A 56757-nucleotide genomic window follows, 5' to 3' on the forward strand; every position below is an offset into this window, starting at 1 on the left:
GACGAGTGGGTCGCCGAGAACACCGACTACGACGACATCGCCGGGCTGGCGTGGGCGCTCATCTCCGAGGAGACGACCCTGCAAGAGCAGGGCCTCTCGCCCACGCTCCGTCTGCACCCGCCGCGTGGCGGCCACGACGGCATCAAGCACCCGGTCACGGAGGGCGGCGAACTCGGCCGCCACGACTCCGAGGACATCGACGACCTCCTGGAGGCGATGCGATAATGACGAGCAAGAAACGACGACAGCGCGGCTCGCGCACGCACGGCGGCGGCTCGCACAAGAACCGACGCGGGGCCGGCCACCGCGGTGGCCGCGGGGCGGCCGGCCGCGACAAGCACGAGATGCACAACTACGAGCCGCTCGGCAAGAGCGGCTTCAAGCGCCCACAGAAGGTCCAGGACGAGATCGCGACGGTCGACGTCCGCGAGCTCGACGAGGACGCGGCGCTGCTGGCCGCCGACGGTGTCGCCGAAGACACCGGCGACGGCTACCGCATCGACGTCCGCGACGTGGTCGACGACGGCCACGACGTCGACGTCGTGAAGGTGCTCGGCGCCGGCCAGGTCCGCAACGAGCTCACGCTGGTCGCGGACGACTTCTCCGAGCAGGCGACGGCGAAGGTTGAAGCGGCTGGGGGCACAACCGAACTGACCGAACGCGGCCAGGAGCGCCAGGCCGCCGACGCGGACGCAGACGCCGACGCGGACGACGAGGAATAACGACCCATGACCTGGAAGGACACCGCCGAACCGCTGCTCGTCCGGATGCCAGCAGTCCGCCGTCCGGAGAAACACATCCCGTTCAAGCGCAAGCTGACGTGGACCGGGGGCGTGTTGCTGCTGTATTTCTTCCTGACGAACGTCGCGCTGTTCGGCCTCGACATCGACCAGAGCCAGGCGGTCTTCGGGCGCTTCGCCTCGATTCTCGCCTCCGGACAGGGGAGTATCATGCAACTGGGTATCGGACCCATCGTCACCGCCTCCATCGTGTTGCAGCTGCTCGGCGGTGCCGACCTGCTCGGCCTGGACACGCAAAACGACCCGCGTGACCAGGTGCTCTACCAGGGGCTCCAGAAGCTGCTCGTGGTCGTGATGATCTGCCTGACCGGCCTGCCGATGGTCTTCGCCGGCAGCTTCCTGCCAGCGGACCCGGCCGTCGCGCAGTCGCTGGGCATCGGCACCGCCGGCGTCCAGTGGCTCATCTTCGCCCAGATCTTCGTCGGCGGTGTCCTCATCCTGTTCATGGACGAGGTCATCTCGAAGTGGGGCGTCGGCTCCGGTATCGGGCTGTTCATCGTCGCCGGCGTCAGCCAGCGACTGCTGGGCGGTCTGCTGACGACGCCGGTCATCGGCGGCCAGAGCGGCATCATCCACACCTGGTTCCTCTTTATCACCGGCCAGCAGTCCACCGGCCCGGTGCTCGCACTGGAGGGACTCCAGACCGTCATCCTCGGCCAGGGGCGCATCCTCGCGCTCATCACCACCGTCCTCATCTTCGCGGTGGTCGTCTACGCCGAGTCGGTCCGCGTCGAGATCCCGCTCTCGAACGCCCGGGTCAAGGGCGCGCGCGGTCGCTTCCCCGTGAAGCTCATCTACGCCAGCGTCCTGCCGATGATCCTCGTCCGTGCGCTCCAGGCAAACGTCCAGTTCCTGGGGCGCATCCTGGACGCCCAGCTGGCGAACATGCCGGCCTGGCTGGGGACTTACTCGAACGGCCAGCCAACGGGCGGGCTGTTCTACTTCCTGGCCCCCATCCAGAGCCCGAACCAGTGGATGTGGTGGCTCGAATCGGCGAGCCAACCGGTCTGGCAGATCCTCGTCCGCATCGGCGTCGACCTGACGTTCATGCTCATCGGGGGCGCCATCTTCGCCGTCTTCTGGGTGGAGACCACCGACATGGGCCCGGAGGCGACGGCCAAGCAGATCCACAACTCCGGGATGCAGATCCCCGGCTTCCGCCAGAACGTCGGCGTCATCGAGAAGGTCCTCGAACGGTACATCCCGCAGGTGACCGTCATCGGCGGCGCGCTCGTGGGCCTGCTCGCCGTGCTGGCGAACATGATGGGCACCATCGGCGGTGTCTCCGGTACGGGCCTGCTGCTGACGGTCTCTATCACGTACAAGCTGTACGAGGAGATCGCCGAGGAGCAGCTCATGGAGATGCATCCGATGATGCGCCAGATGTTTGGATAGCCTGCCAGATAATCTGATTTAACTCAGCTGCTTCGGTGGAGATAAGCTCATAGCTGGCGCTAATACAAGTCGATAGTTCGGAAAATAAGCCAATTCTTAGAATATTCCAATTTCAGCGTAGTTTCTGAGGAAAAAACAAGTTCAGCCAGTACACCGCTGTGATCCTGCTGCGAAACGAACTACTCCAGTAACTGCAGTACTTTCCACCACAACTGCTCACCTGGGTCTTGCTAAGGGAATTTGGTCAATACTTGGTCTCTCAATTAGTCGCTTCAAGAATCGCCAGATCCCGTTCCAACGGCGGTTCGACCTTCGGGCTGCGGCAGTCGATATCGAGTTGCTCGTGTTGCCAGTGTCGCCCGTCCTTCCCGTTCCAGACGCCATAGAGTGTCACCTTGGGAAGCGTGATGACGCCGAACAGCACTGCGAGATAGTAGAGAAGCTCAGTTGCTTCTGTCCACGATCCTGTTGCGGTCCGTGGGATGTCGACCGGATACTCGATGTGCTGTGAGGGGATCCCAGCAGCAATCCCGCGCTCGACGAATCCACGGTCGTTGCTCAGGAGGAGTGCTGTCTTGCGACTCTCCTCGTTGAATCTCCGATACGCGCTGACGATTGCGTCATCACCCCTGTCACACTCGATGACGTCGGCCGTCCGGTGGGTCCGGAGGCGACGGTATTCGTACAGCCCGAGCAGCCCCTCTCTGTTCGCTCCCGCCGGTTGACTGTCCAGCCGTTCGAACTCATCCCCGAATGCCGACGTGAGTTCGTGGGTGTTGTAGTGATTGTAGTGCCAATCGAGTTCTTCTTTCACACCGGTTGCAAGCGCGTACCCGTTAGTGGGACGGCGACCGCGGTCGTCTGTGTCACCCACTTCGGCGTCGATGCCAAGCCGCTCGGGCAGCCGCCACGACATGATATTTGCATCCAGGCCGATGACGACAGGCTCGTGTCCGGCTTCGAGATCTGCATACCCGTGGCGGTCGGCAAAGGCGATGACATCGTCGATGTTCGCCAGATCGACATGGCCGCTAGCGACCATTGCGCGAGTATAGGTCTGGGCATCGGGGAGGTCGTCGTAGGCTGACTCCCCGTGCTTGGCTGGAATCGTCTCACGGTTATCCTGGTACGTCAATGTTCCCTGTGAGAAGCGAACGGTGGCCAGTCCGTCGTCTTCGAGTTCAATCCGAACCAGCTCACCGATATCCGCACACGGATGCGCTACAGGAATCGACTTGACACCCTGATCGTAGAGCGCATTGAGTAAGACCATCAGCCGCCGGCGCTCAATCTGCATCACAACTCCTCCGTGAAATCGATGAGGTCCGTCGCTGTCCGTGGGATTTCAGCGTACAACTGTCCGTAGTATCCGCCGGCTTTTCGATGGAAGTAGTAGACGTGATCCGCGCCGAATCGAAACCCTGCCTGAAAGGCAATCGCCGACATGAACTTCCGTCCGGGCGTGACGTCGACCGCAACCGAATCGTCGTTTTCCCTGGCTGCATCTATTGCTGACCGATAGAACTCGATAATTCCTCGAAAATCCGTCTCATCAGCAAGGTTGTATGTCGAGACTTCGGCGTCGCCTCGATAGGCATCAACGATATGCTCGGCATAGTCGCTCGCAGCGGTGACGGAATCTTCGACACCCGGATTCGAGAGGATCTGTGCCTCATCCGGGACGAATCCCTGGTCGCACGCAGCGGCGAGTGGATTGAGAATCGCTGGGGTCGTCGGTGTCCCGTTGGTCAACCAGATTCGTGCCATCACTTGTCACACACTTCCGGGTGTGAAGAGTGTTCCCGTCACTCACCTGTGGTTACGATTCTTGGTTTCAGGCATCCTCCCCCAAAACTTCATTCCATAGTCGCCTGACAGGGAATACATCATATGGTACCTCGCCAGTTGTATACCGGGCCACAGTATCCTGCTCTCGAAGCTGTGTCTTTCGACCGTCTCTCCAGTACGGTCACCGACGCGCCTCGATCTCTCCTCTACATCTCCCGAAACGATCACGCCGAACGGCAAACCAGAAAGCGGTGGCGTGATTACGGCCCACCGCTCTCACTCTCCATCGAGACCTTCGACAGTCTAGTCAGCGAGTGCTACGAACGCGAGCAGTTCGCTGGGCGGAGTACGCATATCGACCAACCGCTCAGAGACCGACTTGTCGAGTTGGCTGTCGAGACACTCGAGAACCCAAGCAATCCGCTCGCGGCACCTGACCGATTCCCGTCTGCTGGACTCTGTCGACAGGTCGAGGACCTCCTCTCACTGATGGAGTTCGCCGATTTACACTCGCCAGCAGCTATCGACGAGCGCCTCGAGAGCGAGGGTCTGCCCGAACAGGGGGCAATCGTGAGTGCCCTCACGAGTGCGTTCGAGACAGTGCGTGGCGAGATCGACGAATCGGGTCGACGGACCCTTCGGGCGGAACGATATCATCACGTACTGACGAGCGAGACGGCACTTTCCACGTATTTGGATTCAGTCGATGCCGTCGTACTTGCGGGATTCACCCTGTTCTCCCCGCTCGAGCGCCAGCTCGTCGAACGAATTGTGGACACATGGCCAACGGTAGCCATCCTCCCCCGGCTCAACGACACCACAGAACCCGTCGGTGTCGATTCCGGGGTCGAGCGAGCCTTACAGGCCTATTCGGAACTCGGGTTCGAGCGTGAATACGTCGAGGGAGCCACCACAGTCAGTACTAGCGTCGCCCGACAACTCTACCGGCCCGCACGAGCCAAAGAGGATATCGATACACGACCGATCGACGGCGCACTCGAGCTTCGACAGCCCGAAACCATTCCACAGGAACTTCGCTACGTCGCCCGGGATATCCGCCGGCGTGTCGCGGCGGGCACCCCGCCGGACGATATCGGCGTCGTCCTCACGGAGCATGGCGGGTACCACGAGCCCCTCGTCGAAACCTTCGAGCAATACGAGATCCCAGCGACACTCGCATTCGAACGCGGCTTCACCGACACGGCACTCGGTGAGGTCGTGTCCGAACTCGTCTCACTCAGTCGTGAGGACCCTGCGCTCGAATCGGTGACAGCTCTCCTCTCGAATCCCCTGGTTACCAGTCTCGATGGGGACGTAGCGGCCGATCATAACGAACTCGCAAACCTGGCGAGCCGTCTCACGTCGCGCCGACTCACGACGGCATACGCGCACCTCGATGACGACGTGGAGACCGCGATCAAGTCGGTTGTCGCGGACGCGACGTCGTTACGGGACTGCTCGCTCGCGGATCTTGCTGACCGACTCGAAACCTTGCTCGACCGGCTCGGTGTGACGACAGCGCTCGATTCGGTGCCGAAAACACCACGTGGGAGAACAGAACGGGCGGCGAGACGGAGTCTCGACCGGACGCTCGAGACCCTGGCTCTGACCGACGGTGTTGCTGATCCCGAGCGTGCTGATCCGGTCGATCGGCTCGAACGAGCACTCACTGGCGTCACGCTGGACGCAGAGAGCGAACGCGAAGACGGGCACGTGCTCATCTGTGGACTCGACGACGCGGCGCCACGAACGTTCGCCCACACGTACGTTCTCGGCCTGACGCTCGGCCACTTCCCATCGAATCCGGAACGGCTCGCGTTTACGCGGCCGATAAACGAGGCCCACCGGGACTTCGAGCAAGCTGACATCCAGCAAGGTGCCCGGTACAGTTTCGGGCTCCTACTGGCCAGCGACGCGTCACTCACGCTCACCGTCCCCGAGCGTGATCTCGGTGGTGACCCATACGTGGAAGCCGACGTACTCACTGAACTTCGACGGGTCAGTGAGTTGGAACCCGAACCGGTCAATCCGTCGGACGTCTCACCAGGGTCGCGAGAAGACGTCCAGCGCTCGCTCGCACGACGGTTCGCTCACGACGGCGTGGACGAATACGCGCCGACGATCGAGGAGGCGGCCTCGGTGGGTGCGTTCGACGAATCTCGTCGCCAGCGACTTCAGCAGGGCGTGGCGTGTGCCGCCGCTCGTGCCAGCTCCGACCTGACCCCCTACGATGGGCAGTTGAGTCCAGAGACGGTGTCGGCGTGCCACGGCACCGATTCTCGGGCACCGTACAGCCCGAGTCAGCTGGAGACGTACGCGAAATGTGGGTTCAAGTACTACGTGAACCGGGTACTCGACATCAAGGAGCCCGACGAGATCGGACTCGAGCCCGATGCGAGAGAACGCGGCGGATTCGTCCACGACGTTTTCGAACGCTATTACGCCGACCAGCAGACCACCCCAGGCGAGGCATTACCGATTAGCGGTGACCGTGAGACGTGTGGAGCACGCCTGCTCCAGGCCGCTCTGAGCGTACTCGAGGACCGATTCGAGGACGACCCCGATCCAACGGCGTTCCAACGTGAGTGGCTTACTGCCGTCTTTGCGGGCCTCGGGCCCGAGGCTGATAACCCCTACTACGGCGACGATACCTACGGCAGTCCAGAGCGAGGCCTGTTCGTTCGCTTCCTGAACCACGAGTTCGACGAGGTGTCGAAAGCTACCGCCCGGCCGTCGTGGTTCGAAGCCCGCGTCGGCGACCCGTACGGCGACGAAACTGTCCTCCGTGAGGAACCAGTCGAACTCGACACGCCGAGTGGGCCGGTTCCGGTCGTCGGGAAGATCGATCGGATCGACGCGGTACCGGGGACAGAGCCAACGCAGCTGGTCGTCCGTGATTACAAGACCGGTGGCACACCCAGTGAGGCTGATACGCTGTCCGGACTATCGTTTCAGCTGCCACTGTACGCCCAGTTGGCCGAGGGAGCTCTCGACGACGTCGAGACCGTGGGTGGCGCGTACTATCAAACGAAGCCACCGACGAGCGTGAGTCACCGGAAAGGTCTGGTCGGCTCCCAGGAGCAGTCGACGTACGTTTACAGCGACTCCGTTGAAACCCCGATGCTCCGGTTCTCGAAACCCACGTTCACGACTCATCGTGCCTTCCGCGAGTTCATCGAGACCGAGACACCTCGACGACTCGGACAACTGACCACGGCGATCGAAGCTGGCCGATTCCAGCCGACCGTTCTCGACCCGATGGACGCCGGCTGTCGGTACTGCGGATACAGCGACGTCTGTGACGTCCGCTCTCATCGACGCCGAGACGTCATCGACGAGATCGACGACGAGGGAGTATCCGCGTACGTGCCCCTCGCTGCAAGAGATGCTGACCCTGCAGACGTCCTGGAGGTGGAGTGAATGGTCGACTTCGACGAACTCACCGAGGAGCAACGAGAGGCCGCGGACGCGCTCGACCGCAACGTGACACTCACCGCCGGTGCCGGGACCGGAAAGACAACCACGCTCACAGCGCGGTACATGCGGATGCTCGAGCGTGGGATGGAAGCAGATGCCCCGGCAGACGCCAACGCGCCACTGTTCCCCGAAGAGATAGTCACGACGACATTCACCGAACGGGCGGCGAACGAACTGAAACAAAGCGTCCGAGAAGCCATTCTCGACCGCGTTGCCGACGCACCGCCTGCGGAATATGCCGCGTGGCGTGACGTTGCAGATGGCCTCGAAGAGGGATACATCCACACGCTCCACGGTTTCTGTTCCCGTCTCCTCCGAGAACACGCGTTGAGTGTTGACGCGATCGACCCGGGGTTCGACACTCTCGACGAGAGCGAAACGACAGCACTGCTCGACGAGACTGTCGCGACGCTGCTCGAGACCCACGACGACCACGAGGCCGTCCAGACGCTCGCTCGTCGATACAGTCGGAGTGCGCTGCAGGACATCATCACGGATCTGTTGACCGAACGCCCGGGCGGTATCGAGTGGGCCCAGCGGTGGGCCGAGGCGTCCAGAGAGGAGTATCTGACCTACGTCGAGACTGAGGTCCATCCAGTGTCGCCAGAGCTGGCGGCCGAACGGCTTGCGAATCCATCGTTCGTCGACGCCGTCGCAACACTGCAGCGATTACACGACGCACCACCGGACGCACTCGAGACCGGTGGACGGGCCTGGACGCGAGCAGCGGATCTCCTCGACCGGTTAGCGGGGGTCCAGTACGAGGCGAGTGAGCCAACGACCGAGATTCGCGACTGTTTCCTCGACCTCTGTGCCCATCTCACCACGGGGACGGGTGAACGATACAGTAGCTATACCGGCGCGAAAGGACGCTGGAGTGATACAGGAGCCGACAGGGAGGCGTTCGACACCGCGATGGAGACCATCGTCGACGTACTCGAACCCGAAGATCACCTCTTTGCAGCCTCGGTCGACGCTGATGCGAATAGCTTCCCGTTCGTCCAGGCACTCGCTCGGGTGACGCTGCTCGCTCACGAGGCCTACACCGATCGAAAACGTCGTCAGAACGTCGTCGATTTCACCGACCAGGTCGAGCTTGCCCTCGAATACGTCACGGAGATTGCGTCCGACGAAGAGCGGGCTGCACTCCGTGACAGATTTGCGTACGTAATGGTCGACGAGTTCCAGGATACCGACCCGCGCCAGTGGGACCTCATAACCCATCTCACTGCCGACGACCCGGACGAGTTCGATGCCCGGAACGTGTTCGTCGTCGGTGACGTCAAGCAGAGCATCTATCGGTTCCGCAATGCCGACGTCACACAGTTCGGGGACACTGAACGGGACCTGGCCGCGGCGAATCCAACCGATTCCGACCCGGCCGATACTGAACAGCTCTCGACGAACTTCCGGACACTCCCTGGGGTCCTGGAGTTCGTCAACCGACTATTCGACGAACTCTTCGAGGAAGACGGCGAGCCCTACGAGGCAAAGCCACAGCCACTCACAGCGTACCGAGACGATCCTGAAGATCTTGCCAGTGCGGAGTATCTCGCCGTCCCGACCGACCCGGAGTACCGTGCCGGTCGCTTCGCCGACGACAACCCGATTGTGACGGCGCGACCGGAACACGACGCCGAACTCGAAGCGATGGCACTCGCCGCTCGACTCACACAGCTGTTCGACGAACCGGCACGGATCTACGACGAGGACAGCGACATCGACGATCCGGACAGTCGGGATCTGCAGCCCGACGACGTCGCCATCCTGCTCCGCAGCCGGACCCATCTCAAAAGATACGAACGGGCCCTGGAAGATGCCGGGATTCCATTTACTGTCGCCTCTGGACTCGGCTTCTACGAGACGCCAGAGATAACGGCCCTTCTGAACCTGTTCCGGGTGCTCGCCGACCCGGCCGACGAACGTGCACTGTACGGGGCTCTCCGGTCACCCCTGTTCGGCCACACTGATGACACGCTTGCGATGCTCAAACGCGACGACAGATCCCTGTGGCGTGCACTCGAAGATAGCGAGCACGGAGCACTACGGGCGTCGCACGAACTGCTACAGACCTGGCGAGAGGCCCTTGGACTCACAGCGGAGACGACGCCAGACCTCGACGGCTCCTGGGCGTCGTTTCTCACCCGTGTGATCGACGAGACGGGGTATCTCGCGACAGTCAGCGCAGACGAACGGCCACAGCAGGCTGTCGCGAACGTCGAGAAGTTCCGCGAACAACTTCGCGAATTCGGCGAGGAGGGTGTAACCAGCTTGCCGACGCTCGTTCGTCGGATCGAACGACTGCAATCACTCGGCAAGCAGGAAGGAGAGGCAACAATCCAGGGCGGCGGTGAGGGTGTAAAGATACTCACCGTCCACGACGCGAAGGGGATGGAATTCCCGTTCGTGGTGGTTCCCGGAATCGGCCGTGGATTCAACATGAAAGCTGCCATCGGGAGTGGTCGTATCGAGTTCGAACAACGCAACGGTGAGCACGTAGCCGGGCTGAAGGCACCCGATCCAGCGGACCCGTTCGAGATGAAGACGACGGTCGCCCGCGAGACCCTGAAACGTCGCCGAAAGGCCGAGGAGCGAGCCGAGGAGAGACGAGTGCTCTACGTCGCTGCGACCCGGGCCAGGGACCGACTCCTCCTTACCGGACTTCACGACCTGGACGGCGATAGCGGAACGCTCGAGGACATCAAATCAGCCGACCCGGAGGCGGCCGGTAGCTGGCGCGACTGGATCCAGCCCCACGTCCTGACTGACGAGACAATCCTGGGACTCGAAGAAGCGAACCGGGTTACGGGAACGCTACACGATGCGTCGTTCACGGTGTCACTCCCGACGGCACCCGTGGACTGGGCAGAGACGACTGCCCCTCCGAAAGCCGACCTCGAACTCTCGTCGACACCACCGAATCCCAGTGAGCAGTTCAGACTCTCCCCGACAGCTCTCGCGTCGTTGTTCGACGGGTATGGTTCCCTCCGCGTCGACGACCGGACGAACACGGTGTTCTACGAAGGTGACGGCGAGGAAAACGGAGACAATAGCACCGAAGGCGGTGTGGCAGACCCCACTCGGCTTCCACCGACTGTGTTCGGTGAGATGGTCCATCGACTCTGTGAACTCCGGCCACCCAGCGAGCGGGTAGACGACGTGCTACACCAGGTATTCGAGGCGGAAGATGCGCCCGGAGAACTCAGGGCGGCACACCGTGAGCGCGTCGTTGAACACGCGACCAGAGCGATCGAATACGTCGACGAGCGCCACGCCGAGTCCGATGTCGTCGGAACCTACGACGAACTCTCCGTCACTGCCGAGTTCGCTACCGGGGAGATCTCGGGACTGATCGACCACCTCGTCGTGACGCCGGACGAGTACCACGTCATCGACTACAAGACGAACGACATCGAAGCCGGCGAGATCCCAGAGGAGGCCGACTACTACCGGACACAGATGGAGGCGTACGCGATTGCGCTGCATCAGCAGGACTCGACTCGAGCGGTGGCTGCGTCGCTGTACTTTACCACGCCAGGGGAGGTTCGGCGGTTTGGCTGGACGCCGAGTGAACTCTCAGACCTGGAATCAGAAACCGAGGCAGAGATACAGCGAAGAATCCCGACGACTGAATAGTGACAACCAGGCCCTTTTACTGAGGTGTCGCTTTTTAGCCCCTGCCGGAGAGAGTGAGTACGCATATCTGTCAGTGAGGGCCGTGATGGTCTCTTCTACACCCCTACTGGGTCAGCGGTATCTGTCCGAGTTCTGCCAGACACTGCTGAGAGTCAATGACTCGCCTGCCACTCCGACCGAGGCAGTATCCCGGTGTTCGGGATTCAATACCGCTCGTACACAATGTGATAACATGAACCAGCTTGAGCGAGCCATCGAGATCGCGCTCGATGCTTATGCTGGACAGACAGATAAGGCGGACGCGACGTACATACGACACCCATTACGGGTGATGGAACAGATGGACTCAGAAACGGAACGCGTCGTTGCTGTATTGCACGACGTCGTCGAGGATGCGGACTACTCCCTCGAGGATATCGAACGGGAGTTCGATCAAGAAATCCGAGATGCAGTGGATGCATTGACCAAACAGAATGGGGAGGCGTATCTCGAGGAGTTCATCCCCCGAGCAAACTCGAACGCACTCGCTCGAAAAGTCAAACGCGCAGATATCGAGGACAATATGGATCTGACACGACTGCCAGCGGTCGATGATGACATCCTGCAAAAGCAGGCGACGTACCATCGGGCGCTCAAGCGGCTAGAAAAGTCTGAGTGAGTGTCGAACTCGAACTGTACTGCGGATGTGCAGTTCAGTTGGCTTGCTCCCGGGAAGGGCGAGGGGCTGAAGCGAGTGGCCGGATGGGACCGGAGGTCTCCGAGACTATTGTGTCTGTACTTTGTCCATCTTACACTGCACACAGAGATCGTCGGCTACACAGCCAACAGCATCGTACGGGCAGTCGTATTCCTCGACGTCGACGGCGAGTCGGTATTTCGCCCGTTCCCACTCGTTCTCCCGGTCTTCGATTTCCATCTCGACTGATGTGAAGACGACCTCCCCGTTCCGATCCTCGATTTTTGTCGTTGTTGCCGCTGGTTGCTCGGCCCTGACAGTCTGGATCGCTTCTTTGAACGACAAACGTACGGTTCGATCACGCCGATTCGGCTCCCCCAAGACGATGACTGTGAGTTCGTCGTCTGTCGTTTCAGTTGGCTCTACCCCCCTCCCCCGGGTCATGCTTCTGATTGGTTTCATCGAGTCATTTAACAGTTGGGTCGATATGCCGATGACTTCGACTTTCGACCCTGCCCAGACCGGGATTAGCGACTGCCATAGCTCACGCTTTTTGTCACGACGCCAGAGGGACCACTATGGACAGCGAGAGCGCAGCGGGCGTCCTTCTGGGGCTGGCGTGTGGCGACGCGCTCGGCCGACCGGTGGAGTTCAAATCGGCCAGTGCAATCGACCGCGAATACGGGACCCTCACAGAGATGGTCGGGTATGGAACGCACAACAAACCAGCCGGCACCGTCACTGACGACACGGACCTCGCACTGTGCGTTGCTCGCAGTCTCGTCGAGGCGGGCGGGTTCGACGGGCAAGACGTCGCCGACCGATTCCAGGGATGGTACGAGAGCGGCCCGTTCGACATCGGATTGATGACCGCTGACGCCATCTCCGAATACGAGCAGGGAACGTCCTGGCGGGATGCGGGCCGCGACGTCTGGCAACGGCGACCCGAAGGATCGAACGCAGGCAATGGCAGCGTCATGCGCTGTGCCCCGCACGCACTCGCGTACGGAGACGACCCGGACACGCTCGTCGACGTCAGTAGACAGTCCTCCGCAATCACGCACTACGATCCACGGTGTACCTACGGCTGTGCCGTCCTCAATCTCACTATTGCCGGCTACCGACGAGACGAGAGTGACCCACTGTCGGATGCACTCGACCGTGTCAGGGGTGACGCTCCGGACGAACTCGTCGAAACACTCAGACTCGTCCCCGATGTCGTCGACAGTTCTCAGTTAGAAACGACGGGCTACGTTGTCCATACGCTTCAGACAGCACTCTACGACGCGCTGACGGCCAAGAGCGCGAAAGAGGCTATCGTTACCGCTGTGAACCGCGGTGGCGACACGGACACTGTCGGTGCTGTTACCGGTGCGCTCGCCGGCGCTCGATTCGGAGCCGGGGCACTTCCTGCGGAATGGCTGGACACCGTAGAGTATCGAGACCATCTCGCAGCACTCGCCGGACAGCTTGTGACGCTCGATCTGGACTGAGGCTCGTTCTCGGAAGCAGTGGCCACCAGGCGTTCCTGGGAATCCGGGGAGCTATCCGAGCAAATGACTCTGTTGCAATCCTCAGCACTCGATACGTATCGCATGCAAGATACAGAGGATGTATGTACATACGGGACCCTAAGCTGCGGTCCCTTGGCGGTGGTTCGAGAGCGATGGTTGCGGGCTACTCGGTGACGTCGGTCTTTATCACCGTCGCTGGTCGCGTCGTCAACCGGAGGACCCGGTCGGTTACGCTCCCGAGAAGCGCCCGGTACTCCTCGGGTCGGCGCTTCGTCCCGAGCACCAACAGGTCGACGTCGCTCTCGTTAGCGTACGTCACGATCCGCTCCGCGGGGTGGCCGTGCTCTAGAGCCTCGACGACCTCGATGCCGTGCTCGTCTGCCCTGGTTCGGATATCGTCGATCGTGTCTCTGCCCAATTCTTCCAAGCCGTGCTCCGGACCTTCGGATTCGTCAACGTACTCATCACCACTATAGGACGTCACCACGTCCTCATCGACGACGTAGAGCACGTGCAGTACGGCGTCGTGGGCTGCTGCCAATTCGATTGCATGCGTTTCGGCCTCCTTCGAGGCAATTGTACCGTCGGTCGAGAGCAATATTCGGTTGTACATACGGCAGCATTTCGACGACGAAGGGGATAAATCCAGTCCTGGCTCGTATAAACCGGGGGAGGCGCGTGGAAAAGACGGGCAGGTCATCGGTGGGCTGCTCGCCCGGGTTTCACTTCTGTATGGTTGTCTGCAAACGGAGGGTACGGGGACCGGTGTACACATCTTCTCGGAACGTTCGAACGCGGCCTGACCGACCACTTCAGTTGGACCCTTCGAACTGACCGGACGCGTTGTTCTCCACCGATAGCCAAACTGTCGCGACCGACTCGCGCGCGGTATGCAGCAACAGCCGATCAAACACAGCATCAAATGAGTATTTCACCGGAGCCGGCCAAATTACGCCAAATCGACAGTCGGGTGTCTGAACGTCGCCTGGGATGGCAACTGGATAACTATCGTCACACATCCCGACGCGAAACCCGCTGAGAAGACACCGTCGACAATATCCACCGCAACTCTAATGCGCATAGGGCATATATACCTAAACAGATATGCTCGAAGGGCATTTTGAGTCGGCAGGTGCGAGTATCGAATACGGCGACGCAGATTGCCTGTTCCCTGTCGATGCACTCGATGCGACGATCCTCCAGTATCGGGATGCGCAGCTAGCACTCGACGATGTCGACGGTTCGGGCGTCATCGTCGTCGCCCCAACGAGTCTCGCAACCAGTTATCTGCTCACGCAACACGCGCTCACTGCAATCGCCGTCGAAACCCTCCCCACCGAGATCCAGAGGCAGATCGCTACCGTACTTGACGCCCCGCTCGAAGGGTTCGAACTCGTCCAGATCGGCAAGTGCAACAGCGACAGCCCTGACCACTCGCTCGCTGAATTCACCAACGCCTGACTGCCGACGTATCGACGCGCGAAATCAGATTCCCCCACTCACGACCGACTACTGTCTAAACCACTCGACGAAACGTACCCCGTGGCAGCTCCGTACATCCAGGAAGCCGTGGAGGAACACGGCGAAGAACGGGTTATGGAGCACTACTATGGGCATCTCTACCCACTAGGGCAACTGATGGAGATGCCCGATAAGGACGAGTTCCCGTTCTACGACCCGGACAAGCACGATACGATGGCCGAAGCGGAACTGGTGGAGATGTACCAGGCGCGGGCTGACTATCGGGAGAACCTCAGGACGTGATGATTTACAGGAGGTTCAATAGGAGAGATCCCTCCGATAACTGTCGGTATCACGGCCAAACACGTTGAGGGGCCCAGAGATTGATGTATGCGAACTTCCACTAATTCATATATGTCTCCGGTAGAAATTTCACGCGTTGATTATGCCAAGTGCAGCGGCCACTCGATGTACCTACACGTACGAACCGCCCGATGACGTACCTCGAAACCCCCAGGTCGAGATACCGCGCGGGAGCCCCGAGCAGTGTCCACACGATGCCGTCGATGAGACATCTCGACGATGTCTGTTCCACCATGGCGAAAGCGAGTATCCAAGCGACCGATTTACCGACCAGTTCCTTCAGGTACTCGCCGATAGCGAAACGTCACCCGTCTTCGCAGGGGGGTCCCTTCCTGGTCTCAAATTAGAGGACCGCACGATCACGACTCCGACCGATGCCCCCATCGACCTCCGAGGCGCTGTCATCGATGGCGACCTCGACCTGACCAACGCGACCATCGACGTTCCACTCTTACTTGATGGCGCCGCGATCACGGGGTCGCTCCATGCCGATGGCGCGGTCTTTCAGGCTCCGGTCAGCTTCGCGGGCGCAGATATCAGTGGGCGCGTTCATGCACACGAGGCGACCATCGACGGCGGCGTAGTCGCCACTGATCTGAACGCAGGATATGTCGATTGCCGACGGCTCACTGTAGACGGGCCACTCATCTTGGAGAAGGCATCCTTCGCGTCGAATCTCCTGCTGGCACACGCGACGATCGAAGGGGACCTCAGACTTGACAACGCAGTGTTCGACTGGAGTCTCGATAGTACGGCGGCGTCTATCGACGGCGACGTCACAGGGACGGCGATGACCGTCGATGCAGACTGCGACTTCGTCGCTGCCGAGGTCGAGGACGCTGTCGAGCTGCGAAAATCGACGGTAAACGGCGCGACGGACTGGAGCCACGCGACCATTGGTGGGGACCTACGCGCGGCCGATTGTGAGTTCGACGGCGAACTGAGTTTCGACGATGTCTCCATTGGTGGCGAGGCCCTCGTCTTCGATGGGGCGACCTTCCGTGCGAAAGCCGACTTTGCCACGATGGACCTGCGGCAGAGCCGGCTCTCGTTCGCTCACGCCTCGTTCGAGGACGAAGTGTGGTTCACCCACGCGACGATCGGCGAGGTTGCCACGTTCGACGGTGCCACGTTCGCTGGGATGGCACACCTCCGAGATGCGGTCTTCGAGGACGACCTGATACTCCGGAACACGGGTGGAACCGGGCAGTTCTTCTTGCATGGTTCGACGGTCGACGGGGAATGTGACTGCACCAGCGCCCACTTCGACCACTTCCAGTTTTCTGCGACCGTCAGGGGCACTACGGATTTCAGCCACGCCCGCTTCGACGAGAAGGCGATCTTCACGTCCAGCACGTTCGGGGACCGTGTCTGGTTCGACGGCGCGTCGTTTGCTGGCTTTGCGGACTTTAGCGATACCAGATTCACCGCCAAAGCGACCTTCGAGGATACCGAGTTCCTCGTCGACCCAACCTTCGACGCGACTCGGTTTGCGGTCGATCCGAATCTCCGTGCCGCGGACTTCTCGGTGGCAGACGCGATCGACTTTGCCGACCGACGCAGCCAGATGGTTCTCGCGCACCCCGAAACGCTGCAAAACGAGGGTGTGACCATTCCGCTGGAGCGCGTGACGGACACCGCATCCATTCCTGCGGCCGTTTCGAAGCTGGCCACCGACAAGCACTCGAATACAGAGCTGGTCGTCGACGCACTGTCCGATTTCGACCAGCAATCCTGGTACGACTTCTGTCGTCATCCCCTTCGAACAGCACGCACGGCCGTCGCCCGTCTCCCCGACCCAGACAGCGCTGTGCTCGTCTTCGGTATCTCTATCAATGCCACCGCGGACGGAGCCGCATTACTCCATTCGGCTCGAGTCGCCGGAGTGTACTGTCGGACTGACGACGAAATTGTCTTCGGCCACCTCGACCCGGCCCTCGATGACGTCGACTATCTCTTGCCAATTCCGGCCAGCGACGCGGCCTTCGAATCTGGCGCCGCAGTCGCAACGTCAACTGAACTCCACGAGGCAGCGCTTCGCAACGAGATGTTCCGGGCAGTCGTGTTGCGGAAACAGTCGACCGATGGACCGCCAGTACACCAGATGGTCCTCCCTGTACTCATCGGCGCTGAGGAGTTCGCGTAGGCGGCCGTCGTGGTCCTGTGTGGCCTCCTGGTCGGCGCGCTGTCCCTGCCTGGCGACCAACGGGTCGACCGGACCACGGAGAGTCCCCTCAGAGTACCGGGTCACGCTCTCGGCGAACGAGACCCGCGAGAACGCCACCTTCTACGTCCCGCTCCGCAGGTCGACGGTGAGTCCCCGCTCGGCGAGCAGTTCGGCGAGAGCGCCCGACACGACCGGTACGTCCCGGCGATCGGGGGCTCCGAGGGAGACCCGCCGCCAGTGAGCTTCACGTACGACATCGTCGAGACCGAACACGGGCGGACGCTGGCCATCTCGGCCGAGCGCATCGAGGTCTCGCGCGTGTACTCCCGCGAGGTGCAAAAGGAGACGATGGGGTGCGCGAACGGACTCCACGCGAGGAGGACGACCCGTCGGACCCGGCGACGGGCGTCCAGCACGACGGGAGTTTCACCGTCACCGTCGCGCTCGGGTCGAACGGGTCCATCGAGACGGGGACCCCCATCGTGACCGAACCGCTGCTCGAACCCCGATATGGGCAGCGAGACGTCGAATGCCAGTCCGGCCAGTCGGACAGACACCGGTGCTACGAGTGCGAGAGCCGGGTGTACACGGCCTGCGAGCGTCCGCCGAACGCGACGGTCTACCTCGGGACGGAGGCCGACGGACGGAACGAGTGGTTCTCCGGGGGCTGGACCGGCAACGAGTATCGCCAGCGGACCGCCGTCGAACGCCGCGGACCGGGCACGGGCTGGTACCGGACGGCTGGCGAGCTCGAGGTCGGGAACGGACGCGACCGGACTAGCCGGAAAGCGAGGCCGCGGACTCGTTGGTCGCCGTCTCGGTCGGTTCCTCGGTGGGTTCGTCAGTCGGGTCGTCCGTGGGTTCCTCGTCGGGCGTGTCCGCGGACCCGCCGTCGGTCGACTGGCCGCCGACGAGGAACTCCAGTAAGTTCCCGACGAACACCTCGTTGTCGGCGTCGTACACCTCGTTGTTGAAGAAGAAGTTCGAGTCCGCGACGAACACCATGCTGCCGTTACGAGCGGCGGTCACGTAGGTCCCCTCGCGGCGCGTCTCGAGGGTCCGTGTCCCCTCGGCGGCGGTCAGCAGCGTCTTCGTCTCGTCGGGGTTCCGGACGATGACCTGGCCGGCGGTGTCGAAGGTGACGGTGTCGACGCCGCGCAGCAGGCGCCCGCTCCCCGGCGGGGACGCGTAGATACTCTTGAAGTTGTTGTCGTTGGCGTCGTCGTCGAGGTTGTACAGCGCCTCGGAGCCGACCCGGAAGCCGTAGGCCCGGGCGAGTTCCGTCGGGCCGAACGACTCCTGGCGGGCCGACGAGAAGAGCCCGCCGCTGGAGCGGACCTGCGTCGGTTCGGCGAGGACGACCACGCGGCCGCCGTCGTCGATGAAGTCCTTCACGGCATCGCGTTCCGCCGGTTTGAACGCTCCCTGGGGGTTGATGACGAGGAGCGCATCGTGGCGCGCAAGCGTCTCGTCGTACTGGTCGCCGCCCTTCCCCTTCGAGAAGTTCAGCTCGTGGCCCGCCCTGAAGAGCGCGTCGCCGACGGGTTCGAGGTCCTCCTCGGAGAACCCGTTGCTGTGGCGCGTGTCGACGAGTATCGACTTCGACTCGGCGTCCGTCTCGACCGTTATCTCGCCGTCTTCGGGGTCCGCCGGGTCGGCGATGGCGCCGGGCTGGAAGTGCGAGGGTGACTGGCCCTGGACGGCCTCGCTCGTGTCACCGCCCACGTCGGCCCCGACGAAGCCGAGTATGGCAGAACCCGCGAGCAGGACGGTCACGACGACGATGAACGTGGCGACCAGCGTGACGACCCGGCCCTCAACCATCGGCCGTCACCTCCAGGGTCGTCGTGTTGCCACGTGGGACGCCCCAGACGGCCCAGTACTGCACCGGCTGGACGAACTGCCCCTGGTCCCGGGCGGTCCGGTTGACGTAGACGATGTCGCCGTCGACGCGTTCGACCTCGTTTTGCAGGACGATGACCGTCACGTCGGGACTGGCGCCGTCGTAGACGACGCCGTAGTTGTCGCCCTGGATCTCGTCGGACAGGGCGGCTGCGCGCTGGATGGCGGTGCCGCTGTCGCCGATGCGGTCGGCGAAGCCGTTCTCGACGGCGGTGGCACCGAGATACACGTCTGCGTTCTCGACTTCCTCGCGCGAGACCGTCAGGTCCTCGCCCCGGTGGCGCATGACCGTCCCGACGAAGGCGCTCTGGAGGGTCTCGATGTCCGAACGGATCTGGTCACGCGACACCTGTGCCTTGTCGGGCCCGGACCGGACGAGCGCCTCGCCCTGTTGCTCGGCGTCCTCGATGAGGCTCAGCGGCGCGGAGACGATGACGCCGACGCTCCCGACGGTCGAACTCGGTTTGACGATTATCTCGTCGGCTGGGGCGATGCCGTAGTACCCGCCCGAAGCCGCGACGCCCTCGACGTAGGCGACGACCGGCATCTCGCGTGCGGTCCGGTTGACGGCGAGATAGAACTCCTCGCTCGAGTCGACCGGGCCGCCGGAGCTGTCGATACTGAGGACCACGGCGGCGATGGACTCGTTCTGTCTGGCCTCGCGCAGCGCGTCCTGGACGGCGTTGACGTTCGCGTCGTTGGTCGACCCCCGCACCGAGATGACCGCGACTTGCTTTTGCTCCGGTCCGGAGGGCTGGACGGCCGTGATGAGGGCCGGCGCGGCGGTCGCGACGACGACGATGGCGGCAGTGACGACGACGATATAGGAGGCAACGGTCGCCGGCGTTGCTCTGTCGGCAATACCCATGGCTCTCCTTATGGCGTGAGGGCCCTAAAAGTTCGTCAACATATCGCACTCTCGCCCGGGTATCGGGAGGGGACGGTCGGGCGGGCCGAGTCCAGCGCCCCGTCTCACCCGAACAGCCGGTCGAGCAGGCTCCGCTGGCGGTGCTTCTCGGCCAGCAGCACCGAACAGTCCACGTCGTCGACCACGTCCAGCACGAGCGACCCGGAGACGAGCCGTCGCAACAGGCCCTCCTCGGTCGCCCCGATGAGGAGCATGGTCGCGTCCCCGGCGGCACGCTCGATGGCGTCCTCGACGTCGCCCGTCTCGGGCCGGAGCGTCGCGTCGGTCAGGTCGTGTTCGGCCACCCAGGACTCGAGGAAGGCCCGGGCATCGGCCTCGTCGTCGGCGACGTTCAGCACGGTCACCTCGGAGTCGTACTCGGCTTGGAGCATCCGGGCGATGCCGGCCGAGAGGTCCGAGTCCGGGCCGCCGGCGGTCGGCAGGAGGATGCGCGAGGGGTCGAACCCGCGGTCTTTCAGGACGAGGAAGTCACAGGGGACCGTCTGGGTGAGGTCGTCCATCGCCGACTCGACGCGGCCGGGCGACCCGTGGGCGTCCGAGCCCCAGCCCATCACCACGAGGTCGGCGTCGTGGGTCCGTGCAGCGTCGAAGATCTCCTCGAAGGAGCGATGCGAGAGGATGGTGTGGGTCTCGACGTCGACGCCGAACGTCTCGGCGTCCTCGCGGGCGCTCTCGAGGAGGTGGGCCGAGGTCTCGTCGATCTCGTCGGCCCGCTCGGCCGCGCTGGCAAGCGCCGTCTGGTCGGGGACGGTGATGATGTGCGTCGCGACCACGGTGCCCCCGCGCTGTTTCGCGACGGCGCTGGCGAGCGTGATGAGCTCTTTCTCGTGGGCGGGGTTCGCGAGCGGGACCATCACCCGGTACTTGCCGCCGTCCGGCTGGACCCCGGCGGCGGCGCTGACCGCCGCATCCGGGAACTCGCTCGCCTGCGAGAGGACGTGCTGCGAGAGGATGCCCTCTTTCTCCGTCCGCGAGCGGGCGTACGCGACGTACCAGACGATGGCCGCCGCGCTGATGCCGAAGGTGAGCAGGAGGGCGCTGGACTCGACGAAAGCGAGCAGGGCAAACGAGAGGATCGCGCCCAGGATGGGCAACAGCGGGAACAGCGGGACGATGAAGTCCGGCTGGTACTCCTCGGGGGCGACGTAGCGCATCACGATGAGCGCCAGGTTCAACAGGCCGTATATGACCAGGTGCAGGCCCGACGCCGCGCCCGACAGCAGCGTCAGGTCGCCGACGACGATAAAGAGGAGGATGAGCGCCCCGGTGATGGCGATGGCGCGGTACGGCGTCCCGAAGCGAGGGTGGATCTCGTTGAGCGCGGGCGTGACGATCCGGTCCCGGCCCATCGCGAAGTTGATGCGCGAGGACGCCAGGATGGAGGCGTTCGCGCTTGAGGCGGTCGCCAGGAGGCCGCCAAAGAGCAGCGCCCCGCCCATCAGCGCGCCCTGGAGGTACTGGCCGACCTCGACGACGGCGATGGGGTTCTCCTGCCCGCTCGTGATGACGTCGGCGATGAAGCCCTGCGGGACCGCGGCGCTCATGATGACCAGCACCAGCGCGTAGATGACCGTCACGATGACGACGCTCCCGATGACCGCCCGCGGGAGGTTCTTGCCGGGCTCTTTGATCTCCTCGGCGACGCTCGTGATCTGGACGAAGCCGAGATACGAGACGAAGATGAGCCCCGTCGTCTCCAGCGTCGAGACGACGCTGCTCGGTGCCGGGAGGTTGCCCGGCTCGGCCCGGAACGTCCCGAGAAGCGTAAACACCGCGAGGATGACGACCAGCAGGACGACGATGATGTTCTGCAGGCGGCCGGTCTCCTTCGCGCCGACGTAGTTGACGACGATGAACAGGGCCGCGCCCACGAGCGCGGCGATCTTGACCATCGAGATGGAGACTGGGCCGAGCGCGAGCGTCCCGCCGATGCCGAAGATGCGAGCGATGTAGCGGCCGAACCCGACCATGTAGAACGCGCTGGCGAAGGCCAGCCCGAGCCAGTTGGCCCACCCGGCGACCGAGCCAAAGAGCGGGCCGAGCGCGTGGTTGACGTAGTAGTACGCCCCGCCGGATTTCGGCATGGCCGTCCCCAGTTCGCTGGCCGACAGTGCCGTGAACATCGCGATGACGCCGCCGAGCACGAACGCCACCGACGCCAGCGACCCGGCCTTCAGGATGGCCTCGCCGGGCAGGACGAAGATGCCCGCGCCGATCATCGTCCCGACCCCGATGGTCAGTGCCGCCAGCGGGCCGAGGTCCTTCGCGAGTTCCTCGTCACCCATCGTCGGCCCCCGACTCCGTACCGTCGGTCGCGGCGTGCTCGGTGTCCGGCAACACGACCACCGGGCGATCGTTCTCGGTGATGAGGCCGAGCGCGACGTCGCCCGTGATGAGGCGGACGAAGCGGTTGCCCCCACGTGGTGTCACGACGATAGCCGAGGCGCCGATGTCGTCGGCGGCGTCGAAGATGGTCTCGACCACGTCGGTCCCGTAACGGATCTCGGTCTCGACGTCGCCCAGGACCGCGCTCGCCGCCTCGAACATCTCCTCGGCGGCGAGCTCGCGCTGCTCGACGCCGGCCTTGTCCATCGCGCCGCCGGCCTTCTCGACGACGTTGACGAGGACCACCTCGCCGTACTCCTGGGTCGCAAGCGCCCGCGCTGACGTGACGGCGTCCTCCTCGCTCGCGATCGGTAGGACAACGCGCTCGAGCAGGTCAGCCATGGTTCCGCCTCCGTACGCCTGTTGCTGGTGTCCGCACGGCCGTGACTGACTGATTCATACCCACCCACCGGAGCGCGTCGGTATTAAGCCTCGGGAATCTGGTCGGTTGCCCCGATGGAAACCCACTTCACCCGGCCGGCGTAACGGACTCGACATGAACGACGAGGTGGCGCGCCGATGTACGTCATAGTCGTCGGGGCCGGCGAAGTCGGGTCGAACATCGCCGAGAGCCTCGCGAACACACACGAGGTGGCCGTCATCGACATCGACGGCGAACGCGTCGAGAGTCTCGTCTACGAGGTCGACGTGCTCGGCGTCCAGGGCGACGGCGCCGAACTGGCGACGCTCCGGGAGGCCGGCATCGCGAAGGCCGACATGGTGATCGCCAGCACCGACGACGACGAGACGAACATCGTCACCTGTGGGACGGCAAAGACCGTCGCGGACGCCTTCACCATCTCGCGGGTCAAGAACGCGAAGTTCCTCGACACCTGGTCGCACTCGGAGGGTGCCTTCGGCGTCGACTACATGGTCGCGACGAACCTGATGACCGCAGAGACCATCACGCGGGTCATCGGCCTGCCAGCGGCCAGCGACGTCGAGACCTTCGCCGACGGCGTCGTCCAGATGGCCGAGTTCGAGATCGGCGAGGCCAGTCCCGTCGCCGGCCAGACCGTCGCCGAGGCCGACCGCTACGAGTCGCTGACCTTCGCCGCCGTCCTGACAGACGACGACGTTCTCATCCCGCGCGGGGACACGGTCCTCGAAGCCGGCGACAAGGTCGTCGTCATCGGGAGTCGCGAGAGCGTCCACACCTTCGCCCACGAGGTAGCACCCGACGTCGAGAGCGCGAAAGACGTCCTCGTCGTGGGTGGCAGCGACATCGGGTACCACACCGCCCGGATGCTCCAGGAGCGGGGGCTGCACCCCCGACTCATCGAGCGTGACCCCGAACGGGCCCGCGAGCTGGCCGAGGAGCTGCCCGGGACCACGGTCTTAGAGAGCGACGCGACCGACCGGGAGTTCCTCGAACGCGAACACGTCGAGGCCGTCGACGCCGTCGTGGCGGCCCTAGACAGCGACGAGAAGAACCTGCTGGCGGCCCTGCTGGCCAAGCGACTGGGCGCCGACCGGGCGGTGTCCGTCGTCGACGCCGGGGAGTACGTCCAGCTGTTCGAGGCCGTCGGCGTCGACGTCGCCATCAACCCCCGCGAGGTGACCGCCGAGGAGATAACGCGGTTCACCCACGAACATCAGGCCGAGAACGTCGCCATCATCGAGTCCGACCGGGCGGAGGTCCTGGAGATAGAGGTCGACGGCGACAGCGTCCTGGTGGACCGTCCCATCCGGGATTCCGTCGGGGACCTGCCCAACGGGGTGGTCATCGGGGCCATCACGCGCGACGGCGAGCTGGTCATCCCGCGCGGTGACACCGTCGTCCACGAGGGCGACCACGTCGTCGTCTTCGTCGACACCGACGTCCTCGACGAGGCCAGCACGGCGCTGTAGGGGCCCTAGCGCCGCCAGAACGCGCCGGTGAAGATGGCGAGCACGGTGATTATCTCCAGCCGACCGGCCCACATCAGCACGATCATCAGGAACTTCGTCGTGTCCGGCAACATCAGGTACGACCCGAACGGGCCCAGGCGCCCGAAGGCCGGCCCGATGTTGCCGATAGCGGCCAGGCTGGCACCGATCGCCTCGAGCGGGGTGAGCGTGATGCCCACGCGGATGGCGTCCAGCGAGATGAACACGGCACCCAGGCCAAAGAGGATGAGATAGAGGAGGGTGAAGCCGGTCACCCCCCGGATGGCCTCCTCGTCGACCACGTGACTGCCGAGGCGGATCGGGCGGACGGCCTCGGGGTGGGCGGTGTGGAACAGCTCCCGCCGGAGTACCTTCAGCACGATGAGCCAGCGGACCACCTTGATGCCGCCCCCCGTGGACCCGGCCGACCCCCCGATGAACATCGTAAACAGGAGCACGAGCTGGCCGTAGGGGGCCCACTGGGCGAAGTCGCTGGTGGCATAGCCCGTCGAGTTCAACAGCGAGGCGACCTGGAACGCGGCCTGCCGGAGCGCGTTCTCCGGAACGCCCGCGGTGGTCCCCCCGATCGCGAGCCGCGGGGCCGTGCCGGTGAACAGCAGCCCGGTGACGACGGCGATCAGAACGGCCGTCGCGCCGGCGTAGGCCCGGAACTCGGGGTCCTCGAACGGCCGCCGGAAGTCGCCGTCGAAGAGGTGCCAGAACAGCGCGAAGTTCGTGCCGGCGACGACGATAAAGGGGATGATGACCCACTGGACCGCCGCGGAGAAAGCGGCGATGCTGTCGGCCTTCGTGGAGAACCCGCCGGTCGGCAGCGTCGAGAACGCGTGTGCGACGGCGTTGTAGAGGGTCATCTCGGGCGCGAGGCCGACGAGATGGAGCCCGTACAGCAACGCGGCGAGCAGGGCCGTGAAGGCGAAGTAGGCCTTCCAGAGGATGCGGGCCGTCTCGGCTATCTGCGGGGTCAGCTTCTCCAGTTGCGGGCCGGGGGCCTCCTCGCTGACCAGCTGGGCGCCGTTGACCGACAGCTCCGGGAGGATGGCGACCATGAGGACGATGATACCCATCCCGCCGAGCCACTGGGTGAGCTGGCGCCAGAGCATCACCGCGTGCGAGTGCTGTTCGACGCCGATCGACCCCATCACCGTCGCCCCCGTCGTCGTAAAGCCCGACATCGACTCGAACAACGCGTTCGTCGGGTCGGCGAGCGTCGAATCGGTCCCCATCCCGGCGAGCACGTACGGGATCGCACCGACCACGGCGACGGCGAACCACGTGAGGGCGACGAACAGCAGCGCCTCGCGCGAGCGCAGGTCGTCCCCGGCATCGACTTGCTCCATCGCGAGGCCGGCCAGGACCGTCACGACGATGGAGATACCGAAGACGCCGACGTCCTCGCCGTAGGCCAGCGCGACGACCAGTGGCACGAGCATCGCCACCGCGAGGAACTTCACGACGGTTCCCGTCAGCGCGATGCTCGTCCGCCAGGCGACGACGGTGGTCAGTCGGTTCGACATCTCAGCGGGTGCTAGCGGTCGTGTTCGGGCACGGTGGTGCGTGCCGTGCGGGTGGCGTGTGGCGATACACGGACGGATATGACCCACTGTGTTGCCCCCACCCTCTTAAAACTGGCAGAGACGCGCCGGCCGCCAGTCCCGACTGCACGGACGCCGTGGCCCGATATAGAGTGCTATTGAGGAATATTGAGACAAGGGAAAGGCACTTATCCGCCAGGAGTGGACTGCCCCCAATGGCACGAGAATCATATCAGGAGCTGCTCCAGTCGCTCCAGGAGGACGTCCTCTACATGTCCGAAGTCGTCCTCGAGCGGTTGCAGATGGGGGTCCGTGCGCTCGAATCGAAGGACGAAGAGCTCGCCTGGGACGTCATCGAGGGCGACGACGAGGTCAACCAGCTGTACCTGGACCTCGAACAGGACTGCATCGACCTGCTCGCCCTGCAGCAACCGGTCGCCTCCGACCTCCGACTCATCGCCGCCTCGTTCAAGGTCATCACCGACCTCGAACGCATCGCCGACCTGGCGACGAACCTCGGCGAGTACTCGCTCGAGGCCGAACGCGACGTCTTCCCCGAGGTGGACATCCAGGCCATCGCCGACGGCGTCGTCGACATGATAGAGGAGTCGATGGTGGCCTACGCCGAGGAGGACGCCGAGCGCTGTTACGCCATCGCCGAGATGGACGACGACATCGACGAGCGCTGCGAGGCCGCCTCCGAGACGGTCGTCCGCGACCTCATCGAACGCGAGATCGACGCCGACTCCAGCGACGAGGAGATCGAGCAGATGATGGCCGACGTCTCGCGCCTCCTCCTGACGATCCGGGACATCGAACGCGTCGGTGACCACGCCGTCAACATCGCGGCGCGCACGCTGTACATGGTCGAGAACGACGCCGACCTCATCTACTGAGTGCGACCTACCGTGGCGCCTCCGGCCCGTCGGTGCCCACCAGTCCCTCGTCCGTGATGCTGAACTGGGCGGTGTCGCCGGCGGGCTTGGCACGGTGTTTCTCCAGCGTCGCTCGACGGTTACCGCCCCGATAGCGGTCGAGTCGGAGGGTGGCCCCCGACCAGTGATTCAGCGTGTGGCCGCCCAGCGCCGTCGAGCGGTCGCTGTCGGGGTCGGTGAACACCTGGTTGGTAAAGAGGACCGCGATGTCGTGTTTGCGGGCCAGAGAGAGCAGGTGGGTGATCTGCCGAGCGACGTCCCGGAGGGTCTCGCCGCCGTCCTCGTCGGTCCGGCGCAGGCGGTAAAAGCCGGTGGCGCTGTCGAGGACCACCAGTTCCACCTCGGCGGCGAACTCGGCGGCGTCCTGGACGGCTTCGGCCTGCTCGTCGTAGTCGAGCACCTCCGAGACGATGAGCCGACCCGCCAGGTCGTCGACGGTCTGGTCGGTGCCGGCCGCACAGCCGGCGGCGACCTGGCGCAGCCGGTCGGCCGAGAGCCCCTCGGTGTCGATGTAGAGGGCGGCGTCCCCGCCGGCGGCCACCTCCAGCGCCGCCGAGAGGCCGAGGTTGGTCTTGCCGGCCGCCGGCGGGCCGTACACCTGCGTGACCGCGCCGCGTTCGAGCCCCCCACCCAGCAGGTCGTCGATGGGCCCACATCCGGTCGAGACGTACTCGCTCACAGGAGGTGGTTGGACAGGTTCGGATAAAAACGCTCGCACCTGGCTCCCGGCGGACGTTACAAGCGAGGTTGGAGCCTCGGGAACCCTTTTTGTGCTCCTGGCAGACGGATGATCTATGGACGCTCGCTCGGCACTCGGGTCCCTCCAGCTCCCTGTCGCAGCACTCGGCCTCGCACTGGTCGTGTTCGCAGTCGGCGGCATCGTCTCCATGGACCCGCCACCCGCGGGGAGCGAGGGGTTCGTCGGCGGCCTCGCCGTCCTCTTCCTGTACTTTTTGGCGTGGGTCGGCTTCCTCGTGCTGTCGGCCGGGCTGGCGATCCCGCCGTTGAACGGCTACGGGCTCAGGTTCACCCGGTACCAGCGCGGCCTGTTCCTGCTGGCGGCGCTCGCGGCGTTCCTGAGCGCGGTCGGCCCGTTCGTCGCGTTCGGGCTCGTCTACTCGAACCCGGGCGCGATGGTCACTGCGTGGCTCGTCGTCACCGGCGTGGGAATCCTCTCGCTGCTCTCGGGACTCGTCTGGCGCGGCGTCCAGGTGTGGCGGGCCGACGTCGACCTCGTTGCCGCCGGTGGTTCATGACGGGGGGGGCCAGCAAGGAGCGATCTCGTCGCCAGCGACCCGCCGCGTCCCGACCACCGTGACCTCGTACACCGCCTTCGAACTCGTGTCCGCGAAGACCGTCTCGCCGTCGACTTCGACCCGATATGCGTAGGGCATCGCCACGCGCGCGCGGACACCGAACAGGGTGAGTCCGGTGACCGACGCGCGCTTCGTGACGGCACCCTCACTGGTCCCCCACTCGTCGAGACAGGGGGCCCGTTCGAGGTGGTCGACGACGTGTGCTTCCTCGGCACGCAGCGCACGCTGCTGGGCAGTGGTCACGGCGGCAACGCCACCGAGGACCACTACCAGCGCGAGCACCACACCGAGGGGGCGTCCGGAGACCATCGGTGTTCGCGTGTCCGAGAGGAGGCCTGAATCCCTTCGGGCCGCTTCAAGCGGCCTTTGAGCGTCCCTGAGTGCCTTTCTGCTGGCCGCCGGGCGTTCCGTCATGGGACGTACTCGAGCATCGACAGCGCGAGGGTGGACGAAGCGGGACCTGCTCGGTGGCCTCCTGCTCGTCCCGGGCCTCGCGCTCGCTGGGGTCGGTAGTTACCTCCAGTTCACCATCGCCACACGGGTGAGCGCGGGCCAGTGTGACGGATGTGCGTCCTGGCACCCGCTGTTCGTCGTCGCCCCGCTCGTCGTCGGGGCCGCGCTGGTACTCCTGGGAAGTTCCCTCGTCTATCGCTGACCCACGGTCGCCTGAGAGCGGTGCCGTGCCACGAGACGCGGCCGGGATAGAACAGTGTGCTGACGAACCCTCGCCGGCGACCACTGCTCGGCACTGACCCGGCAGGCTAATACTGCCGGCTGTAACATTTAGAAAATACTCGGCATCCCGGGGTGCCGAGAATCTTTACGAACTTACAGCCGGCAGTATAAGTCCCCGTCCCACCAACGTGTGACAGTGATAGTCGTCGCCACGGAGGACTTCGAGGTGTACCACGGCGTGGTCAACGAGCTGCGCGACCGCGGCGTCACCTTCACCACCATCGAACCCGGCGACGAGTGGCCCGACCGCGTCGACGTTGCCGTCGTCGCGACTGACGAGGCCGTCGACGTGCCCGACGGCGTCCCGGTCGTCGAGGCCGACCCGGACGACCCCCGGAGTGCAGTCGAGGCAGTCGTCACCAGCCTCCGGGGGACAGCGGGGCGGACCGTCGTCGGTATCGACCCCGGCGAGCGACCGGGTGTCGCCGTCCTGCAGGGCGACGTGGTGGTCGCCGCGTTCCAGGTGCCCGCGGCACAGGCCGGTGACCTCGTCCGGGAGGAAATCGAGGACGTGCCGGACCCGCTGGTCCGAATCGGGGACGGCGCACGCCTGGCGGGCGCACGCATCATTGACGACATCGAGGACGTTCCCGTCGAACTGGTCGACGAGTCCGGGACGACGCCGTATCTCGGGAGCGGCGCCCGCGGCATGGGCGACGTGCTGGCGGCGGTCAACATCGCCCGCCTGGAGGGTGAGAGGGTCTCGAATCGGACCATCGAACCGACCGCCGGCGAACTCCAGCGCATCCAGGACCGCTCGCGCGAGGAGAGCGAGACGAACCGCGCCATCGACGAACTACTGGCCCGGCGCGTGGCCGTCGGCGACCTCACCATCGCGGAGGCGCTGGCCGAGCACCGCGGTGAGAGCGACGGCGGGAGCGAAGAAACGGACGACACGGGCGACGCGGACCCGGCCACAAGCGGCGGCGTGGACGACCGGGACAGTTAGGACTGGACGGTCCGTTCCGCCCGGCGCATGACCTCCCGAATCGTCAGTCCGGTGGCCTCGGCGACGGCCACCGCGTCGTCGTACTCGGCGCTGACATCGTAGACCGTCCCCGTCCCGTCGGTGGCCACCTTCACCGTCACCTCGTAGGACTCGCCGTCGACGGACAGCGCGACCGTCTCGAACTCGCGGTCGGCGATCCAGCGGTGGCCCGCGCCGTGCTCCCTGACGCCCAGGGTCCCCGTCTCCACGGCCAGCCGGCGGGCGACGGTCTGGGCCCGTTCGGGCTTGCAGACCACCTTCACGAGGTGGCCCGGCCGGGACTTCTTCATCGTCGTCGGCACGACGGTGACGTCGCGTGCGCCGACGGCATCGAGCGAGCGCTGCAGGTCGCCCAGCACCTCCGGGGAGACGTCGTCGACGTTCGTCTCGAGGACCGTGATGTCGTCGCGGCGGAGGCGGCCGCTCGTCTCGCCGACCATCGTCCGGAGGACGTTGGGCCGGTCAGACACGTCCCGGGCGCCGGCGCCGTACCCCGAGTCGGCGACGTCCATCGGCGGGAGGCTCTCGACGCCCTCGGCGACGTGGGCCAGGATTGCCGCGCCCGTCGGCGTCAGGAGTTCGACCGCGACCGGCCCGCCGGCCAGCGACCAGTCGGCCCGCTCGGCGATTTCGACCACCGCTGGCGTCGGTACCGGGTAGGTCCCGTGGCTCATCTCGACGGTACCCTCGCCGGCCGACACCGGCGTGGTGACGACGCGTTCGACGTCGAGGTCCGCGAGCAGGAGCGCGGCCCCGACGACGTCGGCGATGGCGTCGTCGGCCCCGACCTCGTGGAAGTGGGTCGCGGCCAGGTCGGTCCCGTGGACGGCTGCCTCGGCGGCCCCCAGAAGCTCGAAGATCGATAGCGCGTCGGCCTCGACGGTCTCGGGAAGGCCCAACCCCTCGACGATGTCCACGACTTCGGTGTAGGTCCGGGCCGGGCCGTGACCTTCGGCGTGCGTGTGGTCGTGATCGGAACCCCCGCGGGTGTGGGCCGAGTCACTGTGGTCGTGCGTGTGATCGTGGCCAGACTCCTCGTGGTCGTGCGCGTGATCGTGGCCAGACTCCTCGTGGTCGTGCGCGTGATCGTGGCCAGACTCCTCGTGGTCGTGCGCGTGATCCTGCCCGGACCCGCCGAGCCCGTCGTCGTGGTCCGCTCCGTCCCCAGTCAGCAGGACCTCGATGCGCGTCGCAGCGACGCCGCTCCGATCGACCGTCGAGACGTCGTAGGTCACGTCGAGGGCCTCCTCGGCGGGGTCGAGTGCGGCGCGGTCGGCGCCGGCCGCCAGGAGCGCACCGAGGACCATGTCGCCGGCGGCCCCCATCCGGCCGTCGAAGGCGAGTGTTCGCATACGCGAGGCGAGGCGCCGGGCGGCTAAAAATCCACGCTGTCGTCGCTCACTGCTGCCGGACGATGTGGACGTCGAAGGCGTCGTCGTCGCCCACCTCGGTCATCGGCACGACGACGTCCTCGGTGTCGTTGCTGCCGAGGAAGAGGACGCTGGCATCGACGTCGCGGGCCACCTGCGTGATGGTCGCTGAGAGCTCGGAGGCCGAGTACGCGCTGACGTCCTCGTAGCGGAGCTCGGCGTCGTCGGTGGCCTCCTCGATCTTCCGGCGCAGGTCGCTCGCCGCCGTCTCGGCCGCGAAGTCCTCGGTCGGGTCGACGCGGCGGCGCCGCTGCGCGTAGTCCGTGCCCGTCGGGACGAGACTCACCGCGACGACGTCGGTGTCGAGCGCGCCGCCGTAAGTCACGGCGCGGTGGAGTGCGGTTTCCGCCTGGGGCGACCCGTCGAACGGGACGAGAAATACCATACTCGGCGTATCGGGGCCACCCTTATCAAAGACGGCGGTGCCGGCAGGTCCTGTGGACGACTCCGCGACGACGTCACGAACGGGGCCTGACGCCGTGCCGTCCGGCACGACGTGTGCCCTGATAGCACGACACGTAAATATCCGTCGCCGTCCCTCCTGACCGCCGGTAGCATAAAGCATATCTCTCGGGATACCCGACTGTACTGTAACCCAGTCTACTATGAACGAAGTGCAACTAGAAGTGGCGAAGGCGTACCCGAACGACTCGGGTCGCGGCATCGCCCGTCTGGACCCCGATACGTTGTTGCATCTCAAGCTCTCCCCGGGTGACATCATCGAGATCGAGGGCAGCGACACGACGGCCGCGAAGGTGTGGCGGGCCGACCGGCAGGATTGGAACACCGACACGGTCCGCATCGACGGCTTCACGCGACAGAACGCCGACGTCGGCATCGGCGAGCGCGTCACCATCCGGAAGGCCGAGGCCGAGAAAGCGGACAAGCTGGTGCTCGCGCCGCCCGAAGAGGCCAGCGTCCAGTTCGGCTCCGACGCCGCCGGCATGGTCAAACGGCAGATCCTGAAACGGCCGGTCGTCGAGCGCGACATCGTCCCCGTGATGTCCTCGACGAACCACCCGTTCATGCGCTCGCCCGGCCAGGCCATCCCGCTGATCGCCGTCGAGACCGAGCCCGAGGGCGTCTGTCTCATCACCGAGGACACCGAGGTGGAGCTGCGCGAGGAACCCATCTCCGGCTTCGAGAAGACCGGCGGCGGCATCACTTACGAGGACATCGGCGGCCTCCAGAGCGAGATCCAGCGAGTCCGCGAGATGGTCGAACTGCCGATGAAACACCCCCAGATATTCAAGAAACTCGGCATCGAGCCGCCCCAGGGGGTGTTGCTCCACGGGCCGCCCGGCACCGGCAAGACGCTGCTCGCGAAAGCCGTCGCCAACGAGACCTCCGCCAGCTTCTTCTCTATCGCGGGGCCGGAGATCATCTCGAAGTACTACGGCGAGTCCGAACAGCAACTGCGCGAGATATTCGAGGACGCCAGCGAGGAGGCGCCCTCCATCATCTTCATCGACGAACTGGACTCCATCGCGCCGAAGCGCGAGGACGTCACCGGCGAGGTCGAACGCCGCGTCGTCGCCCAGTTGCTGACGATGATGGACGGCCTCGAGTCCCGTGGCCAGGTCATCGTCATCGCCGCGACCAACCGCGTCGACAGCGTCGACCCCGCCCTCCGTCGACCTGGCCGCTTCGACCGCGAGATCGAGATCGGCGTCCCCGACGAGGTGGGCCGCGAGGAGATACTCCAGATCCACACCCGCGGGATGCCCCTCTCGGACGACGTCAAGCTCTCGAAGCTGGCGACCGACACCCACGGCTTCGTCGGCGCCGACATCGAGAGCCTGACCAAGGAAGCCGCGATGAAGGCCCTGCGCCGGTACCTCCCCGAGATCGACTTAGACCAGGAGGACATCCCGCCGAGCCTCATCGACCGGATGATCATCAAACGGGACGACTTCAAGGGCGCGCTCAACGAGGTGAGCCCGAGCGCGATGCGGGAGGTGCTGGTCGAGCTCCCGAAGGTCTCGTGGGATAGCGTCGGCGGCCTCAGCGACGCCAAAGAGCAGGTCCAGGAGGCCGTCGAGTGGCCGATGAACTCCCCCGAGAAGTTCGAGCGCATGGGCGTCACGCCACCGTCGGGCGTCCTGCTGTACGGCCCGCCCGGCACCGGCAAGACGCTGATGGCCAAAGCCGTCGCCAACGAGACGGACGCGAACTTCATCTCGGTCCGCGGGCCCCAGTTGCTCAGCAAGTGGGTCGGGGAGAGCGAGAAGGCCATCCGCCAGACCTTCCGGAAGGCCCGGCAGGTCGCGCCCACCGTCATCTTCTTCGACGAGCTGGACTCGCTGGCCCCCGGTCGGGGCGGCGAGATGGGGTCGAACGTCTCGGAACGGGTCGTCAACCAGCTGCTGACTGAACTCGACGGCCTCGAGGAGATGGAGGACGTGATGGTCATCGGCGCGACCAACCGCCCCGACATGATCGACCCGGCGCTCATCCGCTCGGGCCGGTTCGACCGCCTGGTGATGATCGGCGAGCCAAGCACCGAGGGCCGCGAGCAGATCCTCAAGATACACACCGAGAACACGCCGCTCTCGCCCGACGTCAGCCTGCGGGAGCTGGCCGAGATAAGCGAGGGCTTCGTCGGCTCCGACCTGGAGTCCATCGCCCGCGAGGCCGCCATCGAGGCGCTCCGGGAGGACGACGACGCCGACGAGGTCGAGATGCGCCACTTCCGGAAGGCCATGGACAGCGTCCGGCCGACCATCAACGAGGACATCCGGGACTACTACGAGCAGATGGAAGAGGAGTTCAAGGGCGGGTCCAGCCCGCAGCGCCAGGCCGGCGGCAGCGGCCGCATCGGGTTCCAGTAACCCCCGCCCGTCAGTCGTCCGCCCCGGCGTCGTCCGGAGCCTCGACGTCGACGTCTATCTCGACCGCCGCGGCCTTGTACTCCGGAATCTTCGCCCGTTCGTCGAGCACGTCGTTCGTCAGTCGGTTCGCAGAGGCGGCCGCGAAGTGCGGCGTCGTCCAGACGACGCCCTCCGTGATGTCCTCGGTGACGTCGGCCCGGACCGTTATCTCTCCCCGGCGGGACCTGAGTGTCACGTAGTCACCGTCCTCGACGCCGTATCGCTCGGCGTCGGTGGGGTGGATGTCGACGAAGTTCTCCGGGTGCTGGCGCGAGAGCGTCGGCGACCGGCGGCTCATCGTCCCGGTGTTGTAGTGTTCCTCCAGGCGTGCCGTGGTGAGCACGAGCGGGTACGCCTCGTCGGGCGTCTCCTTCGGTTCCTGGTGGACGACGCCTTCGATCTGTCCGAGGCCGTTCTCGGTCTCGAACGCGTCCTCGTAGAGGTACTGGTCGCCCTCGTCGCCCGGTTCGTAGCAGGGCCAGTGGACGCCGTCCTCGCCGAGGCGGTCGTAGGTCATCCCGTGCATGATGGGACAGACCTCGCGCAGTTCCTCGAACACTTCCTCGGGCCCGTCGAAGTCGAAGCCCTCGCCGAACAGGCGGGTGCCGACCGCACAGAGGATGTCGAGGTCGTGGCGGGTGTTCTCGTGGACCTTGTGAACCCCGCGCATTCGCTGGACGCGCCGGTCGGTGTTGGTGACCGTCCCGTCGCGTTCCGCCCAGGTCGTCGCTGGCAGCACGATGTCGGCGAGCTCGGCGGTCTCGGTCATGAAGATATCCTGGACACAGAGGAACTCCAGGTCCTCCCTGAAGCGCCGCTCGGCGGCGTTGCCGTCGGGTTCGCTCATGATGGGGTTCTCGCCCATGACGTAGAGGCCGAAGACGGAGTCGCCGATGGCGTGGGATATCTCGACGTTCGTGAGGCCGGGTTCGTCGGGGATGTCGAAGCCCCAGACGTCCTCGACGGACTCGCGGGCCTCGTCGTCGTCGACGAGCTGGTAGCCCGGCAGGACGTTCGGCATCGCGCCGACGTCACAGGTGCCCTGGACGTTGTTCTGCCCGCGGAGCGGGTTCACGCCCGTCCCCGGGCGACCGAGGTTGCCCGTGATGAGCGCCAGGTTGATCTCGTTTTGCACGTTGTCGACGCCGCAGGTGTGCTGGGACATACCCATGCCCGTGAAGATGGCGGCGTTGTTCGCCATCGCGTACGTCTCGGCGGCGCGTTCGATGTCAGAGAGCGGGACGCCACAGGTCTCTGCGGCGGCCGCCTTGTCGAAGTCTTCGAGGCGTTCTTTCAGGTGGTCGAAGCCCTCGGTGCGCTCCTCGATGAACGCCTCGTCGATCCAGCCCGCGTCGGGGTTCGCGTCGTGGTTCTCGAGGATGGTCTTGATGACGACGTTCAACAGCGGGATGTCCGTCCCGGGCTTCAGCTGGAGGTGCATGTGCCGCTCGGTCCCCTCGATGTCGAACGACCGGGTCGTCTTGTTGGCGTGGGGGTCGACCTGGACGACCGTCGCGCCCTCGAGGACGGCCTGGCGGAAGTACTGGCTGTTGGCGATGGGGTGCTGTTCGCCGGGGTTGGCTCCCTGGATCCAGAGGACGTCGGCCGCCGCCTCGAGGTCGGCCATGCTGTTTGTCATCGCGCCCATCCCGAGGCTGGTCCGGAGCGCCCAGACGGTCGAGGCGTGGCACATTCGCGTGCAGTTGTCGATCTGGTTGGTGCCGTAGCGGCGGGCGAGCTTCTGGAGGAGGTAGTTCTCCTCGTTCATCGTCTTCGAGGAGCCGAAAAAGCCCATCCCGTCGGGGCCGTGGGTCTCGCGGATGCGCTCCATCTCGGCGACGATGCGGTCGAACGCTTCCGCCCAGGTCGCCTCGCGGAACTCGCCGTCTTCCCTGACGAGCGGTTCGGTCAGCCGGTCCTCGTGGCCGACGACTTCCGTCGCCGCACCGCCTTTGATGCAGATGCTGCCCTCGTTGACCGGCGCGTCGCTCCACGGCACGAACCGCATGTCGCCGGGGTCGTCGCCGGGTTGGACCTGGATGCCACAGCCGACGCCGCAGTACGGGCAGATGGTCTTCACCGGGGAGTTGTTGCGTGACATGTGAACACTCGTCTCGTTCGTACGCTCCTCGCCCGAGCGAGTTGTACTTTTCCTCGAGGTGACCGTCGACGCCGGTTCGACCCTGTGGGGCGAACGTTCACCTGTCACAGGGTCGTACGGCCACGTGATGGAACTCACCGAGTCAGTGGTTCGGGACCGGGCGCGGGAGTACGCCGAGGTGGAGCCGCTGTACGACGTCGAACAGCAACACGTCGACATCCTCCCCGAGACGTTCGCCGGCGGCGAGTTCGGCCGCCGGGACGTCCAGTGGGTCGTCCGGTGGTACTTCCGGCGCTACCTCGGCGCCTACCCCGACCGGGACCGCCGCGAGGTCGAGGCCGCCTTCCGGGACAACGACTTCGGGGTCGTGCTGGAGACGCTCGAAGCCGTCGCGACGGACGCCGAGGAGAGCGACGAGGCGCTGGCGCTGCTGACCGACCTGACGGGCGTGGACGTCCCAGTCGCCTCCGCATTCCTCCAGTTCGTCGCCCCCGAGCGCTACGTCACGGTCGACGAGCGCACCTGGCGGGTCCTCCGGGCGGCAGGCGAGCTCGACGACCCCTATCCGGACCCGCCCGGGATAGCGGCGTACCGGACGTTCGACTCGGCCTGTCTCCGGGTCGGAGACCGGACCGGCGTCGACGCCTGGACGCTCTACCGTGCGCTGTGGCGGCTCTGGGCCGCGGAGTTCGGCGATGCGTAGCGGCGTCGTCGTCGCCGGCGGGCGCTCGACCCGCTTTGGCGGGGCCGACAAGGCCGTCGCGGCGCTCGCCGGCACCCCGATGGTTCGCCGCGTCGCGGACCGCCTCGTCGACGTCGTCGGGGAGCTGGTGGTGAACTGCCGGCCCGACCAGACGCCCGCCGTCCGCGAGGCGATGGCCGGCTATCCGCTGCCGGTGCGCTACGGCGAGGACGACGAGCCCGACCGGGGCCCGGTCGCGGGTATCCGGAACGGCCTGCGCGAAGCCAGCGGGGACTACGCGGCCGTCGTCGCCTGCGACATGCCATTCGTCGAACCGGCGCTGCTGGAGTACCTCTTCGACCGGGCCGCGGGCGCCGACGCCGCCGTCCCGCGACTGGCGTCGGGGTGGTTCCAGACCACGCAGGCGGTCTACCGGACCGAGGCGATGGTCGCGGCCTGCGACGTCGCGCTCGAGGCGGAGAACCCGCGGATACTCCGGCCCATCGACGAACTCGAGGACGTGGTCGTCGTCGAGGAATCGGCCGTCGAGTCGGTCGCCTCGACGGGATCCTTCGAGAATATCAACACCCGGGAGGAGCTCGCGGCCGCAGACGAGCGACTCCGGGAGCGAGAGGGGTAGGCGCGGCCCCCCGCTAGTCGACCACCGCGATCAGGGGGTCGTCGGCGAGCATCGACGTCAGCGCGACCCGCGGTACGTCCGCTCGCTCGTGAATCACCGCCGCGATCTCCCGCGCGACGGCCGCCCACTCATCGTCGTCGACCTTGTTGAGGAGGGGAATCGCCGTCGCACCGTCGGGCACGCCCTTCAGCCCGCCGTCCGGGCTCGACAGCACCGTCCCCACGTGTTCGGGCCGTATCTCCTCGCCCATCGAGAGGCCGGTGAGCGCGGCGACGCGCTCCGGTCGGTGGACGGCCGCGTCGGTCAGGGGTTCCCCGACGGCCTGGACGCTCGCGACGGGCACGACGACGTCGGCCGCCGCCGGAAGCTGTGGCTCCCGGTCGCCGGGCGCCTTGCACTCGCGGGTGCGCGCGCCGTCTGCCTTGACCAGCGTCGTGCCGACGGAGGTACCCGCGGCGATTCGCTCGACCGTCGCCGGGTCGTAACCCCGGTACCGGTCGGGGCGTTCCTGCCCGGGGACCAGGCCGAGGGGCCACGCATCCTCGCCCGCCGCGTCGACGACGTCGAGCGGCGACTCGGTGACGCGCACCGTCGCGACGTGGTCGTCGAATATCGGGATGCGAACGGTCGCCGTCACGACGGCGCGGTCCAGTCGCTCGGCGAGGGTGTACAGCGTTGACTTCTTGCCGCCCGCGCCGACGACACAGACCAGCCCCTCCCGGGCCTGGAGAGCCGCTGTCAGGTCCATCGTCCGGGCGCTTTGGCGCCGGCGCACCTCACTCTGCCGGTCGTCGGAGCGGGGAGGGGCGAGCCGGGAACGTCGGTCGGCGTCTGGAGTCGGCCTCCCGGGGTCCACGAGTCGTGTCTCCCGAACGGCGGGGAACCTGCGCTACAGCTCGCCGAGTTTCCGGAGCACCTGGCCGCGGTACTCCTCGTCGGCCTGGACGCCCTTGAGTTCGAGGACGTTGCGCTCGAGCTTGTCCAGCGCGACGTTGAACGCCATCTCGGCCCCGTAGCCCTCGCCGGACCCGGCGGCCTGGCCCTTGTTGGTCCGGAGGCGGATCTGGCACTGGATGAGCGGGGTGCCACGGAGTTTCTCCTTGTGCTCGTGGAACCGGACGTGGGCGTGCTGGACCTGCATCGCCTGGTACTTGTCCGCGACCGCGCCGATGTCGCTCCGGAGGTCCTCGCGGGAGATGGTGTCCAGCAGTTTGATGTTGGTGATCTGGACGTCCATGTGATCCTCCTCGGTGAAGGTCAGCGCCCGAAGCACGTCGGTCTTCGTGACGATGCCCTCGACCTGGGTGTCGTCGTCCTCGGGCGTGACGACCAGGCCGGCGAAGTCGTTCTCAAGCATCCGGGCCACCGCGTCGCGGACGGAGGCGTCGAGCGTCGCCGTCTCGACGGGGCTGCTCATCACGTCGTAGACCGGGATGTCGAGGATGCGCTGGATCTCGCCGGACCGGTCGCCGGTGGTCGCCTTGTTCATGTCGCGGACCACGACGTCGACGACGTCGTGTCGGGTGACCATCCCCGTCAGGGCGTCGGCGTCGTCCAGCACGGGGAGACGAGAGATCCCGTGCTCGCGGAGGTGGTTGATGACCTGGCCGACGTTGGTGTCCTCGGCGACGGTGACGACGTTGTCGGTGTAGATCTGGTCGACGGTGAGGGCGTCCAGGTTCTCGAGGACGGCCTCCAGGATGTCGTCCTCGGTGACGATACCCCAGAGGGAATCGCCCTCGAAGACCGGCGCGATCTTGGTGCCACCCTCGACGAGGACGCGGGCCACCTCCCGGACGTCGTCCCGGCGCCCGACCTTCGGCGCGGAGCTGGTCATCGCGCCGGCCTTGGCGTTGTCCTCGACGTGAGACTGGACGAGCTGTTTCTGCGTGATGACGCCGGCGTACTCCCCGTCGTCGGTGACGATTATCCCTTTCGGGTTCTCGCGCTCGAAGATAGACCGGACCTTCCCAAGCCGTTTGCCCGCGTCGACTTCGACAAACTCTCTCGTAGCGATATCAGCAATATCCATAGTACTTCACAGGCGGACCTTCGCTGTGAAGGGTTATCAAGGTTGGTTCGATTCCTGCGGGACGGGAAGCGGATTAGCCTTTAGACGGTGGCCACGCTGGTTGGAGTATGCTACCCGACATCGGCGTGTTCGGACCCTACACCTACCTCGTCACGGAAGTCCTCTGGGGGAGCGTCGCCGCCGGTTTGCTCTGGCGTGCCGGAGCGCTCCGGCGGGCCGCGAAGACCATCGTCGTGCTCTATCCCGTCGCGTACGTCTGGGACTGGTACACGCTGACCGTGGGCGTCTTCGCCATCCAGCTGCGCACCGGCGTCGACCTGCTGGGCATCCCCATCGAGGAGCACATCTTCATGGTCGTCGTCCCCGCGCTGGTCGTCGGCCTGCACGAGACGCTCCACGGCGACCCGACTGACGACGAGTGACCCGCCGGCCGACTCAGGCGCCCGCGCGAATCGTCTCGGCGTAGGACCCGAACCCCCCGATTCCCTCCAGGGTGTCGAGGACCGTCCTGGACTCGACGGCCAGTTCGTAGCCCGGTCGGCCCTTGCCGGTCGGGGACTGGACTTTCGTCTTCTCGAGGAGGCCAGCGTCCGCGAGGGCCTGCAGTGCCGAGATGACCATCTGGCGCTCGACACCGCCGAAGGGGTCCCGGTCGATGTCGTCGAGGTGGGCGCGCGCCGTCTCGGCGACCTCGAAGGAGTGGACCGGCGTGGCGTCCTCGGCGGCCAGTTCGACCACCGAGAGCAAGACGAACTGTTCGAACGGTTGTAACGAATCGAGTGTTTCGTCCATAGCAGACGCTCCTGAGGCTACTCAAAGAAACTATTGAAATACGTTCGGAGAGAGGCCACTTGCCCTGCAGGTCGGTGTCTGCGGGTCGAACGGTCCGGGCGGGTGCCGCCCATCCACTGCCAGCCACGAGACAAGAACGCGGGATCCGGCGAGCGGAGACGGGCGGAGGGCGACGACAGTACCGGACGGCCCGTCACGTTGGGGGGTAGTAGCCACCGTTTTCGGTCCAGGCAGGTGACGTAGTCCGAATGTAACACTGAGTAGATGGCCTATATACTCAGTTATACTGCAAATTCCAAACACCGCTCCGGAGGCAGCGACGACCACCCACAGTCGGTGCGTGGTGGTAGGAACTGTCGGGCGGGAGGGCCGAGTCGTAGGCTGACAGCGTTCACCCGACTCGTGGGGGAGTCAATCATGCAACGTCGTGACTTTGCCAAGACGGTTGGTGGAATCGTGGGAACGAGTGCACTCGGCGGTGGTGCCCTCCTGGCGGCTACCGGAGGGGCGTCGGCGACAGCCGGCGGCAGTATCAGCGACCCGGCCAAGGCGGTGAGCGACGACGGCCGCATCCAGTGGGTCGCCACGCAGACCACGGGGCGGCTGACCTGGGACGGCTTCGACGAACCGGTCGGGTACTTCAAGATCCTCGTCAGTGTCGAGCTCAAGCGCAGCGGCAACACGCTGTGGTCGGGCACGATACACCGGACCAACAAGATCGATACCTCCCAGGGCACCAGTTGGGGTGGTAGCGGCGAGGAGATCGTCCTCAACGGTGAGTACGGTGACGGCCGCGCCGGGCACATCGCCTCCGACACGGACTGGGGCATCATCCAGCGCAACCGGAACAACATCTACAACAACGGGTACGCGCTGCCGGACAACCCGGCACCGGCGTCGTACCTCTATGCTGACACCGACGGGTCGACGACGAAGACCAAGGTCATCCTGCGCTCGGAGTACGTGCTCTACGCCAACGACGGCTCGGAGCTGACGGGCACGTCGGGCTATCCCGACCGCCCCGAGTTCTCGACGTCGTTCGTCGTGACCGTCGAGAACGAGGCGGCGTCCACCGGGTCCGGTGACGCCGACGCGGATGGCCACACCGGCGACAGCGCCGACGTCGGCGTCTGACTGCCGGACGGCTCATTTTTCCGGCGGTGAGGAACGGAGCCCGGCTCGCTGCGCTGGTCGGTCGTGTCACACCAGTAGGTCCGACACGACGCGACGGTAGTGCGTAGTCAGGAGCGTTGAGCCATCGAGCGAAGCGCTGCGGCCAGTTCTCGGCGGTGTCCGGTTCGACGCGACGGAAGCGGTTTGAACACGACGGGATTCGACGCTTCAGCTCTCGAGAGGGCCGTTCGGAAGCATTCCGACTGCGTCAGAGACCCGGCGATTCGAGTGATTCGACGGCCGTCGACGACGAACGTCCCGCAACGTGTGACCGAATACCCAACGCCATCGCCGGCTCGGGCGTCCGCTCGCGCTCCACGGACGCCGAACCAGTCCACCCTCTATGACCGGTGGAGCGGGCGACCCCTGCCATAGACCAGCAAGAAATGCTCCCCCTTCACTGTTCGCGTTTGACTAACCACCGTCGAGCCGTAGTGTCTGGGAGGTCTTTCAGGTCCTGTTTCGAGGGGGTGAGAGTGCCGAGAGGATTCCAGAGCGGAGACAGAGACGGGTAGTTCTGTCCCGTCGCCACTGGACCTGTCAGTACGAGTCGTCCACGGAGGGGCGGACGATGCCGTCGTCCGTGGACTCTCTGAGCGAGACGAGCACGCGATAGAACTCCAAAAGCCTCAGCGCGACGTCGGAGACATCGACGTACAGTAATCCCGTCTACAGCGATGTGACACACGTCGTCTGCTCACGGGCGCTGCTTCTCGGCCCGAGCATGGATACGGTTGATTGTATCGCAGACGGTCGACTCGTCGACCGCAAACGCCCGTGCAGCGTACGTGATCGACATTTGGACCGCGAGATAGGTCATTCGTATCTCGTCGCTAGCGCGGGCGATAGCCGGTGGAACGCCCCGGTTTCCGGTCTGCTTCTCGTTGAATCCACCAGTAACAGTGTACAAGTCGGCATACAGTCGTGCCTCGTGGATACTCTCGAACGTTCTCATCCGACCGTTGGAGTCCTCGAAGTGGTACTGGTCAGGATAGTCCCGCACCTCGTGAACAATCTGGCAGTCCTGGCCGTACTCCTCGATGACCGTCTCTCGGTTGTCGCTCACAGTTGCCACATATATAGTCGATCCAGGGATACATCTGACGGGGAGATCGATAGCAGCTGTATCTGTGCTCGATCGAGCGTCATGCCCGGTACAGATCTTCCAGCTCGTTCGTGAAATAGATATACTGACGATCCACCGTTTTGAAGCCTGTATCTCCCCAGTCCACCTGCTCAATTTCGTCATCTGGCAAGGGAGTGTAACGGATGATTTCGTTGTGAGATTCAGTATACGCCAGTCCCTTCGCCTCCAAACTCCGCGCAACCTCGTCTATGTTATCGCCGCTACATAAGCTGCCGAATTCGTCCACAGGGACCCCTTCGTCGATCATGAACTCGAACGGATCTTGGTCCAGAGCCCTGCTGCCGACGTCCAGAACGAGTTCTACGAACTCTGTTTCATCTCGCTCTAACATAGCTGTGCCCTGTTTTCGATTCCAGCCCGTCGCTTACGTACGAACAGCGTATGTTCCATTGGCCCTGGTGAAACCCTCCGGTGATGGCACCCCGGTCTGTCCTGTCGAGACACTCCTCAGTCCCTGTTGCAGACCACGCTCAATAATTCATCGGTAGACGGAGTCAGGGCCCGACAGATATCACGGAGTCGTAGAGCTCGAGGCGGTCGATGGGTGACTACGAGGCTATCAGCCGCCTGGTCGGCGAGTTCGCGGCGCTTTACTCGTCGACGCCGAGGGTGAACGACGGCCGTTCGGTACCGGCTCAAAGGGTAGACGAATAGAGTGCCGGTGCGCTTCGAGTACCGCAGTGCGACGACGATAGAGTACATGTGAGATACTCGATACCGTCGAAGCGTATGCGGATGATGTCTTCTACGTGACAACTGAGCTGGATGGTTTTTTGCGAGCACATGAATACGTTGAATAGTCCCTGTCGACAGTCTATCGACAGACAATGATTTGTCCGGTCGCTCTTTCGTACGCTGGTGGTCGCTATGACTGACACGCCAGACCGAGAGCCCGTCGAGTCAGTCTTTGGCGAAAGTGTGACGGTATCGACTGAACCGTTCGGCCGTTTCGATGCGATCGAGAATTTTGAGCAGGTAAAGGCACGCCTCAAGCGGTCCGTCACCGAAAATGTCGGATATGACACGTTCGCGACGTCCTCGGTCCTTCTGTTCGGCAAGTCCGACCAGTCCCCAACGACGAAGCTAGCGAGAGCACTCACTGGAGAGTTTGACGACGACTATACATTCTTTCGCGTGGGCTCTGTTTCCGGCGGGTTCAGCGACAGCGGGACCAATATCAAAGCGACGCTCGAAGCCGCTCGTGAACGTGAACCGAGTGTCGTGGTGCTCGAGTGTGTCGACGACTTTGCATTCGACGAGGAAGAGTACGAGCATCTCCGGGGACACCTTGACTCGGTCCGTACGAACCACTCGCAGGTACTCGTCATCGCCACGGCGACGGATGATGATTCCGACCTGATCCGCAACGACGCACTTTTCGAGTTCGTGGTCGACGTCCCGGAACCGACCGAGCAGTATCGACATAGCGAGATCAGGAGTGCCGTATCGGATGCCGAAAAAGTGGGCATCGCGAGACTGGACACGCACGGGGAATGTCTTATCGAAGATCTGGATACGCACGATTTGTCGGTGCGAGATCTGCATACAGCGGTCAAGCGGGCTATCCTGTCCCGTCGTAGAGCGCGTGCTGATACACCTGTGACGATCCGCCCGACGGACATCCAGACGGCTCTCGACGAGATTAACGCAGAACGCTTTGATGAGTCGGCCGATGCCGGTTTCTTCGGATTTGCCAGCACGGACGAGCAGTTCGAGCCGGATGTCCCCGACATCTCGTTCCGGGATATCGGTGGGCTCGAGTCAGAGAAACGGCGGCTCCGTGAAGCTGTCACGATTCCCGTCGAGTACAGTGAGACGTTTCGCGATGCTGGCTACTCCATCGGGCAGGGGATACTCCTCCACGGACCGCCGGGTAACGGGAAGACGATGTTGGCGAAGGCAGTCGCCAACGAGTTAGACTACCACTTCCTCTCGGTGAAAGGTCCGGAGTTGGAACAACCCCTCGTGGGCGAATCCGAGCGTGAACTCCGGGAGCTGTTCGGGGCTGCCCGTGACCACGCTCCCAGTGTCGTATTCTTCGACGAGTTTGACTCGCTGGCCCCCAGTCGGACCAGCGATAGCAACGAGTACAAAGACGACATGGTGAACACGCTGCTGTCTGAACTTGATGGGCTCGAACCACTTGCTGACGTACTCGTCTTGGCGGCGACCAATCGATTGGATCAGCTCGATGCTGCCGTGCTCCGCTCTGGCCGGTTCGATACGTTCATCGAGGTCCCACAGCCCGATAAAACCGATACTCGGGCTATCTTCGAGATTCATGCCGATAGATTACCACTGGCTGACCCGGTAACGGCCGACTGGTTCGTCTCCCGTGACCTCCCGGACCTCTCAGGGGCCGATGTCGCAGCAATCTGTCGGAAAGCGCTGGAATTCGCCGTTGCCGAGTTCGACAGTGGTGACCGAGAATCGCTCGTGGTGACACGCAGGGACGTCCAAAGCGCCGTCGATGGGTTACGGACAGAGTCACAGACGGACGACCGCCACGGGTTTCGCTGACATCGGACTGACCGCGCTGGGTGACGATGGAAACGATCGACACCCCGACCGCCCTGCTGTCGTGCGCTCGGGTGAGCGTCGGTTTTCAGTGGCTACTGTAGCCCACTGCCGGCCGACAGCAGACGGCGCGGCGGACGTGGGCACCGACCCTGGCGTCCACCACAGTCGTTCGAAGAGACTGCTCGTACCCTGACGACGAGATGGACGTGATACTGCTCGGCCACACGCACCACCAAGACGGCGGGCTAGTGGATTCACCGGGCCAGGATATCCTCGTCTGCAATCCTGGGGCGGTCGGACTCCCGTTTCATTCGAGATGGCGGTGGCCCCGACGGGACCGGGATGGCTGAGTACGCTGTCGTGGACACCGAGACCAAGGCGTGTGCTCTCGCGCAGTCCGCGACGACCCTATTTCTCGGCAAACGAATCGTTCACCCCACGGTCGGAGCAAGCGAAGTCGACTATCCGAGTTCCTTCCGGGCGGTGTCCACATCGCGGATTCGTGAGTCGTCAGGGCAAGCGTCGAGAATTCCAGTCAGGGTATCCAGCGCAATAGGCCGAAAATTCAGCAGTTCGCTGCTGACGTTGACCCGACGCGCATCGGCTGCAACGAACGGATACGTGTCCGTGTCGTTGTTGTGCATGTGGCCGTGGATAGCCCAGCGGTCCCAGTCGTCCGGGATGTCTTCGGGTCGGTGTGTACAGTAAAACTCCCGTTCACCATGACTCAGAATACACGCGTCCAGGACCGGGAAGGGGGCTGTGTCGGCATCTAACCCGACATCGTGATTGCCACGGACCAATACATCGCCACCCAATCGCTCGAAAAACTCGATTGTCTCGTTCCCAGTCTGCATGTCCATCGCCACGTCACCCAGATGGACGAGTGTATCCTGCTCACCGACGGTCTCGTAGTGACGGTTCAGCAGTGTCTGATTCATCTCCCCGACCGAACTGAACGGCCGATCAGTGTATCCGATGATACGCGAGTGCCCGAAGTGATGGTCGGAAATCACATATCTGCTCATCGGTCCCCACCCCTTACCTGTCGAGACTCCATGATGGCAGGAAGGACAGAGAGGCATCTATAATTGATTGGTCGCGTCGCAAAGCGGTCTAGAGTTTGCCTCTGGTGCTCTCAATTGAGAGGTCACAGCTCATTGCTGTTTTGGTCGATCGCTGGAGCAGTTCGTCGAGGAACGATTGGTAGTGCTCTGGATCAGCGTACTTCACCAGCCGAAGCTGGAGTATCGCCTCTAATCCCTCCGTTGTCCAGCGCATCCACTGGTTCTTGCACCGTTTGCTGACCTCCCCCATCAACCGTTCGACGGGGTTCGAGGTCCACGGCACCTCGAACCCCTCGACAGCCTGATCGGCAAACGTCACGATTGACGGCAGCCACCGCCGAAGATACCCCGCCGCCTTCTCTGACCCGTACTGATCCAACTGCCACGCTGTCTTCTCGATACGCTCGGTCGTTCGCGCGATCCGTTCGCGGATCGCCGCGAACTCCTCGTCTGGACGGTGTTTAGCGACCGAGTTCTTCAGATGGAACACCTCGTCGATCACCTCCGAGACGATCTCGTTCCGCCGATCCAAGGAGAACACGCCGTCGTCCCAAAGGTTGTAATCAAGCGTCCGACCGACGTGGACGAGATCGAGTTGGTGATTACGATTTTCGTCGGTAAATGCCGTGACGATACCCTCATCAGCGTCACTGACGACCGTCGCGTCGTCAGTGACTGCGTCGATGTCTTCGAGTTCGGCGGCTGTTTCGTCCCAGTCAGCGTTGACCGAGAGATCCAGCAGGGAGCGCGACTCCTCGGCAGTATCTTCGCCGAGCGTGGCCTGGACGGAGTGGTACGAGCGGTCGTCGTCTTGACTGTGGCACTTCGTGCCGTCAGGAATAACAGCGTCAGCGTCTGTGTCAGCGACACAGTCTGAAAGGAACTGCTTGAGCTTGCTGCCGTATTCTCTGGCGCGGCGGTTGATGGTGGTCGGCGACGGCATCTCCGGGAGGATGCCATCGCCGTGGTCAGCAGCATCCCGATAGCTGAGCGAGGTGGCGAGATCGACGCTTTTGGCGGCGATGTCCTGCTGATAGCGGTTTTGCCCGTCGAAGTCGAGAACGTCTTCGACGGGGCGGAAGTGGCTGGGTTCGTCGTGGTCAGCGGCGGTATCTTCGACGTAGTGAAGGTCGAAGTCGTGTTCACCGGCGGTTGTGACGGCTGTACGGGTGTCGGTACCAGCTCGTTGGAAGCGTCGGTCACCGTTGCCAGTAGCGTGTTTCTCACCACAGAGCGCCTCGACGCGGCTCGCGTCGAGGCTCTCGACCAGTCCTTCGAGAAGAACTGATTCGACGTTCTGGTCGGTGATGAACTCGGCGAGCGTGGCGAGCGGTACCGTTTTGTCCTCGTCGATGCTAATCGTCAACCGCACGTCGATTGTGGCGTGCATGGGACACCTCTTGGGTGGACACCAGAGGCGTCCCGTTCCTCACGGGAGCCAGTTGCTACTGAACTCTAGAGGACTTTGCGACGCGACCAATTGATTGAAGCATGCTTCCAAAGCACAGGTCCTATTGGCGGTTTAACGAGAGGCGTTCCAAAGCCGTTTTCCACGTGTTACGCAGTGGGGGTTCCCTCTACAATTTGGGCCGTTTCGGTTGTTGTAGGTCCCCTTCGCATACTTCACGCCATCATGCCTGTTGACGTTTCCACGAACGTCCCGTCTTCACACTTCGGACACTGGTCACCGACGAGTTCTTGCTCGGTCCGTACCACATCACTCCCACACTCGGGGCATCGCCGCTCGTCCCGTTCTATATCAAGTTCGAACTGTTCAAGACAATCAATACAGACACAGTTGGAGTTGAAACCGGTCCGGGATTCATACTCCTCTTCGGACACGTCGTCGCCGAGCACGGCTCTCACTGTTTGTTGCTCCCCGGGATGAGGGCAGACAACGCGCTTGAACTCCTCGGCGTCGATAGTTTCTACGAGGGTTCCACACCCACTGCAGTAATCGTTGGTCTGCTTGAGTGTCTCGCCACAGAAGGGGCAAACCTCAGCCAGTACGTACATCTGTCCGCCCCATCCTCGAGCCATCTCGAAATCACAGTCGTTGCAGTGATATTGATTAATCTGTGGCATGTCTCGTTGTTTTATATTACCTCGAGATAAGCCTAACCCAATCCCAGAAATATAGCCCGGGTAATTATTATTGCATTCAGGTTATAATCGTGCAAAACAATGTCACCGGTTGATTCATCCGATTCGAATACTGAGAGGACAGCTGCTCTCGAAGAGATTCTGGATCAGCTATCTTGCCCGAATCGAGAAGTCCGGTTCGAAGCTGTCGAAACGTTGTGTCACCTCCTCGATGGAACGGAAATCGAACGGACGGTTCCTCCACTCGTTGAGACGCTTGGCGACGAGTCCCCGCGAGTCCGGTTCAAGGCCGCCGAGGCGCTCGGGAGAATTGCCTCTAAAAGCTGTTTTGTTCCGGATCCCGATACGGAATTACTCGAAGAAGCTGTTGTTGCACTTGAGGAAACAACTGCTGACGAATCGGTTGGTGTCCGTGGGCAATCGGTGACAGCGTTGGGGGAATTCGCACAACTTGAATCCTCGTTCGAAGAACAAATTGCGAAGACAGCAATTGAACGACTTGATGACGAATATTCACAGGTGCGGATGAATAGTGTGGATACACTCGATAAAGTATCGATCACGCTCAAACACGACGAGGACACTCACTTACCCTTGGTCAAGGACATATCTGAGGCAGTTGCTGAACGACTCACAGATGAAGACCCGGATGTGAGAAGTCGTGCAGAGTCAGTTCTCGGGAGAATCTGTGAGGTGGGTCCGGAAGAACAGTCGGTCGTAATCTCGATTCTCCTCACACTTTCGAATGATGAAGACGTTGCTACTCGAAGAGCCGCAGTATCTGCCCTCAGCGGGGTAGAGACGACTGCGACCGTAAAAACAGAAGATTTCACGGGATTCAGAGAAAACCTCGACAGGTTGATTGAATTACTGCTAGATGACGATTCGAACGTCCGGGAAAAGGCAGTCCCCTTATTTCGAGGGTTCGCAGACGAGGAAGCAACACTGGAGGTGGACGTGATCGAGAAAATCGCCGAATACACCGACGCGGAATCGTCCACAGCGCGTGCCAGAGCGGTTTCTGCACTCAGCTCACTTAGTTACGGTTCTACCGAAAATAGTGAGCGTACGTTCGAGAGTGTCACCGCAGCAACTGAAGACCCGGATCCGGAGGTTCGAGAACGGGCGGTCGTCGCTCTCGAACAGATCGGGAATAGCAACACGGAGTTCGGAAAACAAGCAATCTCTGCGGTGTCTGATGTATTGAACGACCCCGATCCGAATGTACGGAAGCATGCGGTACGCAGTCTCGGGGACCTCGGAGAGATCGACCTGCTAAACGATATTGATTCTTCGGTGGCGACAAAAGCAATCAATCAGCTTGCCGAACACAGAGACGAGGATTCCACAGTCCGTCTTGAAGCGGTAGCCACACTCGGGTCGCTCGGTCGTCAGGACGACGTCATTCAAAAGGAGAGGACGAGGGATGAGTTGCAGAAACAGGCGGTTGAGGCTCTCGGCGAGTACGCGAGCGATTCGGACGAAGACGTCCGTATAGAAGCAATTAATAATACAACTGAGATATTATCCCTGAACCCTGCGGCTGCTAGCGTGGTCCCGATAGTTCCGATAGTTGCGCTCGAGACGAACGCGGACGATCCGGTGGCCAGTCGGGCGGCCACTACGGTTCTCCAGAACGTCGCGCGTGAAGCGCCCTCTAAGTTCGAGAACGTCGATGTTAGCACTGAAGAGTATCTTGGCTGATCGTCGTCCTCATTGAGATTATCGTCTCCAGTAGATCCAACAAGCATTCAATTTGGAGTTGATTCCGCTGGAAACCTTACCTCAGACGTTCTTGATGCGGCGAAGGGGGCCGGCATGCTCGAGCGGCCGGTCGATTGCGACCCGGACATCACGGTCATCCCGTCCTCCCCACAGAACCTCAGCCCGCCGGACGGCGTCCGGAAAGGCGAGAAGAAGGACGAACAGTCCACGGCTTTCACTTCGGGACGCTGGTCGAACACGACAGGGGTCACAACGTGGATGTAGGTGGCCCAGGCGACGGGACGTGAACAGTTCGGTCGACTGTGGTTCGACGGCGGCGGACAGACAGAGTCGCTGCTCGTAGCTGCGACTCCCTGTTCCGTCGAGCGCGAGCCGATCGCTGCCCTGGAGTCCGCCTCCTCGCTACTCGGGGCGACTCTCACATCGCGGGCGATCGGGATCTCCGTCGAGTTGGTCTCTGAGAACCGATCGCACGCAGAGGTATGGGTCGGGTTTCGAAGGAGGGCTAATTTCGTCTCACGGTTCGTCCCCGTACGTGGCTGGCTCACCGGCAAGCAACCCGTCGACCAGGCGCGTGAACCGGTCGACCAGACGGTTTGCGATCGACGGCTCCACCAGCCGAAGCATCCGGGCAGTCTCCTCTGGGTGTGCGATGACGAGTGTGACGCGGTTGCGAGTATCGCGCTGCTTCTCGACGAGATCTTGTTCGACGAGGTGGTCGAGATGCCACTCGAGGGTGCTCCGTGCGATATTCACCCCGTCGGCCACTGCGTTGGGTGCACTCGGGCCGTTGGCCATGAGGTAGACGAGGACGTCCCGCGCGGTCTCTCGACGGAGCACGGCCAACGCTCCCCGTTCCCAGGTTCCGTACTCCGGCGTGTAATAATGCGTTCGGCCGTACAGCGATTCCTCGACGACATCGTCGGAGCCTTCGAGTTTCCGCAGGTGGTACTGGACCTGCCCTGGTGCGAGATCGAGCGTCCGGGTGAGTTCGTTGAAATGGATGCCAGGATTCCGACGAACCTGATGTGCAATTCGATTTCGTGTTCCGGTCATTGGTTGCTGTTCTCGACTGGGGAGCGAACTCACCGATCCAGCTGTACTGGTATCTTTGGGCAGTGACTTCTATATCTCACGGTCCACCGTTCGGGTTCGGCGATTGAACCACAACTTGTGAGTCGATCTGGCTACTGTGAGTAGCTACACCTGACCGGCCACGTCGGATTTCCGGGTCGCAATCACAGGCTCTCGATATCGTCACTCACCACTGACGGTCTATTACCACTCCATGCCGGAGTGTCACCGTCCGATAGCCTGCTTATCGTCGCCCTCGGCACCGGCACGGTGTTGTCGATACTGCTCGCGTTGCTCTCCGTCGTGGCGTTCGTTAAGCGACGGACGGTTTCCGACCTGCTCATCACGGTCGCCGTTTCGACATTCCTCGGGAAGACGAGCTTGGGACTCGTGTATCTTACCAGCGGTAGAGCCTGTCATAGAACGCGTCACGTACGAAGCAGCAGGGTGCGGAAAGTGTGTCCAGCAGAACCGCAACCCTGCAAGATGTGGATTCAGTAGACGACTTCTTGAATGTCGCGGCTACCGACACAGTACCGCTATTCGAGCACCTTGAGTTCGAGTTTCTGCTGGAGTACGACGTGTTCGCCCCTTCGAAGCGGGGGCGAACACGTGTACACAAGCCACCAGACCTCTTTCGCGGCTTTCTCCACTGCTACTACGAGGATGTTTACGGTACACGTCCGGTTACACGAGAACTTCAGCACGGCCTCGTCTGGTACTACTGCGGACTCGACAAACCGCCATCCAGAGACACGATTGATCGCTTTCTCACCGATCTCGAACACGTTGTCGACGACATCTTCGACAGGCTCGTCGAGCAGGCCGCCGCCCGCGGCCTGCTCGACTCCACGTACTCTATCGATTCGACGCACATCGAGGCGATCCAACACAACGACGCCGCCTCGTGGAACTACGACCCAACAGCCGAAGAGTCTACTACGGCTTCGGCTGTACGATTGTCTCGACTGGCGCAAAGATCCCGATAGCAGCGGAGTTCACGCAAGCCAAGAAGCGGATCAGGAGACGGCGATTCGCGTCACGCGTGACGCGCTCGCCGTCGACACACCGATCTGGATGCTTGGAGACAGCGCCTACGATATCCTCGATTGGCACGACTACCTGCTGGCTGCAGGGGTCGTGCCAATCGCCCCATACAACCCGCGAAATACTGACGACCCGAAAGACATCGAGTACAGGGTCGAAGACCAAATCAAGGAATACAACGGGGACGTGCAGCTGAAACAATCCATCTTGGACGAGACGTACAACTGCCGCACAGGAGTCGAACGAACCAACGACGCAGTCAAGCACTGCGGCCTCGGGCACGTCCGCGCCCGAGGCCGCGTCCACGCACGAACAGAAGTGTTCGTTGCGCTCTGCCTCCGGCTCGTTGTTGTCATCACCAACTACGAGCGCGGAGACAATCCGGGAAGCACGATCATCACGTTATGAGACTGTTTCTATGACACCCTCTCGGCAATAGCTGTCATACTCACCTCGGAATCATTCGATAACACCCGCAGTGTGGTCTATTTGTTACGGAGCTCTCGTTTTCGATCTTCGATCGCAGCCCGAATGTCGGATTTGAGTTCACCTAACGATTGCCTCATTGCGCTCTCTAATTTCGTCAGGGTTTCGTCTTCAGTGTACAATTTTTTTCGTATCCTTTGTAGGCATGGATCTTCCTCGTCTTCAGGTCGACGGCACGGAAGATGTCGATTCAGGCTCCGAGTGGAGCCCGACCTGGCCGGTCGAATGGGCCGTCACACGATAGTCACAGTACGAGAACTCGACTGACCGCTCGGAATGGGTGTCGGTGACGTTCGAATGCCGAAGCAACGCATTGAGGGCGTCTGGATCGATGGTTTCGTACAGAGGGGGTAACTCACAGATATCTACGCCAGTTTCTTCGGCAACTTTTTTACAAACCTCGTATGCCGCATCCCATCTTTCGGTTGTATCTGTGCTGACTATCATCACAACAAATCTACCACCCCGATTGATAAACACACTTCCCGTAATCTCAATCCCTGAGAACACCTCTGTAACTGGTTCGTACGTGACGCGTTCTATGACAGGCTCGCGGTATGAATACCGGTATGCATCACTCGTTCGAACACTCACTTGACGTCGTTATGATGGTGCTCGTCCTCGCTGCAGTCTATTACGCTCGCACCAGTGAAAGACGCCAGCGCAGACCCAACTGATCTACGCAGTACCGTGCGTTCCCCCAGCAATCGACAGGCGGGTATTTCGTCGCCAGGTGCTGGGCCACGACGATACATGGTGACCATCGCGCGCCGAATACGATTCGGCAACGACCACTCTGGTTCGGGATTCGAACGGGCCGCTATTCGGGAGCGCATTCTCCCACGCACACCGGGGAGGAACTCGCGTGAGGGCAGCCGTGAATCCGGCGTGCAGTGGTCGCAGCGACCGCCAACCTCTGAATGGACCTGTTCGAACACCCCGTCTCGCATCAGGGTGCGCTCGCAGTTGACTGCAATAACGGTCCCGATCGGCGAATATGGTATGGCGAAAACACTCGGAGTTCTAGCCCGCTGTTTCGTCTCTATGACGAGAGAAGCAGTATTCGAATCCTGGCGAGCGAGCACGGGCCGAGAGTCCACAGGGGCGGGTATTCGAGACCCGAACCAGATACCCCAAATGGTCGAGGTCGTAAATCCCGATTATGCACAGACGAGCGTTTCTCAGGTCGACCGGAGCAGTCGCAGCAATCGGTGGACTTGCCGGGTGTCTCGGGAGCGCTGGCCTCGGCGGTTCGAACCCCGACGTCGCTCTCGGGGAACCCGACCGTGAATTCGAGAGTAGCGACGTTCCGTATCCGGCGTGGGGCGAACGAATCCCGGATGTGACTGTCCCCGCGCCGGTCGATTCCCGAGAGGTTCGTCTTCGTGACGTCGAGACACCGTCACTCCTCACGTTCTTTTACAGTCATTGCCGAACCGTCTGTCCCGTCCTCATCTCGACACAGCGAAATATCCAGGCCCACGCGGAAAACAACGGGTACAGCGACGCAGTCTCGTTCTTCCCGACGACGTTCGACCCCGCCCGCGACACTGCCGAGCGCCTTCGGACGTACGCCGACGACATGAACGTCGACGCCGAGCGTGAGAACTGGCACTTCCTCCGGCCTGCCTCGAAGGAGCGGGCCAAGGCAGTCGTACAGGACCAGTTCGGCGTGGCCTTCCAGCGCACCGAACCCGAGGACATGGACATGTACATGTTCACACACTCGGCCCTGACGCTGCTCGTCAACGCCGACGGGTTCGTCGAGCGCGCCTATCGCACGAAGTCGCCGGACGAGGAGACCATCATCGCCGACCTAAGAACGGTGAGAAACGCGTGAAGCGCCGGCAGGCCGTCGCCGCGATCGCAGGGCTCGTACTCACCGGCGGAAGTCTGTGGGTCACCCAGAGCGGTTTGCCAGACGGACAATCGCGAGGTGAGGACCAGCTGCCGATCCGCGTCGAGACCCTGGACGCACGCGGATCGACTGCCGGGCAGGCGCTCGTCCCGACACCGGATACTGTCACCGTCGTCGATCTGTTCGCCACCTGGTGTGCCCCCTGCGACGACCAGCTCGCGATTCTGAACGCGATTCAGCCCGAATACGACGAGGTGTCGTTCGTCTCCGTGACGAACGAACGCCCGAGCGAGACGCTGACCAAAACTGACATCGCCGAGTGGTGGAACCGCAACGACGGTGCCTGGACCGTCGGCTCGGATCCCGGAAGCGAGCTGCTGGCGGCGTTCGGCGCGGGCGGACTCCCCTACATCGCCATCGCCGACGAGAACGGAACCATCCAGTTCGGTCACAGCGGGCTCGCCAGGGAGGAGACACTCCGAGACCAACTCGATTCACTGGTGTAAGATGGTCGAAACTGCAGTCGTTGGGGCGCTTGCCTTCGCCGCAAGCGCTGGCGTCGCGACGTTCTTCGCCCCCTGTGCGTTCCCGCTGCTTCCGGGCTACGTCGGATACTACCTGAGCGAGAACGATGGAGATACGAGTATGCTCGCACCTGCTGGTGCCGCTGCCGGCGGCGCACTCGGCGCTCTCGCCGCCGTCGCGCTGCTCGTCCTGGTGGTGGGTCAGTCAGTGAAGACCGCACTGCCGATCCTCGAACCGGTTATCGGGGCCGGGCTGATCGCCTTCGGCCTCGTGACGCTCCTGGACCGAGGGCCGGAACTTCGCGTCCCGCTTCCCGAACGACCGGCCTCGGTAACCGGATTCGGTGTGTTCGGCGCCGTCTACGCAGTTGCCGCAGCAGGCTGTGTGGTGCCCCTCCTCTTTGGCGTGGTCACCCAGGCGGTCGCATTGCCGGTCCACTCGAGTGCTCTCGTGCTGGCCGTGTATGCACTCGGGGTGACGGTCCCACTTGTTGGCGTGACGCTGCTCGCGGGCGCCGGAATCGACTCCTGGCGCTCCTTGGGAACGTACTCGAGACGGGTCCAACAGGGTGCGGCCGTGGTGATGATACTGGCCGGTGGTGGGCAGATCTACCTCGCAGTGTTCGAGCTCGGCGTACTGTAACGAGGCGGTAGCCAGCGGGAGTCCCGGTCGCGACAGATCCCTGGCTGTGGGCGATCTTCACTCGCTAAGTCGCCACCGCGAGGGCCGACGCCACAATCGTCAGCGCGAGGCCACCCGCGGCTACGAGTTCGTGTGCCGGGGAGACACCCCGGGCGGTGCCGTTCACGATCGCTTCGCTCGGCTTCCAGGGTTCAAATCGCCCTCACGGACGAGTTCGTCGCTCACGAATCGTTCGCGACAGAAAGAGTGGGTTCGGGCGGATTTGAACCGCCGGCCTCCTCCATGTCAAGGAGGTGTCATAACCGACCTAGACCACGAACCCTCGCTGCCGAGTGCAACTCATCCTTGCCGGGGGGTATAATTGAAGGTTTCGAATTCCGGACCCACACGGCGTCTGTTGATTCGGCCCACACGGGCCCCCCAACGACGTCGAGCCCGACAAGGTTAAGTGAGTGTACGGATTTGTACATCGTAACACGAAAGAGTTCATTGGTGGATACAATGCAGGAGTACATCGAACGCGTCACCGACGGCGAGGACCTGACACAGGACGAGGCACGCGCGGTCGCGACGCTCGTCTTCGAAGAAGCGACGGAAGCACAGATCGGCGCGCTGCTGGCCGCACTCCGGGCGAAAGGCGAGACGGAAGCCGAGATCGCCGGGTTCGCACAGGGGATGCGCGACGCCGCACGGACCATCACGCCCCAGCGCGAGACGCTGGTCGATACCTGCGGCACGGGTGGGGACGACTACGACACGATCAACGTCTCGACGACGAGCGCCATCGTCGCCGCAGGCGCCGACGTCCCCATCGCCAAGCACGGGAACTACTCGGTCTCCTCCTCGTCGGGGAGCGCCGACGTACTCGAGGTGGCCGGCGTGAACGTCGACGCCGAACCGCCGTCCGTCGAGGCGGCCATCGAACGCGACGGCATCGGCTTCATGCTCGCGCCGG

General features: G+C 63.5%; 52 protein-coding genes, 1 tRNA gene and 2 pseudogenes (2 of these 55 running past the window's edge). 29 read left to right on the forward strand and 26 right to left on the reverse strand.

All coding sequences use genetic code 11. The annotated features are described in order from the left end of the window. The 3 genes in view from rpmD to secY are tightly spaced (at most 6 nt apart) and all read left to right on the forward strand, a layout consistent with a single transcriptional unit that may run on beyond the window. Positions 1-225: the 3' portion of a 50S ribosomal protein L30 gene (gene rpmD, locus P1K88_RS14865; RefSeq protein ID WP_276411006.1), read on the forward strand. Its footprint begins 240 nt before the window's first position; 225 of the gene's 465 nt are visible here — the last part of the coding sequence; its start codon lies beyond the left edge, outside the window; its stop codon occupies positions 223-225. Continuing rightward, on the forward strand, positions 225-722 hold the full coding sequence (locus tag P1K88_RS14870; RefSeq protein WP_276411007.1) for an uL15m family ribosomal protein: 498 nt from the start codon (positions 225-227) through the stop codon (positions 720-722). Before rpmD ends, P1K88_RS14870 begins: the two co-directional genes overlap by 1 nt. Before the next feature lie 6 nt (positions 723-728). Beyond that, complete coding sequence (gene secY, locus P1K88_RS14875) at positions 729-2195, forward strand: preprotein translocase subunit SecY (RefSeq protein ID WP_276411008.1); 1467 nt, start codon at positions 729-731, stop codon at positions 2193-2195. 259 nt (positions 2196-2454) lie between these two features. Here the strand turns inward: secY and P1K88_RS14880 are convergent, their stop codons facing one another. Continuing rightward, positions 2455-3492 carry a hypothetical protein gene (locus tag P1K88_RS14880; RefSeq protein WP_276411009.1) on the reverse strand — a complete coding sequence of 346 codons (1038 nt, stop codon included), beginning with the start codon at positions 3490-3492 and terminating at the stop codon, positions 2455-2457. Further along, positions 3492-3962 carry a PDDEXK family nuclease gene (locus P1K88_RS14885; protein ID WP_276411010.1) on the reverse strand — a complete coding sequence of 157 codons (471 nt, stop codon included), beginning with the start codon at positions 3960-3962 and terminating at the stop codon, positions 3492-3494. Before P1K88_RS14885 ends, P1K88_RS14880 begins: the two co-directional genes overlap by 1 nt. A 408-nt stretch (positions 3963-4370) precedes the next feature. On the opposite strand from P1K88_RS14885, the gene P1K88_RS14890 reads away from it, so the two are divergent. The 3 genes from P1K88_RS14890 to P1K88_RS14900 all read left to right on the forward strand — a co-directional run bounded on the left by P1K88_RS14890 (position 4371) and on the right by P1K88_RS14900 (position 11754). Beyond that, the gene (locus tag P1K88_RS14890) at positions 4371-7403 is read left to right on the forward strand and encodes a PD-(D/E)XK nuclease family protein (protein ID WP_276411011.1); all 3033 of its coding nucleotides are present in this window, start codon (positions 4371-4373) and stop codon (positions 7401-7403) included. Next, the gene (locus P1K88_RS14895) at positions 7404-11096 is read left to right on the forward strand and encodes a UvrD-helicase domain-containing protein (RefSeq protein WP_276411012.1); all 3693 of its coding nucleotides are present in this window, start codon (positions 7404-7406) and stop codon (positions 11094-11096) included. 232 nt (positions 11097-11328) lie between these two features. Further along, positions 11329-11754, forward strand: a complete 426-nt coding sequence (locus P1K88_RS14900; RefSeq protein WP_276411013.1) for an HD domain-containing protein — start codon at positions 11329-11331, stop codon at positions 11752-11754. Between the two features lie 105 nt (positions 11755-11859). On the opposite strand, the gene P1K88_RS14905 is transcribed toward P1K88_RS14900, so the two are convergent. Beyond that, on the reverse strand, positions 11860-12216 hold the full coding sequence (locus P1K88_RS14905) for a hypothetical protein (protein ID WP_276411014.1): 357 nt from the start codon (positions 12214-12216) through the stop codon (positions 11860-11862). Positions 12217-12350: 134 nt separating this feature from the next. Here P1K88_RS14905 and P1K88_RS14910 point away from each other — a divergent pair, with 134 nt between their 5' ends. Then, a complete protein-coding gene (locus P1K88_RS14910; protein WP_276411015.1) occupies positions 12351-13265 on the forward strand; it encodes an ADP-ribosylglycohydrolase family protein in 915 nt (304 codons plus the stop codon). Between the two features lie 184 nt (positions 13266-13449). Here the strand turns inward: P1K88_RS14910 and P1K88_RS14915 are convergent, their stop codons facing one another. Then, complete coding sequence (locus P1K88_RS14915; protein WP_276411016.1) at positions 13450-13899, reverse strand: universal stress protein; 450 nt, start codon at positions 13897-13899, stop codon at positions 13450-13452. 491 nt (positions 13900-14390) lie between these two features. On the opposite strand from P1K88_RS14915, the gene P1K88_RS14920 reads away from it, so the two are divergent. The 3 genes from P1K88_RS14920 to P1K88_RS14930 all read left to right on the forward strand — a co-directional run bounded on the left by P1K88_RS14920 (position 14391) and on the right by P1K88_RS14930 (position 17256). Then, positions 14391-14747: a DUF8165 family protein gene (locus tag P1K88_RS14920; protein ID WP_276411017.1), complete on the forward strand. Its 357-nt coding sequence runs from the start codon at positions 14391-14393 to the stop codon at positions 14745-14747. A gap of 51 nt (positions 14748-14798) precedes the next feature. Beyond that, complete coding sequence (locus P1K88_RS18600) at positions 14799-15050, forward strand: DUF8110 family protein (protein ID WP_473092254.1); 252 nt, start codon at positions 14799-14801, stop codon at positions 15048-15050. A 142-nt stretch (positions 15051-15192) separates the two neighbouring features. Further along, positions 15193-17256, forward strand: a complete 2064-nt coding sequence (locus P1K88_RS14930; RefSeq protein WP_276411019.1) for a pentapeptide repeat-containing protein — start codon at positions 15193-15195, stop codon at positions 17254-17256. Between the two features lie 798 nt (positions 17257-18054). Here the strand turns inward: P1K88_RS14930 and P1K88_RS14935 are convergent. The 4 genes from P1K88_RS14935 to P1K88_RS14950 all read right to left on the reverse strand — a co-directional run bounded on the left by P1K88_RS14935 (position 18055) and on the right by P1K88_RS14950 (position 22834). Continuing rightward, on the reverse strand, positions 18055-19101 hold the full coding sequence (locus P1K88_RS14935; RefSeq protein WP_276411020.1) for a DUF4350 domain-containing protein: 1047 nt from the start codon (positions 19099-19101) through the stop codon (positions 18055-18057). After that, positions 19094-20047: a S49 family peptidase gene (locus tag P1K88_RS14940; protein ID WP_276411021.1), complete on the reverse strand. Its 954-nt coding sequence runs from the start codon at positions 20045-20047 to the stop codon at positions 19094-19096. Before P1K88_RS14940 ends, P1K88_RS14935 begins: the two co-directional genes overlap by 8 nt. A 104-nt stretch (positions 20048-20151) precedes the next feature. Beyond that, complete coding sequence (locus P1K88_RS14945; protein ID WP_276411022.1) at positions 20152-22392, reverse strand: amino acid permease; 2241 nt, start codon at positions 22390-22392, stop codon at positions 20152-20154. Continuing rightward, entirely contained in the window at positions 22385-22834 is a 450-nt protein-coding gene (locus P1K88_RS14950) for a universal stress protein (RefSeq protein WP_276411023.1), read from the reverse strand. The genes P1K88_RS14945 and P1K88_RS14950 overlap by 8 nt, the downstream gene beginning before the upstream one ends. 177 nt (positions 22835-23011) lie before the next feature. Between P1K88_RS14950 and trkA the strand changes: the two genes are divergently transcribed. After that, positions 23012-24343: a Trk system potassium transporter TrkA gene (gene trkA, locus P1K88_RS14955; protein ID WP_276411024.1), complete on the forward strand. Its 1332-nt coding sequence runs from the start codon at positions 23012-23014 to the stop codon at positions 24341-24343. 5 nt (positions 24344-24348) lie between these two features. Here the strand turns inward: trkA and P1K88_RS14960 are convergent, their stop codons facing one another. Further along, positions 24349-25896 carry a TrkH family potassium uptake protein gene (locus tag P1K88_RS14960; RefSeq protein ID WP_379786753.1) on the reverse strand — a complete coding sequence of 516 codons (1548 nt, stop codon included), beginning with the start codon at positions 25894-25896 and terminating at the stop codon, positions 24349-24351. A 233-nt stretch (positions 25897-26129) separates the two neighbouring features. Here P1K88_RS14960 and phoU point away from each other — a divergent pair, with 233 nt between their 5' ends. Beyond that, positions 26130-26810 carry a phosphate signaling complex protein PhoU gene (phoU, locus tag P1K88_RS14965; protein WP_276411025.1) on the forward strand — a complete coding sequence of 227 codons (681 nt, stop codon included), beginning with the start codon at positions 26130-26132 and terminating at the stop codon, positions 26808-26810. A 7-nt stretch (positions 26811-26817) separates the two neighbouring features. Here phoU and radB read toward each other — a convergent pair whose 3' ends face one another. After that, positions 26818-27528 (reverse strand): DNA repair and recombination protein RadB, encoded by a 711-nt coding sequence (gene radB / locus P1K88_RS14970; RefSeq protein WP_276411026.1) that lies wholly within the window; start codon positions 27526-27528, stop codon positions 26818-26820. 115 nt (positions 27529-27643) lie between these two features. On the opposite strand from radB, the gene P1K88_RS14975 reads away from it, so the two are divergent. Then, positions 27644-28105 carry a hypothetical protein gene (locus P1K88_RS14975; protein ID WP_276411027.1) on the forward strand — a complete coding sequence of 154 codons (462 nt, stop codon included), beginning with the start codon at positions 27644-27646 and terminating at the stop codon, positions 28103-28105. Here P1K88_RS14975 and P1K88_RS14980 read toward each other — a convergent pair. Continuing rightward, entirely contained in the window at positions 28100-28474 is a 375-nt protein-coding gene (locus P1K88_RS14980; RefSeq protein WP_276411028.1) for a hypothetical protein, read from the reverse strand. The genes P1K88_RS14975 and P1K88_RS14980 overlap by 6 nt on opposite strands. A 103-nt stretch (positions 28475-28577) precedes the next feature. On the opposite strand from P1K88_RS14980, the gene P1K88_RS14985 reads away from it, so the two are divergent. Next, entirely contained in the window at positions 28578-28820 is a 243-nt protein-coding gene (locus P1K88_RS14985; protein ID WP_276411029.1) for a hypothetical protein, read from the forward strand. Positions 28821-29036: 216 nt separating this feature from the next. Continuing rightward, on the forward strand, positions 29037-29849 hold the full coding sequence (locus P1K88_RS14990; RefSeq protein ID WP_276411030.1) for a RuvC family protein: 813 nt from the start codon (positions 29037-29039) through the stop codon (positions 29847-29849). Here P1K88_RS14990 and larC read toward each other — a convergent pair. Beyond that, a complete protein-coding gene (gene larC / locus P1K88_RS14995; protein WP_276411031.1) occupies positions 29846-31240 on the reverse strand; it encodes a nickel pincer cofactor biosynthesis protein LarC in 1395 nt (464 codons plus the stop codon). The two genes, P1K88_RS14990 and larC, sit on opposite strands and share 4 nt — an antisense overlap. Positions 31241-31286: 46 nt before the next feature. Then, positions 31287-31703 (reverse strand): universal stress protein, encoded by a 417-nt coding sequence (locus P1K88_RS15000; RefSeq protein ID WP_276411032.1) that lies wholly within the window; start codon positions 31701-31703, stop codon positions 31287-31289. 220 nt (positions 31704-31923) lie between these two features. Here P1K88_RS15000 and P1K88_RS15005 point away from each other — a divergent pair, with 220 nt between their 5' ends. Continuing rightward, positions 31924-34149, forward strand: coding sequence for a CDC48 family AAA ATPase (locus tag P1K88_RS15005; RefSeq protein WP_276411033.1), 2226 nt, complete (start codon positions 31924-31926; stop codon positions 34147-34149). A 10-nt stretch (positions 34150-34159) separates the two neighbouring features. Here P1K88_RS15005 and fdhF read toward each other — a convergent pair whose 3' ends face one another. Next, complete coding sequence (fdhF, locus tag P1K88_RS15010; RefSeq protein WP_276411034.1) at positions 34160-36289, reverse strand: formate dehydrogenase subunit alpha; 2130 nt, start codon at positions 36287-36289, stop codon at positions 34160-34162. A 127-nt stretch (positions 36290-36416) separates the two neighbouring features. Here fdhF and P1K88_RS15015 point away from each other — a divergent pair, with 127 nt between their 5' ends. Both P1K88_RS15015 and mobA read left to right on the forward strand, forming a co-directional pair. Next, positions 36417-36992, forward strand: a complete 576-nt coding sequence (locus P1K88_RS15015; RefSeq protein WP_276411035.1) for a hypothetical protein — start codon at positions 36417-36419, stop codon at positions 36990-36992. Beyond that, the gene (gene mobA / locus P1K88_RS15020) at positions 36985-37611 is read left to right on the forward strand and encodes a molybdenum cofactor guanylyltransferase (RefSeq protein ID WP_276411036.1); all 627 of its coding nucleotides are present in this window, start codon (positions 36985-36987) and stop codon (positions 37609-37611) included. The genes P1K88_RS15015 and mobA overlap by 8 nt, the downstream gene beginning before the upstream one ends. A gap of 13 nt (positions 37612-37624) precedes the next feature. On the opposite strand, the gene yqeC is transcribed toward mobA, so the two are convergent. Together yqeC and P1K88_RS15030 are read right to left on the reverse strand one after the other, a co-directional pair. Further along, positions 37625-38359: a selenium cofactor biosynthesis protein YqeC gene (gene yqeC, locus P1K88_RS15025; RefSeq protein ID WP_276411037.1), complete on the reverse strand. Its 735-nt coding sequence runs from the start codon at positions 38357-38359 to the stop codon at positions 37625-37627. 141 nt (positions 38360-38500) lie between these two features. Further along, entirely contained in the window at positions 38501-39643 is a 1143-nt protein-coding gene (locus P1K88_RS15030) for a CBS domain-containing protein (RefSeq protein WP_276411038.1), read from the reverse strand. 107 nt (positions 39644-39750) lie between these two features. Between P1K88_RS15030 and P1K88_RS15035 the strand changes: the two genes are divergently transcribed. Then, positions 39751-40065, forward strand: coding sequence for a lycopene cyclase domain-containing protein (locus tag P1K88_RS15035; RefSeq protein ID WP_276411039.1), 315 nt, complete (start codon positions 39751-39753; stop codon positions 40063-40065). 13 nt (positions 40066-40078) lie between these two features. On the opposite strand, the gene P1K88_RS15040 is transcribed toward P1K88_RS15035, so the two are convergent. After that, positions 40079-40435, reverse strand: a complete 357-nt coding sequence (locus tag P1K88_RS15040; protein WP_276411040.1) for a hypothetical protein — start codon at positions 40433-40435, stop codon at positions 40079-40081. Positions 40436-40852: 417 nt separating this feature from the next. Between P1K88_RS15040 and P1K88_RS15045 the strand changes: the two genes are divergently transcribed. After that, entirely contained in the window at positions 40853-41569 is a 717-nt protein-coding gene (locus P1K88_RS15045) for a hypothetical protein (RefSeq protein ID WP_276411041.1), read from the forward strand. Positions 41570-41681: 112 nt separating this feature from the next. On the opposite strand, the pseudogene P1K88_RS15050 reads toward P1K88_RS15045, so the two are convergent. The 3 genes and pseudogenes from P1K88_RS15050 to P1K88_RS15060 form a co-directional block, all read right to left on the reverse strand. Next, a pseudogene (locus P1K88_RS15050) lies at positions 41682-41981 on the reverse strand (hypothetical protein); the annotation flags it as partial. Positions 41982-42305: 324 nt separating this feature from the next. Further along, positions 42306-42674 (reverse strand): hypothetical protein, encoded by a 369-nt coding sequence (locus P1K88_RS15055; protein WP_276411042.1) that lies wholly within the window; start codon positions 42672-42674, stop codon positions 42306-42308. 79 nt (positions 42675-42753) lie between these two features. Further along, entirely contained in the window at positions 42754-43086 is a 333-nt protein-coding gene (locus P1K88_RS15060; RefSeq protein ID WP_276411043.1) for a hypothetical protein, read from the reverse strand. 536 nt (positions 43087-43622) lie between these two features. Here P1K88_RS15060 and P1K88_RS15065 point away from each other — a divergent pair. Continuing rightward, complete coding sequence (locus P1K88_RS15065; RefSeq protein ID WP_276411044.1) at positions 43623-45275, forward strand: AAA family ATPase; 1653 nt, start codon at positions 43623-43625, stop codon at positions 45273-45275. 461 nt (positions 45276-45736) lie between these two features. On the opposite strand, the gene P1K88_RS15070 is transcribed toward P1K88_RS15065, so the two are convergent. The 3 genes from P1K88_RS15070 to P1K88_RS15080 form a co-directional block, all read right to left on the reverse strand. Beyond that, positions 45737-46360: a metallophosphoesterase gene (locus P1K88_RS15070; RefSeq protein ID WP_336407556.1), complete on the reverse strand. Its 624-nt coding sequence runs from the start codon at positions 46358-46360 to the stop codon at positions 45737-45739. A 31-nt stretch (positions 46361-46391) separates the two neighbouring features. Continuing rightward, a complete protein-coding gene (locus tag P1K88_RS15075) occupies positions 46392-47732 on the reverse strand; it encodes an ISH6 family transposase (RefSeq protein ID WP_276411046.1) in 1341 nt (446 codons plus the stop codon). 233 nt (positions 47733-47965) lie between these two features. Continuing rightward, positions 47966-48427 carry a hypothetical protein gene (locus tag P1K88_RS15080; RefSeq protein ID WP_276411047.1) on the reverse strand — a complete coding sequence of 154 codons (462 nt, stop codon included), beginning with the start codon at positions 48425-48427 and terminating at the stop codon, positions 47966-47968. Between the two features lie 99 nt (positions 48428-48526). On the opposite strand from P1K88_RS15080, the gene P1K88_RS15085 reads away from it, so the two are divergent. After that, positions 48527-50149, forward strand: coding sequence for a sister chromatid cohesion protein PDS5 (locus tag P1K88_RS15085; RefSeq protein ID WP_276411048.1), 1623 nt, complete (start codon positions 48527-48529; stop codon positions 50147-50149). A 537-nt stretch (positions 50150-50686) separates the two neighbouring features. Here P1K88_RS15085 and P1K88_RS15090 read toward each other — a convergent pair. Further along, positions 50687-51226, reverse strand: coding sequence for a winged helix-turn-helix transcriptional regulator (locus P1K88_RS15090; protein WP_276411049.1), 540 nt, complete (start codon positions 51224-51226; stop codon positions 50687-50689). Positions 51227-51466: 240 nt separating this feature from the next. Here P1K88_RS15090 and P1K88_RS18490 point away from each other — a divergent pair, with 240 nt between their 5' ends. After that, a complete protein-coding gene (locus tag P1K88_RS18490) occupies positions 51467-51745 on the forward strand; it encodes a DUF7471 family protein (RefSeq protein ID WP_419181075.1) in 279 nt (92 codons plus the stop codon). Continuing rightward, positions 51703-52699: pseudogene (locus P1K88_RS15095) on the forward strand (transposase). Before P1K88_RS18490 ends, P1K88_RS15095 begins: the two are co-directional and overlap by 43 nt. Positions 52700-52939: 240 nt before the next feature. Here the strand turns inward: P1K88_RS15095 and P1K88_RS15100 are convergent. Further along, a complete protein-coding gene (locus P1K88_RS15100) occupies positions 52940-53224 on the reverse strand; it encodes a DdfA family disk-determining factor (RefSeq protein WP_276411050.1) in 285 nt (94 codons plus the stop codon). Between the two features lie 122 nt (positions 53225-53346). Here P1K88_RS15100 and P1K88_RS18495 point away from each other — a divergent pair, with 122 nt between their 5' ends. The 4 genes from P1K88_RS18495 (at position 53347) to P1K88_RS15115 (ending at position 55802) form a co-directional block, all read left to right on the forward strand. After that, positions 53347-53454, forward strand: coding sequence for a DUF7471 family protein (locus tag P1K88_RS18495; RefSeq protein WP_419181076.1), 108 nt, complete (start codon positions 53347-53349; stop codon positions 53452-53454). A gap of 485 nt (positions 53455-53939) precedes the next feature. Further along, complete coding sequence (locus P1K88_RS15105; protein WP_276411051.1) at positions 53940-54617, forward strand: SCO family protein; 678 nt, start codon at positions 53940-53942, stop codon at positions 54615-54617. Beyond that, positions 54614-55141 (forward strand): TlpA family protein disulfide reductase, encoded by a 528-nt coding sequence (locus P1K88_RS15110; RefSeq protein ID WP_276411052.1) that lies wholly within the window; start codon positions 54614-54616, stop codon positions 55139-55141. Before P1K88_RS15105 ends, P1K88_RS15110 begins: the two co-directional genes overlap by 4 nt. A gap of 1 nt (position 55142) precedes the next feature. Further along, the gene (locus P1K88_RS15115) at positions 55143-55802 is read left to right on the forward strand and encodes a cytochrome c biogenesis protein CcdA (protein ID WP_276411053.1); all 660 of its coding nucleotides are present in this window, start codon (positions 55143-55145) and stop codon (positions 55800-55802) included. Positions 55803-56049: 247 nt separating this feature from the next. Here P1K88_RS15115 and P1K88_RS15120 read toward each other — a convergent pair. After that, positions 56050-56124 (reverse strand) — tRNA-Val (locus tag P1K88_RS15120). A 179-nt stretch (positions 56125-56303) separates the two neighbouring features. Here P1K88_RS15120 and trpD point away from each other — a divergent pair. Further along, positions 56304-56757 carry the 5' end (the start) of an anthranilate phosphoribosyltransferase gene (trpD, locus tag P1K88_RS15125; protein ID WP_276411054.1) on the forward strand. The gene runs 542 nt beyond the window's last position, so only the first 454 of its 996 coding nucleotides appear in the window; it begins with the start codon at positions 56304-56306; the stop codon falls past the right edge of the window.

The organism is Haloarcula halobia (assembly GCF_029338255.1).
In the GTDB taxonomy this organism is placed as follows: Archaea; Halobacteriota; Halobacteria; order Halobacteriales; family Haloarculaceae; genus Haloarcula; species Haloarcula halobia.

What these genes read in the sequence shown, in the direction of transcription:
- P1K88_RS14870 (WP_276411007.1), top strand. Translation starts at nt 225, where the DNA reads ATGACGAGCAAGAAACGACGACAGCGCGGCTCGCGCACGCACGGCGGC.
- secY (WP_276411008.1), top strand. Translation starts at nt 729, where the DNA reads ATGACCTGGAAGGACACCGCCGAACCGCTGCTCGTCCGGATGCCAGCA.
- P1K88_RS14880 (WP_276411009.1), bottom strand. Translation starts at nt 3,492, where the DNA reads ATGCAGATTGAGCGCCGGCGGCTGATGGTCTTACTCAATGCGCTCTAC.
- P1K88_RS14885 (WP_276411010.1), bottom strand. Translation starts at nt 3,962, where the DNA reads ATGGCACGAATCTGGTTGACCAACGGGACACCGACGACCCCAGCGATT.
- P1K88_RS14895 (WP_276411012.1), top strand. Translation starts at nt 7,404, where the DNA reads ATGGTCGACTTCGACGAACTCACCGAGGAGCAACGAGAGGCCGCGGAC.
- P1K88_RS14900 (WP_276411013.1), top strand. Translation starts at nt 11,329, where the DNA reads ATGAACCAGCTTGAGCGAGCCATCGAGATCGCGCTCGATGCTTATGCT.
- P1K88_RS14905 (WP_276411014.1), bottom strand. Translation starts at nt 12,216, where the DNA reads ATGACCCGGGGGAGGGGGGTAGAGCCAACTGAAACGACAGACGACGAA.
- P1K88_RS14910 (WP_276411015.1), top strand. Translation starts at nt 12,351, where the DNA reads ATGGACAGCGAGAGCGCAGCGGGCGTCCTTCTGGGGCTGGCGTGTGGC.
- P1K88_RS14915 (WP_276411016.1), bottom strand. Translation starts at nt 13,899, where the DNA reads ATGTACAACCGAATATTGCTCTCGACCGACGGTACAATTGCCTCGAAG.
- P1K88_RS14920 (WP_276411017.1), top strand. Translation starts at nt 14,391, where the DNA reads ATGCTCGAAGGGCATTTTGAGTCGGCAGGTGCGAGTATCGAATACGGC.
- P1K88_RS14930 (WP_276411019.1), top strand. Translation starts at nt 15,193, where the DNA reads ATGCCAAGTGCAGCGGCCACTCGATGTACCTACACGTACGAACCGCCC.
- P1K88_RS14935 (WP_276411020.1), bottom strand. Translation starts at nt 19,101, where the DNA reads ATGGTTGAGGGCCGGGTCGTCACGCTGGTCGCCACGTTCATCGTCGTC.
- P1K88_RS14940 (WP_276411021.1), bottom strand. Translation starts at nt 20,047, where the DNA reads ATGGGTATTGCCGACAGAGCAACGCCGGCGACCGTTGCCTCCTATATC.
- P1K88_RS14945 (WP_276411022.1), bottom strand. Translation starts at nt 22,392, where the DNA reads ATGGGTGACGAGGAACTCGCGAAGGACCTCGGCCCGCTGGCGGCACTG.
- P1K88_RS14950 (WP_276411023.1), bottom strand. Translation starts at nt 22,834, where the DNA reads ATGGCTGACCTGCTCGAGCGCGTTGTCCTACCGATCGCGAGCGAGGAG.
- trkA (WP_276411024.1), top strand. Translation starts at nt 23,012, where the DNA reads ATGTACGTCATAGTCGTCGGGGCCGGCGAAGTCGGGTCGAACATCGCC.
- P1K88_RS14960 (WP_379786753.1), bottom strand. Translation starts at nt 25,896, where the DNA reads ATGTCGAACCGACTGACCACCGTCGTCGCCTGGCGGACGAGCATCGCG.
- phoU (WP_276411025.1), top strand. Translation starts at nt 26,130, where the DNA reads ATGGCACGAGAATCATATCAGGAGCTGCTCCAGTCGCTCCAGGAGGAC.
- P1K88_RS14975 (WP_276411027.1), top strand. Translation starts at nt 27,644, where the DNA reads ATGGACGCTCGCTCGGCACTCGGGTCCCTCCAGCTCCCTGTCGCAGCA.
- P1K88_RS14980 (WP_276411028.1), bottom strand. Translation starts at nt 28,474, where the DNA reads ATGGTCTCCGGACGCCCCCTCGGTGTGGTGCTCGCGCTGGTAGTGGTC.
- P1K88_RS14985 (WP_276411029.1), top strand. Translation starts at nt 28,578, where the DNA reads ATGGGACGTACTCGAGCATCGACAGCGCGAGGGTGGACGAAGCGGGAC.
- larC (WP_276411031.1), bottom strand. Translation starts at nt 31,240, where the DNA reads ATGCGAACACTCGCCTTCGACGGCCGGATGGGGGCCGCCGGCGACATG.
- P1K88_RS15000 (WP_276411032.1), bottom strand. Translation starts at nt 31,703, where the DNA reads ATGGTATTTCTCGTCCCGTTCGACGGGTCGCCCCAGGCGGAAACCGCA.
- P1K88_RS15005 (WP_276411033.1), top strand. Translation starts at nt 31,924, where the DNA reads ATGAACGAAGTGCAACTAGAAGTGGCGAAGGCGTACCCGAACGACTCG.
- fdhF (WP_276411034.1), bottom strand. Translation starts at nt 36,289, where the DNA reads ATGTCACGCAACAACTCCCCGGTGAAGACCATCTGCCCGTACTGCGGC.
- P1K88_RS15015 (WP_276411035.1), top strand. Translation starts at nt 36,417, where the DNA reads ATGGAACTCACCGAGTCAGTGGTTCGGGACCGGGCGCGGGAGTACGCC.
- mobA (WP_276411036.1), top strand. Translation starts at nt 36,985, where the DNA reads ATGCGTAGCGGCGTCGTCGTCGCCGGCGGGCGCTCGACCCGCTTTGGC.
- yqeC (WP_276411037.1), bottom strand. Translation starts at nt 38,359, where the DNA reads ATGGACCTGACAGCGGCTCTCCAGGCCCGGGAGGGGCTGGTCTGTGTC.
- P1K88_RS15030 (WP_276411038.1), bottom strand. Translation starts at nt 39,643, where the DNA reads ATGGATATTGCTGATATCGCTACGAGAGAGTTTGTCGAAGTCGACGCG.
- P1K88_RS15035 (WP_276411039.1), top strand. Translation starts at nt 39,751, where the DNA reads ATGCTACCCGACATCGGCGTGTTCGGACCCTACACCTACCTCGTCACG.
- P1K88_RS15040 (WP_276411040.1), bottom strand. Translation starts at nt 40,435, where the DNA reads ATGGACGAAACACTCGATTCGTTACAACCGTTCGAACAGTTCGTCTTG.
- P1K88_RS15045 (WP_276411041.1), top strand. Translation starts at nt 40,853, where the DNA reads ATGCAACGTCGTGACTTTGCCAAGACGGTTGGTGGAATCGTGGGAACG.
- P1K88_RS15060 (WP_276411043.1), bottom strand. Translation starts at nt 43,086, where the DNA reads ATGTTAGAGCGAGATGAAACAGAGTTCGTAGAACTCGTTCTGGACGTC.
- P1K88_RS15065 (WP_276411044.1), top strand. Translation starts at nt 43,623, where the DNA reads ATGACTGACACGCCAGACCGAGAGCCCGTCGAGTCAGTCTTTGGCGAA.
- P1K88_RS15070 (WP_336407556.1), bottom strand. Translation starts at nt 46,360, where the DNA reads ATGCCTCTCTGTCCTTCCTGCCATCATGGAGTCTCGACAGGTAAGGGG.
- P1K88_RS15075 (WP_276411046.1), bottom strand. Translation starts at nt 47,732, where the DNA reads ATGCACGCCACAATCGACGTGCGGTTGACGATTAGCATCGACGAGGAC.
- P1K88_RS15080 (WP_276411047.1), bottom strand. Translation starts at nt 48,427, where the DNA reads ATGCCACAGATTAATCAATATCACTGCAACGACTGTGATTTCGAGATG.
- P1K88_RS15085 (WP_276411048.1), top strand. Translation starts at nt 48,527, where the DNA reads ATGTCACCGGTTGATTCATCCGATTCGAATACTGAGAGGACAGCTGCT.
- P1K88_RS15090 (WP_276411049.1), bottom strand. Translation starts at nt 51,226, where the DNA reads ATGACCGGAACACGAAATCGAATTGCACATCAGGTTCGTCGGAATCCT.
- P1K88_RS15100 (WP_276411050.1), bottom strand. Translation starts at nt 53,224, where the DNA reads ATGATAGTCAGCACAGATACAACCGAAAGATGGGATGCGGCATACGAG.
- P1K88_RS18495 (WP_419181076.1), top strand. Translation starts at nt 53,347, where the DNA reads ATGCATCACTCGTTCGAACACTCACTTGACGTCGTTATGATGGTGCTC.
- P1K88_RS15105 (WP_276411051.1), top strand. Translation starts at nt 53,940, where the DNA reads ATGCACAGACGAGCGTTTCTCAGGTCGACCGGAGCAGTCGCAGCAATC.
- P1K88_RS15115 (WP_276411053.1), top strand. Translation starts at nt 55,143, where the DNA reads ATGGTCGAAACTGCAGTCGTTGGGGCGCTTGCCTTCGCCGCAAGCGCT.